The sequence below is a fragment of the Sulfobacillus sp. hq2 genome (assembly GCF_002903155.1).
Lineage (GTDB): Bacteria > Bacillota > Sulfobacillia > Sulfobacillales > Sulfobacillaceae > Sulfobacillus > Sulfobacillus thermotolerans.
On the sequence record NZ_NWUL01000031.1, the window covers coordinates 287,176 to 344,846 of the forward strand.

General features: G+C 51.2%; 59 protein-coding genes (2 of these 59 only partly in view). 41 read left to right on the forward strand and 18 right to left on the reverse strand.

The window, feature by feature from the left end; genetic code table 11:
* Positions 1 to 102: the start of a dUTP diphosphatase gene (locus CO251_RS08340; RefSeq protein WP_207654650.1), read on the reverse strand. Its footprint begins 342 nt before the window's first position; 102 of the gene's 444 nt are visible here — the first part of the coding sequence; the start codon lies at positions 100 to 102; its stop codon lies beyond the left edge, outside the window.
* A gap of 239 nt (positions 103 to 341) precedes the next feature.
* Between CO251_RS08340 and acs the strand changes: the two genes are divergently transcribed.
* From acs to CO251_RS08370, 6 genes are all read left to right on the forward strand, one after another.
* Entirely contained in the window at positions 342 to 2,369 is a 2,028-nt protein-coding gene (gene acs / locus CO251_RS08345; RefSeq protein ID WP_103375323.1) for an acetate--CoA ligase, read from the forward strand.
* A 100-nt stretch (positions 2,370 to 2,469) separates the two neighbouring features.
* Positions 2,470 to 3,063, forward strand: a complete 594-nt coding sequence (locus CO251_RS08350) for an acetate uptake transporter family protein (RefSeq protein WP_103375324.1) — start codon at positions 2,470 to 2,472, stop codon at positions 3,061 to 3,063.
* 521 nt (positions 3,064 to 3,584) lie between these two features.
* Positions 3,585 to 5,330 carry a peptide ABC transporter substrate-binding protein gene (locus CO251_RS08355; protein ID WP_369825240.1) on the forward strand — a complete coding sequence of 582 codons (1,746 nt, stop codon included), beginning with the start codon at positions 3,585 to 3,587 and terminating at the stop codon, positions 5,328 to 5,330.
* Positions 5,331 to 5,407: 77 nt separating this feature from the next.
* Positions 5,408 to 5,965, forward strand: coding sequence for a short-chain dehydrogenase (locus tag CO251_RS08360; protein ID WP_103375326.1), 558 nt, complete (start codon positions 5,408 to 5,410; stop codon positions 5,963 to 5,965).
* Between the two features lie 114 nt (positions 5,966 to 6,079).
* Positions 6,080 to 7,879, forward strand: coding sequence for a DUF4012 domain-containing protein (locus CO251_RS08365; RefSeq protein WP_158246245.1), 1,800 nt, complete (start codon positions 6,080 to 6,082; stop codon positions 7,877 to 7,879).
* Positions 7,880 to 7,903: 24 nt separating this feature from the next.
* Positions 7,904 to 9,076, forward strand: a complete 1,173-nt coding sequence (locus tag CO251_RS08370; RefSeq protein WP_103375328.1) for an anhydro-N-acetylmuramic acid kinase — start codon at positions 7,904 to 7,906, stop codon at positions 9,074 to 9,076.
* Positions 9,077 to 9,191: 115 nt separating this feature from the next.
* On the opposite strand, the gene CO251_RS08375 is transcribed toward CO251_RS08370, so the two are convergent.
* Positions 9,192 to 9,938, reverse strand: coding sequence for an SDR family oxidoreductase (locus tag CO251_RS08375; protein WP_103375329.1), 747 nt, complete (start codon positions 9,936 to 9,938; stop codon positions 9,192 to 9,194).
* Between the two features lie 710 nt (positions 9,939 to 10,648).
* On the opposite strand from CO251_RS08375, the gene CO251_RS08385 reads away from it, so the two are divergent.
* From CO251_RS08385 to CO251_RS08395, 4 genes are all read left to right on the forward strand, one after another.
* Positions 10,649 to 11,194 (forward strand): tol-pal system YbgF family protein, encoded by a 546-nt coding sequence (locus tag CO251_RS08385; RefSeq protein WP_103375331.1) that lies wholly within the window; start codon positions 10,649 to 10,651, stop codon positions 11,192 to 11,194.
* A gap of 572 nt (positions 11,195 to 11,766) precedes the next feature.
* Positions 11,767 to 12,114, forward strand: a complete 348-nt coding sequence (locus CO251_RS08390; protein ID WP_103375332.1) for a CdaR family transcriptional regulator — start codon at positions 11,767 to 11,769, stop codon at positions 12,112 to 12,114.
* Positions 12,115 to 12,535: 421 nt separating this feature from the next.
* Entirely contained in the window at positions 12,536 to 12,697 is a 162-nt protein-coding gene (locus CO251_RS17375; protein ID WP_158246246.1) for a hypothetical protein, read from the forward strand.
* 159 nt (positions 12,698 to 12,856) lie between these two features.
* Positions 12,857 to 13,291, forward strand: coding sequence for a PaaI family thioesterase (locus CO251_RS08395; protein WP_158246247.1), 435 nt, complete (start codon positions 12,857 to 12,859; stop codon positions 13,289 to 13,291).
* A gap of 14 nt (positions 13,292 to 13,305) precedes the next feature.
* Here CO251_RS08395 and CO251_RS08400 read toward each other — a convergent pair whose 3' ends face one another.
* The 3 genes from CO251_RS08400 to CO251_RS08410 form a co-directional block, all read right to left on the reverse strand.
* Positions 13,306 to 13,617 (reverse strand): DUF2250 domain-containing protein, encoded by a 312-nt coding sequence (locus CO251_RS08400; RefSeq protein WP_103375334.1) that lies wholly within the window; start codon positions 13,615 to 13,617, stop codon positions 13,306 to 13,308.
* Between the two features lie 42 nt (positions 13,618 to 13,659).
* Positions 13,660 to 14,256 (reverse strand): hypothetical protein, encoded by a 597-nt coding sequence (locus tag CO251_RS08405; RefSeq protein ID WP_146039028.1) that lies wholly within the window; start codon positions 14,254 to 14,256, stop codon positions 13,660 to 13,662.
* A gap of 71 nt (positions 14,257 to 14,327) precedes the next feature.
* Positions 14,328 to 15,284 (reverse strand): peptidyl-prolyl cis-trans isomerase, encoded by a 957-nt coding sequence (locus tag CO251_RS08410; protein ID WP_103375336.1) that lies wholly within the window; start codon positions 15,282 to 15,284, stop codon positions 14,328 to 14,330.
* A gap of 465 nt (positions 15,285 to 15,749) precedes the next feature.
* On the opposite strand from CO251_RS08410, the gene CO251_RS08415 reads away from it, so the two are divergent.
* Genes CO251_RS08415 through CO251_RS08425 form a run of 3 tightly spaced genes read left to right on the forward strand, consistent with a single transcriptional unit; the run spans position 15,750 to position 18,617 of the window.
* Positions 15,750 to 16,904, forward strand: coding sequence for a Re/Si-specific NAD(P)(+) transhydrogenase subunit alpha (locus tag CO251_RS08415; protein WP_103375337.1), 1,155 nt, complete (start codon positions 15,750 to 15,752; stop codon positions 16,902 to 16,904).
* A gap of 14 nt (positions 16,905 to 16,918) precedes the next feature.
* Positions 16,919 to 17,221, forward strand: coding sequence for an NAD(P) transhydrogenase subunit alpha (locus CO251_RS08420; RefSeq protein WP_103375338.1), 303 nt, complete (start codon positions 16,919 to 16,921; stop codon positions 17,219 to 17,221).
* Positions 17,222 to 17,225: 4 nt separating this feature from the next.
* Positions 17,226 to 18,617, forward strand: a complete 1,392-nt coding sequence (locus CO251_RS08425; RefSeq protein WP_103375339.1) for an NAD(P)(+) transhydrogenase (Re/Si-specific) subunit beta — start codon at positions 17,226 to 17,228, stop codon at positions 18,615 to 18,617.
* A 70-nt stretch (positions 18,618 to 18,687) separates the two neighbouring features.
* Here CO251_RS08425 and prpB read toward each other — a convergent pair whose 3' ends face one another.
* The 5 genes from prpB to CO251_RS08450 all read right to left on the reverse strand — a co-directional run bounded on the left by prpB (position 18,688) and on the right by CO251_RS08450 (position 26,317).
* Positions 18,688 to 19,602 carry a methylisocitrate lyase gene (prpB, locus tag CO251_RS08430; RefSeq protein ID WP_103375340.1) on the reverse strand — a complete coding sequence of 305 codons (915 nt, stop codon included), beginning with the start codon at positions 19,600 to 19,602 and terminating at the stop codon, positions 18,688 to 18,690.
* Between the two features lie 29 nt (positions 19,603 to 19,631).
* Positions 19,632 to 21,068 (reverse strand): bifunctional 2-methylcitrate dehydratase/aconitate hydratase, encoded by a 1,437-nt coding sequence (locus tag CO251_RS08435; protein WP_103375341.1) that lies wholly within the window; start codon positions 21,066 to 21,068, stop codon positions 19,632 to 19,634.
* A gap of 54 nt (positions 21,069 to 21,122) precedes the next feature.
* Complete coding sequence (gene mmgD / locus CO251_RS08440) at positions 21,123 to 22,235, reverse strand: citrate synthase (protein WP_103375342.1); 1,113 nt, start codon at positions 22,233 to 22,235, stop codon at positions 21,123 to 21,125.
* A 115-nt stretch (positions 22,236 to 22,350) separates the two neighbouring features.
* Positions 22,351 to 24,768: a TIM-barrel domain-containing protein gene (locus CO251_RS08445; protein WP_103375343.1), complete on the reverse strand. Its 2,418-nt coding sequence runs from the start codon at positions 24,766 to 24,768 to the stop codon at positions 22,351 to 22,353.
* A 301-nt stretch (positions 24,769 to 25,069) separates the two neighbouring features.
* Positions 25,070 to 26,317 (reverse strand): IS110 family transposase, encoded by a 1,248-nt coding sequence (locus CO251_RS08450; RefSeq protein ID WP_103375344.1) that lies wholly within the window; start codon positions 26,315 to 26,317, stop codon positions 25,070 to 25,072.
* 302 nt (positions 26,318 to 26,619) lie between these two features.
* Between CO251_RS08450 and cysQ the strand changes: the two genes are divergently transcribed.
* The 4 genes from cysQ (at position 26,620) to CO251_RS08470 (ending at position 31,385) form a co-directional block, all read left to right on the forward strand.
* Positions 26,620 to 27,429, forward strand: coding sequence for a 3'(2'),5'-bisphosphate nucleotidase CysQ (gene cysQ, locus CO251_RS08455; RefSeq protein WP_158246248.1), 810 nt, complete (start codon positions 26,620 to 26,622; stop codon positions 27,427 to 27,429).
* 17 nt (positions 27,430 to 27,446) lie between these two features.
* Positions 27,447 to 28,376 carry an N-acetylmuramic acid 6-phosphate etherase gene (gene murQ, locus CO251_RS08460; protein WP_103375346.1) on the forward strand — a complete coding sequence of 310 codons (930 nt, stop codon included), beginning with the start codon at positions 27,447 to 27,449 and terminating at the stop codon, positions 28,374 to 28,376.
* Between the two features lie 27 nt (positions 28,377 to 28,403).
* On the forward strand, positions 28,404 to 30,137 hold the full coding sequence (locus CO251_RS08465) for a peptide ABC transporter substrate-binding protein (protein WP_103375347.1): 1,734 nt from the start codon (positions 28,404 to 28,406) through the stop codon (positions 30,135 to 30,137).
* Positions 30,138 to 30,203: 66 nt separating this feature from the next.
* Complete coding sequence (locus CO251_RS08470) at positions 30,204 to 31,385, forward strand: lipopolysaccharide biosynthesis protein (RefSeq protein ID WP_103375348.1); 1,182 nt, start codon at positions 30,204 to 30,206, stop codon at positions 31,383 to 31,385.
* Between the two features lie 41 nt (positions 31,386 to 31,426).
* Here the strand turns inward: CO251_RS08470 and CO251_RS08475 are convergent, their stop codons facing one another.
* From CO251_RS08475 to cimA, 3 genes are all read right to left on the reverse strand, one after another.
* Entirely contained in the window at positions 31,427 to 32,524 is a 1,098-nt protein-coding gene (locus tag CO251_RS08475; RefSeq protein WP_103375349.1) for an ABC transporter ATP-binding protein, read from the reverse strand.
* Positions 32,525 to 32,588: 64 nt separating this feature from the next.
* Entirely contained in the window at positions 32,589 to 33,395 is an 807-nt protein-coding gene (locus CO251_RS08480) for an ABC transporter ATP-binding protein (protein ID WP_158246249.1), read from the reverse strand.
* 27 nt (positions 33,396 to 33,422) lie between these two features.
* The gene (cimA, locus tag CO251_RS08485) at positions 33,423 to 35,018 is read right to left on the reverse strand and encodes a citramalate synthase (protein ID WP_103375351.1); all 1,596 of its coding nucleotides are present in this window, start codon (positions 35,016 to 35,018) and stop codon (positions 33,423 to 33,425) included.
* Positions 35,019 to 35,276: 258 nt separating this feature from the next.
* On the opposite strand from cimA, the gene CO251_RS08490 reads away from it, so the two are divergent.
* Positions 35,277 to 36,227, forward strand: coding sequence for a fibronectin type III domain-containing protein (locus tag CO251_RS08490; protein ID WP_103375352.1), 951 nt, complete (start codon positions 35,277 to 35,279; stop codon positions 36,225 to 36,227).
* 7 nt (positions 36,228 to 36,234) lie between these two features.
* On the opposite strand, the gene CO251_RS08495 is transcribed toward CO251_RS08490, so the two are convergent.
* Positions 36,235 to 36,612 (reverse strand): hypothetical protein, encoded by a 378-nt coding sequence (locus CO251_RS08495; RefSeq protein WP_207654652.1) that lies wholly within the window; start codon positions 36,610 to 36,612, stop codon positions 36,235 to 36,237.
* Positions 36,613 to 36,805: 193 nt separating this feature from the next.
* Here CO251_RS08495 and CO251_RS08500 point away from each other — a divergent pair, with 193 nt between their 5' ends.
* The 18 genes from CO251_RS08500 (at position 36,806) to CO251_RS08575 (ending at position 50,748) form a co-directional block, all read left to right on the forward strand.
* Entirely contained in the window at positions 36,806 to 37,273 is a 468-nt protein-coding gene (locus CO251_RS08500; RefSeq protein ID WP_103375353.1) for a DsrE/DsrF/DrsH-like family protein, read from the forward strand.
* Between the two features lie 22 nt (positions 37,274 to 37,295).
* Positions 37,296 to 37,982, forward strand: coding sequence for a 4Fe-4S dicluster domain-containing protein (locus CO251_RS08505; protein WP_103375354.1), 687 nt, complete (start codon positions 37,296 to 37,298; stop codon positions 37,980 to 37,982).
* A 34-nt stretch (positions 37,983 to 38,016) separates the two neighbouring features.
* The gene (locus CO251_RS08510) at positions 38,017 to 39,216 is read left to right on the forward strand and encodes a heterodisulfide reductase-related iron-sulfur binding cluster (protein ID WP_103375355.1); all 1,200 of its coding nucleotides are present in this window, start codon (positions 38,017 to 38,019) and stop codon (positions 39,214 to 39,216) included.
* Positions 39,217 to 39,250: 34 nt separating this feature from the next.
* Positions 39,251 to 40,315 carry a CoB--CoM heterodisulfide reductase iron-sulfur subunit A family protein gene (locus tag CO251_RS08515; protein ID WP_103375356.1) on the forward strand — a complete coding sequence of 355 codons (1,065 nt, stop codon included), beginning with the start codon at positions 39,251 to 39,253 and terminating at the stop codon, positions 40,313 to 40,315.
* Positions 40,315 to 41,022, forward strand: a complete 708-nt coding sequence (locus tag CO251_RS17195; RefSeq protein ID WP_146039029.1) for a hypothetical protein — start codon at positions 40,315 to 40,317, stop codon at positions 41,020 to 41,022. Before CO251_RS08515 ends, CO251_RS17195 begins: the two co-directional genes overlap by 1 nt.
* Positions 41,000 to 42,280, forward strand: coding sequence for a (Fe-S)-binding protein (locus CO251_RS08520; protein ID WP_207654653.1), 1,281 nt, complete (start codon positions 41,000 to 41,002; stop codon positions 42,278 to 42,280). Before CO251_RS17195 ends, CO251_RS08520 begins: the two co-directional genes overlap by 23 nt.
* 30 nt (positions 42,281 to 42,310) lie before the next feature.
* A complete protein-coding gene (locus tag CO251_RS08525) occupies positions 42,311 to 43,081 on the forward strand; it encodes an electron transfer flavoprotein subunit beta (protein WP_103375357.1) in 771 nt (256 codons plus the stop codon).
* A gap of 2 nt (positions 43,082 to 43,083) precedes the next feature.
* Positions 43,084 to 44,034 carry an electron transfer flavoprotein subunit alpha/FixB family protein gene (locus tag CO251_RS08530; RefSeq protein ID WP_103375358.1) on the forward strand — a complete coding sequence of 317 codons (951 nt, stop codon included), beginning with the start codon at positions 43,084 to 43,086 and terminating at the stop codon, positions 44,032 to 44,034.
* Positions 44,035 to 44,038: 4 nt separating this feature from the next.
* Positions 44,039 to 46,033, forward strand: a complete 1,995-nt coding sequence (locus CO251_RS08535) for a (Fe-S)-binding protein (protein WP_103375359.1) — start codon at positions 44,039 to 44,041, stop codon at positions 46,031 to 46,033.
* Positions 46,034 to 46,083: 50 nt separating this feature from the next.
* Positions 46,084 to 46,524 carry a glycine cleavage system protein H gene (locus CO251_RS08540; RefSeq protein ID WP_103375360.1) on the forward strand — a complete coding sequence of 147 codons (441 nt, stop codon included), beginning with the start codon at positions 46,084 to 46,086 and terminating at the stop codon, positions 46,522 to 46,524.
* A 51-nt stretch (positions 46,525 to 46,575) separates the two neighbouring features.
* Positions 46,576 to 47,052, forward strand: a complete 477-nt coding sequence (locus CO251_RS08545) for a biotin/lipoyl-containing protein (protein WP_103375361.1) — start codon at positions 46,576 to 46,578, stop codon at positions 47,050 to 47,052.
* A 2-nt stretch (positions 47,053 to 47,054) separates the two neighbouring features.
* On the forward strand, positions 47,055 to 48,164 hold the full coding sequence (locus tag CO251_RS08550) for a biotin/lipoate A/B protein ligase family protein (RefSeq protein WP_207654656.1): 1,110 nt from the start codon (positions 47,055 to 47,057) through the stop codon (positions 48,162 to 48,164).
* Positions 48,161 to 48,415 carry a sulfurtransferase TusA family protein gene (locus CO251_RS08555; RefSeq protein ID WP_103375362.1) on the forward strand — a complete coding sequence of 85 codons (255 nt, stop codon included), beginning with the start codon at positions 48,161 to 48,163 and terminating at the stop codon, positions 48,413 to 48,415. The genes CO251_RS08550 and CO251_RS08555 overlap by 4 nt, the downstream gene beginning before the upstream one ends.
* Before the next feature lie 21 nt (positions 48,416 to 48,436).
* Positions 48,437 to 48,814 carry a DsrE family protein gene (locus CO251_RS08560; protein ID WP_103375363.1) on the forward strand — a complete coding sequence of 126 codons (378 nt, stop codon included), beginning with the start codon at positions 48,437 to 48,439 and terminating at the stop codon, positions 48,812 to 48,814.
* Positions 48,815 to 48,830: 16 nt separating this feature from the next.
* A complete protein-coding gene (locus CO251_RS08565) occupies positions 48,831 to 49,286 on the forward strand; it encodes a GAF domain-containing protein (protein WP_103375364.1) in 456 nt (151 codons plus the stop codon).
* Positions 49,287 to 49,397: 111 nt separating this feature from the next.
* Positions 49,398 to 49,730: a hypothetical protein gene (locus CO251_RS08570; protein WP_103375365.1), complete on the forward strand. Its 333-nt coding sequence runs from the start codon at positions 49,398 to 49,400 to the stop codon at positions 49,728 to 49,730.
* A gap of 62 nt (positions 49,731 to 49,792) precedes the next feature.
* Complete coding sequence (locus CO251_RS17380; protein WP_158246250.1) at positions 49,793 to 49,951, forward strand: hypothetical protein; 159 nt, start codon at positions 49,793 to 49,795, stop codon at positions 49,949 to 49,951.
* A gap of 71 nt (positions 49,952 to 50,022) precedes the next feature.
* A complete protein-coding gene (locus tag CO251_RS08575; RefSeq protein WP_242968498.1) occupies positions 50,023 to 50,748 on the forward strand; it encodes a PrsW family glutamic-type intramembrane protease in 726 nt (241 codons plus the stop codon).
* On the opposite strand, the gene CO251_RS08580 is transcribed toward CO251_RS08575, so the two are convergent.
* Positions 50,745 to 51,689: a ribose-phosphate pyrophosphokinase gene (locus CO251_RS08580; protein ID WP_103375367.1), complete on the reverse strand. Its 945-nt coding sequence runs from the start codon at positions 51,687 to 51,689 to the stop codon at positions 50,745 to 50,747. The genes CO251_RS08575 and CO251_RS08580 overlap by 4 nt on opposite strands.
* Positions 51,690 to 52,099: 410 nt before the next feature.
* Between CO251_RS08580 and proB the strand changes: the two genes are divergently transcribed.
* The 5 genes from proB (at position 52,100) to CO251_RS08605 (ending at position 55,881) form a co-directional block, all read left to right on the forward strand.
* Complete coding sequence (gene proB, locus CO251_RS08585) at positions 52,100 to 52,885, forward strand: glutamate 5-kinase (protein ID WP_103375368.1); 786 nt, start codon at positions 52,100 to 52,102, stop codon at positions 52,883 to 52,885.
* Between the two features lie 50 nt (positions 52,886 to 52,935).
* Positions 52,936 to 54,168: a glutamate-5-semialdehyde dehydrogenase gene (locus CO251_RS08590; RefSeq protein ID WP_103375369.1), complete on the forward strand. Its 1,233-nt coding sequence runs from the start codon at positions 52,936 to 52,938 to the stop codon at positions 54,166 to 54,168.
* Between the two features lie 172 nt (positions 54,169 to 54,340).
* Positions 54,341 to 54,901 carry a phosphatase PAP2 family protein gene (locus tag CO251_RS08595; RefSeq protein WP_103375370.1) on the forward strand — a complete coding sequence of 187 codons (561 nt, stop codon included), beginning with the start codon at positions 54,341 to 54,343 and terminating at the stop codon, positions 54,899 to 54,901.
* On the forward strand, positions 54,882 to 55,490 hold the full coding sequence (locus CO251_RS08600) for a uracil-DNA glycosylase (RefSeq protein WP_242968481.1): 609 nt from the start codon (positions 54,882 to 54,884) through the stop codon (positions 55,488 to 55,490). Before CO251_RS08595 ends, CO251_RS08600 begins: the two co-directional genes overlap by 20 nt.
* 46 nt (positions 55,491 to 55,536) lie before the next feature.
* Positions 55,537 to 55,881, forward strand: coding sequence for a rhodanese-like domain-containing protein (locus tag CO251_RS08605; protein WP_103375371.1), 345 nt, complete (start codon positions 55,537 to 55,539; stop codon positions 55,879 to 55,881).
* Between the two features lie 15 nt (positions 55,882 to 55,896).
* Here the strand turns inward: CO251_RS08605 and CO251_RS08610 are convergent, their stop codons facing one another.
* The 3 genes in view from CO251_RS08610 to CO251_RS08620 are tightly spaced (at most 24 nt apart) and all read right to left on the reverse strand, a layout consistent with a single transcriptional unit that may run on beyond the window.
* The gene (locus tag CO251_RS08610) at positions 55,897 to 56,733 is read right to left on the reverse strand and encodes a site-2 protease family protein (protein WP_103375372.1); all 837 of its coding nucleotides are present in this window, start codon (positions 56,731 to 56,733) and stop codon (positions 55,897 to 55,899) included.
* Positions 56,734 to 56,757: 24 nt separating this feature from the next.
* Positions 56,758 to 57,585 carry a sulfurtransferase gene (locus CO251_RS08615; protein ID WP_103375373.1) on the reverse strand — a complete coding sequence of 276 codons (828 nt, stop codon included), beginning with the start codon at positions 57,583 to 57,585 and terminating at the stop codon, positions 56,758 to 56,760.
* Positions 57,582 to 57,671, reverse strand: the end of a protein-coding gene (locus CO251_RS08620; RefSeq protein WP_103375374.1) for a hypothetical protein. The gene runs 105 nt beyond the window's last position; 90 of the gene's 195 nt are visible here — the last part of the coding sequence; its start codon lies beyond the right edge, outside the window — the gene reads right to left on this strand; it ends in the stop codon at positions 57,582 to 57,584. Before CO251_RS08620 ends, CO251_RS08615 begins: the two co-directional genes overlap by 4 nt.

Sequence of the window (57,671 nt, forward strand, 5' to 3'; positions counted from 1 at the left end):
GGCAGATGCCAGGTCATAGCCAGCCGAATCTTGGGTATGACGGACAGGGAGGGAAAGCCCTTGGTCTTGGTAGTCGGATACAAAGGCAAAATAACGGATCACGGTTAAGCTCCTTTTACAAATGATGGAATGTGCTGGGTATGAACTAACACCGAAAATTAAGCCCCATCACTCCGTATGATAGTCAATTGCGGCCTGTGATGAAAGTCATAGAAAATAATGCAAAAAAATAGCGATGAAATGTGGAATAACTAGTATACTGACAAAGGAAGGAAGAATATTGGGATTATTACTGAATATTCTTAGAAAGTAAAGGTTCCGCTTTGAGAGGAGACTGTTCTATGGCGGATGACAACACAAGAATTTCCGAGACAGAAATCGCTGTACACTGGCATGAGGAAGAGTATTATTCTCCGCCAGAAAGCTTTATTCAGCAAGCAAACTTTCGCGACGCCGATGCTTTAAGGAAGTTTGAATTAGACAATTTTCCTGATTATTTCGCGGAATATGGCCATCTTTTGCAGTGGGACCGTCCGTGGGATCAGGTCTTTGATGGGAGCAACCCGCCCTTTTGGAAGTGGTTTGTGGGCGGTAAACTGAATGCGTCTGTCAATTGTATTGACAGACATTTGGCTAAAAATCGCAATAAGACGGCCTTTTACTTTATCCCGGAGCGCCCGGAAGAGCCTAAACAAGTGGTAACGTATCAGGATCTATTTGTGCGGGTCAATGAGTTTGCGGCGTTGTTGCGTGATTTAGGTGTCAAGCAAGGAGACCGCGTGACCATCCATTTGCCAATGGTTGTTGAACTTCCTGTGGCGATGTTGGCTTGCGCTCGGTTGGGAGCCATTCATTCGGTCGTGTTTGGCGGCTTTAGCGGGCAGGCATGTGCTGACCGCATTGTGGATTCCGAGAGCGATGTTTTAATCACGATGGATGGGTATTATCGGGGTGGCAAGTGGCTAAGTCACAAAGACAAAGCGGACATTGCTGTCGACAAGGCTAAAGAAGCGGGGCATATTGTTAAGCATGTATTAGTCTTCGAGCGGCATTCCGGAACTTACACGAGTAACGCCCCGCTTGTTGCCGGTCGAGATATCTTAGTTAATGATGTTATCCAGCAATACCGCGGACGTCGTGTAGAGCCTGTTTCGATGCGGGCTGAAGACCCCTTGTTTTTAATGTACACGAGTGGGTCGACGGGTAAGCCCAAGGGTGTGCAACATTCGACAGGGGGCTACCTCTCCTATGCGACGGCCACGAGTAAGAACATTTTGGACATTCAGCCCGAAGATGTCTATTGGTGCATGGCTGACATTGGCTGGATTACGGGTCATTCGTATATTGTCTATGGTCCCTTATCACTAGGCGCGTCTTCCGTCATATATGAAGGGGTGCCATCTTACCCTGATGCCAATCGTCCCTTTGCGATTGCGGAGGAATTAGGAGTGAACATTTTTCATACATCTCCTACCGCGATTCGAAGTCTACGGATGGCGCAGAATATCGCTCCCCAAAACTACCAGTACCACTTTAAGCTCATGGTGACCGTGGGAGAGCCCATTGAACCCGATGTGTGGCGTTGGTATTACCATGTCATCGGACGCGATGAAGCCGTGATTGTCGATACATGGTGGCAGACCGAAACGGGAGGATTTTTATGTAGCACGGTACCGGCTCTCGATAAAATGAAACCCGGAAGTGCGGGCCCGGGTATTCCCGGAATTCATCCTGTCATTTACGACGATGAAGGACATGAAATTGCTGCGGGCTCTGGACGAGGGGGGAATATTTGTATTCGAAACCCATGGCCTGGGGCTTTGCAGACCATTTGGAAGGACCCTAACCGCTTTGTCTCGACCTATTACGGGAAGTATTGTAAGAATCCCGAGAGTAAAGATTGGCACGACTGGCCGTATATGGCCGGAGATGGCGCAATGTTGGCCTCTGATGGGTATTTTCGCATCCTGGGACGCATCGATGATGTGATTAACGTAGCAGGACACCGCCTGGGCACGAAAGAAATTGAGTCGGCGGTCCTTAAGCTGGATGATGTCGCGGAGGCTGCAGTCATTGCGGCACACGACGACATGAAAGGCACCGTTCCGGAATTGTATGTGTCTTTACAACCTGGGGTGGTTCCGTCAGACGAGCTGAGCGCGCGCATTGTCGCTGCGATTGTTACGGAAATTGGGCCAATTGCCCGTCCGCGCAAGGTGTGGATTGTTCCAGATTTGCCGAAGACCCGTTCAGGAAAGATCATGCGCAGAATTCTTGCGTCCATCTCGAACAATAAAGAGATTGGGGATGTGACGACTCTGGCGAATCCAGAGGTTGTGGATACGATTCACCAGATGGTCCGTCCTTAATTGACGGGTCTATGACCCGAAAAGGTGCAGGCCATTGGTCTGCACCGCACGTCATCTTGACAGACACAAAGCTCCTACACATGATTGGAGGTTGGATGACATGACTGGGAAATTGGCCAATCCTGGCCCGCTGGGGCTGGCAGGATTCGCATTTACTACGTGGATGTTAAGCATGATCAATGCGGGGTGGTTTAACGCCCATGCGATGGGAATGATTATCGCGCTGGCAATGGCATTTGGGGGCACCGCGCAGTTGGTGGCGGGGATTTTGGAATACCCGCGCGGCAATACGTTTGGCACTGTGGCGTTTTTCTCATACGGAGCGTTCTGGTGGTCTTTTGCCTTGTTTGCTCATTATTTTGGCGCTCAAGTGCCTGCGGCGTTTGTCGGATGGTACCTTTTTATGTGGGGTGTCTTTACCTTTTACATGTGGATTGCCACGTTTCGAGCCAATCGGGCTTTGCAATTGGTTTTTCTCTTCTTATGGATTACTTTTATCGTCTTAGCCATTGGAGCGTGGACTACGGTCGGTATTACCGAGATCGGTGGCTACTTAGGCATGATAACCGCGATCTTAGCGTTTTATGCATCGGCAGCGGATGTCATTAATCCTGCATTTGGCCGTGATGTTCTTCCCTTACACGCATATAATGCCTCACCAAACCCAACGAAACCCCGTCGTAACGCGGGCTGATATTATCTTTCATTCTTTAAATAGGGCGGTCTGCTTTACAGCAGACCGTTTTTTTTCGTGGCGTGTGCTCGGTAACCATCATGAACAGAGAGCTCTATTTGAGCATTGAGGGCGGGAGACGGCCTTGGAGCCAGTGGGTTTGGCTTCGTATCTGATAGCAGTGACTTTCGGGCCGCAAGACAACAGTCCACCCAAGATGCCGTACGCTACGGAAAAGACCGTCGTGGTGGCGGGGAAAACCATCAGCGCGAAGCTTCAGCCACCGCCAGCATATGCTTCAAGCTTGTCTTTTGAGATGTATAACCATGCATTAACGGCTTCCAAAGGCATCCGGTGTCATAAGGGGCGTATCCCGCGCTTTTTACGACCTAAATCTCTTTGGATTTGGTCATTTTTGGCACGCTGGACCGACACATCCTGTTTTAAGCGATACACGAACACACGAACTGGTGTGCTTGCCCATTGACGCATTTCGCTTATAGCGTATAATTATGCAACAGTGTCTATAGAAAGTGGAGGGTATGATGACGCGTACACGATGGAATCTGTTAGGGACAAGCACGTTGCTGAGTTTAAGTTTAGGCCTTAGTGGGTGTGGAGCGAATTCCACGGGAGCGACGACCGCCCATGCTCAACCAATGCATGGAGGAACCGCTGTTATTGCATTGCCAGTGCAGACTTCGCCCAATTGGTTTTTTCCAGTGATGTCATTAACGGCGGATTCGGTGGTGAATTTTCAGGTCGATGAAATGATGTATAAGCCGTTATTGCACATTTCGCGTCATGATACCGTAAATTATGCGCGGTCGCTTGCATCATCGGTCACGTGGAATGCTGCAGGAACCCGCTATGTTGTTACATTGAACAAAAAATGGCATTGGTCTAATGGACAACCGGTGACAGCACAAGACGTGGTTTTTACGTATAACATCATGAAGGCATCCAGTTCAGGGGCCTCTAGCCTGCCGTGGGCATTTGCTGGAGAGGGCTTTGGGGGCTTTCCCACGCTATGGAAGAGCGTCGTAGCGCAAGGACCGTATCAGGTCGTGATTACGTTAAATGCGCCCAAGAACCAGCAATGGTTCTTGCGCAACGGGATTAATCAACTTATTCCTGTGCCTGAACAGGTGTGGAACAAATATCCTGATAATATGACCCAAGAACTGAAGTTTATCAACAGCGTTGCGAATTCTCCGCTATCTTCCGTATATCGTGTGGTGGATGGGCCTTACAAATTTAACAGCTATTCGCCGAACAACTACTGGTCTTTTGTTCCTAATCCGGGGTATGATGGGCACCGTTCATTATTAGATAAGGTGACGTTTCAATATGAAACATCCTCTGCCAGTGAGTTTGATGCTCTCAAAACAGGGACGGTTAATGTAGGCTATCTTCCTCCGTCTTTGCTGAAAGTTCGCAGTGAGCTGACCCACGATGTTTTTTCCGTGGCCTATTCTTTTGGCTTTAATTACCTTGTAGATAACTTTAGCTTGAAGGCACCGGACGGCATTGGCAAAGCCTTTAACTCGTTGGTGGTACGGCAGGCTTTGCAAATGGGTGTGGACCAAAATGGGATTATTCAGCATCTCTATGAAGGATATGGCGTCGTGGATGACACGACGGTAGCGCCGCAACCCTCCACGGCGTTCTTTGACCCGGCTTTGGCTAAAAATCCCTATCCCTTTAATCCACAAGCCGGGAAAGACTTACTTCTTAAGCACGGCTGGCATTTGGTGCATGGCGTGATGACAAAAAACGGGATTCCTTTGAGTTTTACGCTGGACTATGCATCAGGCAGCCAGACGGCAACGGATATGGTGCAGTTGCTCAAGAGCGACTGGGCGCTGGAAGGAATTCATGTGACATTGGTGTCACAGCCCTTTGATACCGTAATCAGTGACAGCCCGAGTAATGCATCGCAGTGGGCGATGGTCGATTGGAACGGGGGATGGACGTACGGAACGGATCCGTATCCAACCGGTGGAGGGCTATTTGCCACCAACGGAGCCGAAAACTCTGGCTCCTACAACAGTCAAACCATGAATCAGTTGATTGCGGCGTCTTATCAACCAGGCAGTACCAAACAGGTGCTCAAAGCTTTGTATGCATATGAAATGTATGCCGCAAAGCAATTGCCTGCCGTTTTTGTACCATGGATCCCGAATTTTAACGAACATTCCCTCTCCATCCATGGCACGGTGAAAACATTTGACCCGGTGGGTGACGTATTGTCTCCGAACTATTGGTGGATATCCACATCTCAATGAAAACCTCACGATCTTCTGCTATGCTGTTGATAAGAATCCAGAACCGGCGGCGCCGGAAATGGAGGGAGACAGCAGGCGTGAAGCAAGCGTTGGTTTTAGGGGGGACAGGTATGTTGGCCGGGTTAATCCCGGCCTTGATCGACCGGGGTTATTGGGTGACAGTGATCGCTCGCGATGCAACCCGTTTGTCGGCTTTGGGCACGGCCATGGCACCGAAACCACCCACTATTACGCCCTTGGCCTTGGATTATCACGACGGGAATAAGTTGCATAAGTGGGTGGCGCATGTGCAACTGATGCAAGGGCCACTGGATCTTGTGGTAGCATGGGTACACGAACCACGGGATGAGGTGTTGCGCATTGTCGGTGAGGAAGTTTTGGCCTATCGCCATGATGCTTGGCGCCTCATTGATGTGCGAGGTATTCAAAGCCGTCTTGAGAGTCCAAAAGACATTCTTCCTAAGACCTGTCAATATCAACGGGTGCAATTGGGATACGTTCAAATACCTGAGGGATACCGGTGGTTGACGCATGCGGAAATCGTTGAGGGCGTCTTAAAAACCGTTGACAATCCCCAATCTCCCGTGACAATGGTAGGGTTAACGACCCTTCCTATCCCTTTAGAATTATGTTGACGGTTTTCGTGAGCAAGGGCTATCCGTCCTTGCTCCTTGTCATGCGCTCTGCCCGACGGGGCTGTCGGGTTAAAATGAATGGTCAGGCTTACGCGAGAGGAGGCGGCATCGGGGATGGCTAATACATCAGAAACTCCTCGGCGCGGATGGCGCATTAGGTGGGTCCGGGTCATAGGGATTCTGGTGAGCCTGGGCATTGTTATTCCCGGGCTTGTGATGGTTTGGGGATATTTTAGTTTGAAGTCTGACGCTAAAGTGCTTAAACGAGAGCTTCATGCTAAGCAATATGTTGCGTTGGGGTTGGAAACCAGCAAGCTATCGGCAACGATTGGATTGATGCATGATGCACTCTACTTAACAGCGTGGGTTGATGCTATTCCCATAGCACGAGGGTATTGGTTGAACGGTATGACCTTGTTGGGAGCGGGTCATGATTATCTGTATGGAATGCGGCAAGGTTTGGATCCAATTCTTACGGTATTAAACCAAAAACACCTCTCGCCAGGTCAACGCGCACCATTGTTGAATCAAGCGGTGACCCAAGCGGGTTTAAATATGCAGAAAGAAACGCCGACATTCATGCGCGCTAATGCGGCACTACAACGCCTCAGTGCTCAGGATATCCCTCCCGCATTGATTCGTAAGGGGCTCGATATTCCTGCTATTCAAGCCATAAGTCAGACGTTTGTCAGCATTTTGCCAATGATGACCGGCCCCCATCCCGTATTTGCCAAGTTAATAGGGTTCCCACACGCGGTACGGTACTTTTTAGTATTTCAAAACAGCGGGGAGCTTCGGGCTACGGGTGGTTTTATGACCGCCTACGCATACGTACCGTTCCATGATGGGAAATTAGGGAAAATTACCTCACAAAACATTCAAGAACTAGATTCGCAAGTCACCTATCATCCCCCGGCTCCCACGGTTATTGGAGCATATTTGCCTGTCACGTATTGGCATCTGCGTGATGCCAATACATCCCCGGATGTCCCGCGCACGGTTGACAACATTGAACGGTTTTATCGTTCGATTCCTGGTGCGCCTGCTATTAATGGTGGCATGATTTTTATCGACACATGGTTTGTTGATGATCTTATTCGTGATGTCGGAGGGCTGAATGTGCCCACCGTAGCGGGCAAGACCATCCACTTGACGGCAAGCAATGCCAACTACGAAATGGAATACATGGCGGAAGGTATGGGGCTGCCGGCCAATCTACGAAAACTCTTTATTGGCACCATGATGAAAGAACTGATGCATAAGGTGTTTCATGGTCACGTCTCCGAACTTCTGAAAGTCGGTGAAACGTTCTACCAAGCATTAAACGACAAACAGGTTCTTTTATATTTCGATAACAAAGATGCCGAAGCCTTGGCGGCACGGTATCACTGGGCAGGTATTATTCCCCAAAAGGTCGATGGAAATTATTTACAAGTCGTGGATGAAAACTTGTTAGGACATAAGGATAACTACTATGTGCGCGAGTCCTACGTTGCGGACATTAAGCGGCGTCATGGCCAGTACGTGGAAACCGTTACGATTCATTGGATAGATCCGGCCATTGTGAACTGGTGGCTGACGGTTCCATATCATTCCTGGGTAAGGGTCTATGCTCCATATGGCTCTCAGTTTGTGTCGATGACCGGCATCGATAGCTATGCGCAAGTGACCAATGAGAAAAGTCTCAACAAAACAGTTTTTGGGGGACATGTAGATTTGCCTGGCCGATTTCTTCAGTCACAGCCGCCGTCGAAGGGCACCGTTGTGGTCACATTCACGTTGCCAAAGGGCGTCAATGTGAAGCGTATGTTGGTGCAAAAGCAGCCAGGGATGCTTGATGAACCGGTGCGTGTCACCGTCAACGGAGTGACGCGCCATTTCATGTTAGCCAACAATCAATGGCTCACCTTTTAAGGTAAAGGGAGATGGGGAGGGCGCGTGAAGAAAAAATCCGGTTTAGCTATTGGGTTGATGTCAGGTACATCAACCGATGGAATTGATGCGGCGTTGATTGCTGTGGATTTACAAAATCCTCGCCCTACGACATTAATCTCCAGCCTATTTCGGCCCTATTTGGGAAGCGAACGGCAACTGTTATTGGATGCGACCCAGCCCGATTGCTCGGCGCTCCACGTAAAGCGGGCAGATATGGCTTTAGGAGAATGGTTGGCCGACGCTGTCAACCAACTTTTGGCCGAGGCCCATGTGAATGCGCGGGACATTCGTGTGATTGGAAGCCACGGGCACACGGTTGCGCATTATCCCGATCAGCACATCAGTTGGCAAATTGGCAATCCCCATGTCTTAGCGCAGCGGACAGGCATTGGCGTAATCAGCGATTTTCGTCAACGGGACCTTCTCTTAGGAGGACAAGGGGCTCCTTTGGTGCCGCTCTACGATTATGTGATGTTTCATAGCTCTGGCGAGACGCGGGTGCTGCTGAATCTCGGAGGTATTGCCAATTTGACAGTTCTGACGGCCGGCAATTCTTGTGATGCAGTGACGGCGTGGGATGCGGGGCCCGCCAATATGATCTTGGATGGCCTCGTGATGATAGCGACCCAAGGGCAGAGCCTAATGGATGAGGGGGGCCGCCAGATGGCGCAAGGAACGGTTCACAAGGGATTGTTAGAACGGTGGCAGCAGCATCCGTTTTTTTTCAAGCCCATTCCCAAGTCAACCGGGCGTGAAGAGTTTGGCATGGAATACGTTCAACGCCTGTGGCAAGATGGGATAACGCTCGGGCTGTCCCTTTCGGACCTACTTGCCACCGCTGGAGAGCTCATTGCACAGGCCATTAGCCGATCACTAACGCAAGTGACGGCCGCTCCCGTGGCATTGATTGCCGGAGGGGGAGGAACGCATAATGCCGCGCTGATGGAGAAGATTTCCCGGGCTCTGCCCTTGTTACGTCCTTGGGAACCAACGGGGGCTTATGGCGTCCCCGAAGATGCTAAAGAGGCCATGGCGTTTGCATATTATGGGTGGTTGTCGTTAAATGGGGTGCCTATTCACCTTCCGCACGTCACCGGAGCCTCGCACACTGCGATTATGGGAAGCTATACTCCGGGTATTGAAGCAGAGGTCGATGGGCGTTATGACGGTCTGTGACGTGCTGTAAAATAGTAGAAGGCCCCCCACAAAACACTGTGGTCTCACACGTTTGGCGTTGTGAGACCACAAAGTTCTGCGTTGTCACCTTATGGCACTAGCACGCGCGATGTGGTTAGTTCACCTGTTCCGTGGGCCGAATAATGATTTCGTTGACGGATACAGATTCGGGCTGCTCTATAGCGTAGGCAATGGCCTCAGCGATGGATTGGCTCCGTAGGGGCTGCCCAGGCACCCGAGCGCTTAGGGCTGTAAGGGCATCTTGGTCGGTAATTGTGGTGAGCAGCTCCGTTTCCACAAGGCCCGGCGAGATGATGGTAGCTCGAATGTGGTAGCGACCTGACACTTCTTGCCGTAAACCTTCGGTAATAGCACGCACGGCAAATTTGGTTCCGCTGTAAACCGCACCGCCCATCCCCACTTTATGACCCGCAACGGATGAGATGTTAATGATATGACCTGATTGCTGCTCCATCATCACCGGCAACGCAGCGGCCATGCCAAACAGCACTCCTTTAATGTTTACATCGACCATACGCTCCCATTCCTCGACATGTAGCTTGTCTAAATAGGACAACGGCATCAGACCCGCGTTGTTAATCCAGACATCGATCCGTCCAAACTGCGTTAACGCAGCGTTTTTTCCCTGTTCTACTGATTCACGGTTCGTGACGTCCATTGCGGTGTACGCAGCGTGTTGGCCAGATTGCAGGATCTCTTCAACAATCGTTTTCAGGCGTTCAACCCGGCGGGCTGCTAAGACGACCTTTGCTCCTCGAGACGCCAAAAGACGCGCTGTAGCTTCTCCAATGCCACTGCTAGCGCCTGTAATGACAACGACTTTCCCAGATATCTTGTCCATATGTATACGTACCCTTCCTCTCTTGCAAGTCTCGTTCTATTGTAACAAATATAGACCAGACTTCTTGACGACTGGACGATGCCTATGCAGAGCACGGGCGAACGGGAAGTCGGAGTGTTTAAAATAAATCGCGACGGGAATTTTGCCGGAGGCAACCTACAGGGTTGCTTTGAGCGGGTCATGTCCACGTTTTTCGTAGTTAATAAAGGGGAGCCGCAAACGCGTGCATGGACATGGATGGATCAGCGTGCGCAGACTCTAGTGGCGTATCTGTTTTCTCAAAAGGCTTTTCCACGCTGGGGTATGAACGTACCGGTTGTCCCGTTCATGCTATGTCCCCCTTCTGTGAAATGATTGGTGCAGCTCAAGCGTGAGGAAAGTTGTCATTCTGTGGCTTTGAAAGACTGGATTTGATATCGCCTGACGGCGGCCGGTGGGATGATGAAACGGCGAGTGGACCTTGGCCAGATGCCGGCTATTGTTTAGCTACGAGATGCGGCAGGGACTATACGTCGTGGCCGGAAATGATGGGACAAGGGGTTTTTCATGAGGAACCTCACCTCGTGAGCTCTACGTGTCATCCGAAGAGGATAGCGAGCCGGTGATTCATCGTCCCAGAGTCCATCCCCAGTTAGTGGAGCGCTTTGAGAACACCGTACAGAAGATACAGTAAGCGGTAAGATTGAAAAAAACACCTAGGAGGTGTCTTTATGTGGTTTGATACCCAAGGTTTATTGCCGCGCGTTGAAAAGGATCATCTCATAGTCTTGATAGCATCAAAGACTCACTGTTCAGGGTGTGAGTTAATGGAACATCGGACGTTAGGCGATTCTAGGGTGCAAGAGGAATTCACGCGGTTTCAGTGGCATGTGGTGCGCCGTACAGATCCTTCTTTGTCAGAAATTATTTGGTATCCAACAGTCGTGGCGTTATCGGATAGCCATCAATGGTTGAGGCACGAGGAAGGCTTCTTGCCGCCCTATGAATTTATTCCTTTTTTGCGGTTGGCTCTCACCGGAAAGTTGTTGCGAACAGGCCGTTATCAAGAAGCTATTAGTGTATTGGACGAGACACGACAAACTTTTGCCTTCAGCGGACGGATCCCTGAGTGTCTCTATTATCAAGGCGTAGCCAGTCATCTTGCCGGGCGTCTAAGAGATGTCGCACGTCTTTGGCGTCTATTGCGTGAGAATTACCCGGAAAGTGTGTGGGCGCATAAAGCCAGTCTTGCTTGGGAACCTCCTGCGACGTCTTAATGGTCATTATATTGTTAACGGTATTTACGCCAAATGTTACCCCACACCATTGAGTTATCACAGGTCAATGACTCTAGTGCGTCATTATCATTTGGTATTTTGCATCTACTTCCGAGTCGTATCGGGAATAGAGGAGCTATAGGCAAAGTGCTGTGGGGTGAGCCGAGATTATCGCAATACGGAACTACCTCGCCATCCGCAATACATAGAGGTACTCACGGCATGACGGGCCTCTTCGAATTAGTTTACGTGTTAAGATGCATTCTGAATTATTGTGAGAAATAATCCGTTTATGTATAAAAGCTTACACAAATAACGGTTATTATGGTTGAAAGTTAACATACATTGATGTAGAATAAACACAGGTTGAATCAAGAACTCACAAATATCTATCGGCGTGGCATGGCGTTGAGAGGGAAATGGTAGATATCGGAGGATATGACGAAACAACGTGACATTGCTTGGATAACAAATGCTGCGGAATTCGAAAGATGTGTTACCAAATGGAGGAATATCCTGTGCGCCACGATGCAAACAGACGTTCGATAGATGCCGAAGGAGGAGGGTGGCCGGTGACGCGGTTATTCGATTCAGTGCCTGCATCGGTGCGTGCAACTTTTGCTCAAGAAAAGTTGGGGAGTCTGCTGGAGGATAGTACTTATAGCCGCGAGTTGTTGTGGACGCTGCAGGTGTATTTAGATAGCAACGGGCAAGCGCGAGAGGCGGCAAGGCGTTTATATGTGCATCGAAATACCTTGGCATACCGATTGGAGCGGCTACAAACGATGTTGGGGTGTGATTTGAAAGACCTCGATGCCGTCATTGATTTACGATTGGCGTTGGAGTTTTATCATGACGGACTTTTAGAGAATGGAGGAAATGACCATGTCAAAGTCGCGACGGGTGCCCGTATTCCCTAAGTCGCCCAAGGGCGAATGGAAAGACTGTGATCAATGCTTCGGGCATGGAGAAGACATTTGCGGGGAGTGCGAAGGGGAAGGTTGTACGGTCTGCGACCAACGGGGCTATACGGTATGCCGCATGTGTCATGGCAGTGGTGAAGTGCGCGTCGATGAATATACTTGGGTAGCTGTGCAGTCATAACGTATATGACAATGTCAAAGGTCATGGAGCGCCCGGCGAACTCGTCGTCGGCGCTTTTTTGTTGGGGTTTAGTACCGGGCAGGATTGTTCGACACGAGAAAGTGCCATGCTAAAAATGGATTCTATCCGACGAAAAACAATTATCCTCCAAATGACGCGGGAGGCCTTTTCAGACTAGTCATATTGAGCTATAATACCCGTAGAAAGTAGAGCGTGATAAAAATGGGGGTAGTGAAAATGGCTCAGTACGGTAACGTACCAATGGGAGTGTCAGAAACCTTAGAGCGCAGAAGTTGGCATCAGAGCGAACTGATGGATGTCACCGTGTTTGGCCTGTTTTTCGTCCTCAGTGCTCTGTTTGTTATTATGGCCGGATATTTTGTCATGGCTTGGTTGTAAGCAGCAAACCCCTTCATGACGTGACCCTCACGGCCCCGCCTTTGAGTGGGGCTTTTTTGTTATATCCTTAGCAAACCTGAGGCCCAAAGACCGCCTGAGATATCCTCGAGGCATATTGTGCTATGATGAAAAGACCCTAAAATGACAGGATGGAGATCAATGGACAATCGCGAGGAATTGCCGGGCTTTACTGTGCCGCCAAGTGAGGCCAATGGGTATCCATTTTTTTCGTGGGCAGGGCTTCGAATCGTTGAAGCCAAAGGCGGTAAGTCCACGGTAGAACTTGATGTAGCGCATCACCACCGGGGTGGCGGCGGTACTGATGCGGTGAATGGCGGCATTATGGCGTACATGTTTGATGGGTTGCTGGGGGTGGCGGTGCGGTCGGCGTGGACACCCGGGGTTATAGGGCAAGTGACCATAACGCTCAACATCCAATATTTAAAAATGGTAAAAGCCAACAAAATTGTAACGGGTCACGGCCGTGTAACCCGCCAAGGAGCGACGACAGTCTTTGTCGAAGGCGAAATTCTTGATGAAGCAGGAACTATTTGCGCGACCTGTACGGGAATTTACAAGTTGTTTAGGAGATAACCGCAGCTCTTGTATTAACGCTTTGGCTTTTTCCAAGGAACGTCGGGGTCTGCCTCCTGGGCACGCAAATAGTGGTCGCCCTCCCTCGCAATCATAAAATATGTATGGTTGCGATGCTTCACGGACTTCATTCGCCGATGGTAATACTTCACGATCCGGCCTTCCACGCGTTCGATAAAGTTGATGGATTCTAAGTAGGCTAACCGCGAGCGCATCGATTCCAAGTCGATGTGGAAGCGGGATGCTAGGAGCTTTGCGTAGTCCGGCCCCAAGGTTTTAAGATATTTCAGCAGCTTGAGGTCTGTTTCATCAAGGTTTGGTTCCATCGATGCGTCACCTCGTGCTTAAGTGTATCACACGAACCCCTATCAGCGTATTCCTACCCACATGACAAGATAAGCGGGACGAGTCGACTGCGTGTCAACATTTTCAATCAGATTGGTTGCATTGGCGGCTAGTTGATTGGCTTGATGTGCTGAGATGCGTTGGATAACAAGGACGTACGTTTGAGGTGCTAGCAAAAGATAGTGCGATTGCATCAGGTGATTCAGCAACTGATGAACACGCTCAGCCGATATTGTAACCGGGGTATTTAAGGTAGAATTGGATGTCAGGCTACGGTACATCGGGATATTAAAGGTTGTCCGACCGTCTGTAAGCCACATAGCCGGAACGGTTAATCCATTCCACGCGCTAGAGATGCCGAGACTAGGATTTTCTAAACTATCTCTTAGAAGATTGGCCTCAGTGGAATGAGGCGCCGTTGTCAACGGATCTATCATCACTTGGGAGGGTGTCGTAAAATGGCCATTCAATAAAGGAAGACGCCATCGATGGACTTCTTGGGCTAAGGAGTGGGCCGACACTGGAGCGAACGTAATGGGAGCCGATGCCCCGCACGCTGTGGCAAAGACGGCAAGAAGCCCTAAGATGAGTAGTTTCCATAAGTGTTTGAATCGTGTCATGATGCTAACCTCGCGATTGATTTTGAAAGGCACTCCACCCACCTAAGTGGGTGGAGTGCCGCACGAACTTGTTATTTGTAAAAAATTTTGACGCGCGCTTGTTTCTCAATTTTCGATGCAAAAGCTTGATACGCATTGCCTTGCGCTGTTTGTAGAAGATTAGCCTTAATTTCGCTTTCCACTTGGCTGAACGGACTCACTTGAGCAGGCTTCGTGGCTTGTAAGCCAATAAGGTCGTACCCATGAGATCCCTTGGTAATGCCAAATTGGCCAGGCTTGAGGCTTTGGACTTCTTTATAAACAGCAGGCGATAACGATTGAAGCGACTCCGGTGTCCAGCCGACTTCGCCCCCCTTGCTCTTTAACGTAGTATTGGTGGTATCCTTTTTAGCCAAGGCCGCGAAACTCGCGCCGGCTTCCACCTGCTTTTCAAGCGTTTGGGCTTCACTTTGCGATTTAACGGTGATTTCCTCCAGCTCCACCTGTGGGCTACCCGTGAAGTATTGCGGGTTTGCCTTATAAAAGGACTCCGCTGCTGCCGTCGTAATTGGTTTGACGTTCTTGGTCGCTTGGTTATATGCCTGTTGCAAAATCATCTGCTGAGTCAAATAATCGTTAAGCTGGCTCATGGTTACGCCTTTGCTCTTAAGCATCTTATCCAATCCCGATACGCCGCCTACTTCTGGCTCGATCGACTTATCCAATACTGTTTTGGCCGACGCTTCGGCTTTAGCCTTTGTCGTTAAGTGATGAGCGAGCGTCCAGTCTTCCACACTTTTCTCTTGGACGAGGTACTTCACTTCGCTAATTTTCTCTTGTTTAGTGTTGGGCAAGGTGGAACCGTTAAACAGTTCTGTCATCCGCACCATCGTGTTGAGCTGTGCAGTGGTGAGATCCTTTCCATTTACTACGGCCAACGGCTTTGGCGCCGCGGACGATTGTTGTCCGCAGCCTGCAAGAGCGGCGGCGCTTACGCTTAGCCCCACTACGGTGGCCATCAATTTAGGCCAATGCTGTGGATTTCTCATGTCACACCATCCTTTGTTTACCCTGCTCTATCCTGCCCCACAGGTGTTACCAAATTGTTTCCGCGATCACACGCTCTTAGTGTACAGGCTTTGTTCGTTCGACACAATGCGCCTAAGGTCCGGTGAGGGCAAGGCACGCACCGGTTTGTGCGTTACAAGGCGAGTAGCTTTAGCAGACGGATAGGGTGCCAAATAATTTCAACAGATCCAGCGCAAGATAGGTGAGCGAAGATAGAATAGGGGTCGAAAAAGCGGTTCAGCAATTGTCAGGATGCTGTGTATATGATAAGGTCAAAAATACTCACGATGACTGTAGCCTATTATTATAGGCGAGTGGAGCGCAAAAAACTTTCGAGTGCTATTGACACTAAGTTCAAAATCGGGGTTATATTGTATAATATTGCGCTCATCTTAAATTAAAATACCCTAATTTTCCGCGGATGGCGGCATGGAGGCAAACAGAACATGATTATTGCAGTACCTCGTGAACGCGGCGCGAGAGAGCGCCGGGTTGCGCTAATACCGGAAACCGTGGCGAAATTAGTTAAAGCGGACCACGCCGTTTTAGTGGAAGAAGGGGCGGGTATTGCGTCCGGCTTTTCGGATCAGCAATACCGTGATGCAGGAGCCACTGTAGTAGATGGCGCCAAAAGTGACTGGATGCGGGATGCGGATATTGCCGTCAGTGTGCAGGTTATTGATCCGTCTGCTCAAGATTTGCCCTATGCGCATCTTCGTGCTGGAGCCGTGGCGATTGGCATGTTGGGGCCGTTGTCCACGGATGTTGAGGTGTTTAAAGCCCTCCGTGATCGAAATTTGACCGCATTTAGCATGGATGCGATTCCCCGGATTAGCCGGGCCCAAAGCATGGACGTATTGTCGTCGATGAGTACGGTGGCGGGGTACCGAGCAGCCTTAATCGGTGCCGAGAGGTTGCCACGATTTTTTCCTCTGCTTATGACCGCCGCGGGTACAATTACGCCTGCTAAAGTGCTGATTTTAGGGGCTGGGGTGGCTGGACTTCAAGCTATTGCCACCACGCATCGCTTAGGAGCTGTGGTGCAAGCATTTGACACGCGGCCGGTCGTTCGTGAACAGGTGGAAAGTCTGGGCGCGTCGTTCTTGGCGTTAGAAGTGCAATCTCAACAAACCCAAGACGGGTACGCACAAGCCTTAGCTGAGGATGCTCATCAAGCGGAGGTCAACCTTTTGTCCAAGCCAGTCGCCGAAGCGGATGTTGTGATTACCACGGCATTGATTCCTGGTAGACCCGCCCCAATTTTGGTGACAGAAGAAATGGTTAAGAGCATGCGACCCGGGGCGGTGATCGTAGATTTGGCGGCTGAAGCCGGAGGCAATTGCGCTCTAAGTCGTCCTGGCGAAACGGTTGTGACCGATAATGGGGTGACGATTGAGGCCCCGTTGAATATTGCCTCTCAGTTGGCGCCACACGCTAGTCAGCTATATTCGCGTAATGTCTATAATTTTTTGACGCATTTGTTTGCCATGGGGCTAGCCGACAAGGCATTGAATTTAGACGATGAAATTGTGGCTCGTACGATGATTGTGCACGACGGAACTATTACGCATGAGGCTTTGAAAAATCGTATCAATGCTTAAGGAGTGGGGATATCATGCCGCATAGTTTGCTGACCGAAATTTATATCTTTGTGTTGGCGGTGTTTGTAGGATTTCAGTTAATTTCCAAAGTACCGTCGGTGTTGCACACACCCCTGATGTCGGCCACCAATGCCATTCACGGCATTATCCTAGTGGGGGCCATTGCGCTCGCCGCGACGGTAAAAGGGCCTTTGGATGTCGGCATTAGTGTGGCAGCGGTCTTTTTGGCTACCCTCAACGTTGTGGGGGGATATGTTGTGACTGATAGGATTTTAGGGATGTTCAAGAAAAAATCAGCCGAACGGCCTACGGAGTGAGTGAATGGACATGCTATTACAAGTAGGATATTTAATCACGGCCATTCTCTTTATTATGGGAGTTATGCGCCTTCGTTCCCCCGCCACGGCCAAGTCAGGGAATTTGATCGCGGCAAGTGGTATGGTTGTTGCCTTTGTTGTCACTCTCGTGCAATATCATTCGTTCTCATGGCTTTGGATTGGGCTGGCGCTGATTTTAGGAGCCATTGTCGGGAGCTATGCGGCGCTCAAAGTCCGTATGACCGCTATGCCACAAATGGTCGCGCTCTTTAATGGAATGGGTGGAGGCGCTGCCGCTTTAGTGTCCATTGGGGAACTGCATTCTCAGTGGAGCGTTGGGGTGTCTTCGGCAGCCGCATCTATTGCCGCTCTGTTGACGGTCCTTATTGGCTCCATCAGCTTTACAGGAAGTTTGCTGGCATTTGCCAAACTGCAAGAGTGGGTGCGGGGTCGACCGATTACGTTTGGTGGCCAAAAGCTGCTTAATGGGCTATTGTTGGCGGTTGCTCTTGTTTTAGGGATTATGATGATTGTATCTGGTGGTCCTCATGCGTTGCCATGGCTGGGTGTCTACATTGTGTTAGCGGCTTTATTGGGACTTCTCCTGGTTCTGCCGATTGGTGGAGCGGATATGCCCGTCGTGATTTCACTGCTCAACGCGTTTACCGGATTGGCTGCTGCGGCCACAGGATTTTTAATGTCCAACAATGTGTTAATTATCGCGGGGGCCTTGGTGGGGGCCTCGGGAACCATTTTAACGCAGCAAATGAGCCGCGCCATGAACCGCCCTATCCACAACATTGTATTTGGCGCTTTTGGGCAAGTGGCTGCGGGGGCCGGAGCGGGCCCGGACGGAGGAGACGGCGTTGTTCAATCGGCGACCGTTGACGATGTGGCGACGATGTTAGCGTACGCACGGAATGTCGTAATTGTCCCCGGGTACGGCTTAGCGGTAGCCCGGGCACAACAAGAAGTGCGGCAATTAACAGAGCGCCTTAACGAAAAAGGAGTTACCGTGCGATTTGGAATCCATCCCGTAGCGGGCCGTATGCCAGGTCACATGAATGTGCTTCTAGCGGAAGCTGACGTGCCCTATGACCAATTATATGAGATGGATGCGATAAATCCGCAGTTTCCACAAACAGACGTGGTTTTAGTCATCGGAGCGAATGACGTAACAAACCCTGCTGCTCGTAACCAACCGGGGAGTCCCTTATACGGCATGCCTATTCTTAACGTCGACCAAGCAAAGCGTATTGTCGTGTTGAAACGGGGAATGAGTCCCGGGTTTGCAGGTATTGACAACCCGCTATATACCAATCCTAAAACCTCGATGTTGTTTGGTGATGCCAAAGCATCGCTGGACCACTTGTTGCGCGCATTAGACGAGGTCTAAGTGTCTGCCAACTAAAAACGGCCCTCGGCGGGTTAGGTGGCCGGGGGCCTTTCCTTGACTTAGGATCCGTTTAAGATTCGGTATTATCCGGCAATATCGTGCGCGCGATGTGGGCATCGAGTGATTCGTAGTCCCAGTACCGAATGAGGTCGTAAAGTTCCTTACGTGTCTGCATCTCGGGCAACAAAGACTGCTGAGTTCCTTCTTCCATCAGTACCCGGTACAAACGCTCATAAGCATGGGCTGCAATGCGTAGTGAAGACACCGGATATAGAACCATTTTATATCCCCACGCTTCAAACTGTTGGGCCGTGAAATAGGGGGTGCGGCCAAATTCTGTCATATTGGCCAGCAATGGTGCATGCACTCGCCGGGCCATTTCCGCGAAGGCTTCTGCCGTGTCAAGGGACTCCGGGAATATGCCGTCAGCTCCCGCTTCGAGATATTGCTGAGCCCGTTCGACCGCGGCATTTAGCCCTTCGACGCCGTAAGCATCGGTGCGGGCAATGATGGCCAGCGATGGGACGGTTTCGCGAATGGCGCGGATTTTAGCGACCATTTCATCGGCGGGGACTAAGGTTTTTCCATTGAGATGCCCGCATTTTTTCGGTAGATCTTGGTCTTCAATTTGCACCGCCGCCACTCGCATTTCGGCCATTTCTTTTGCCGTGCGTGCTGCATTCAAGACTCCGCCGTAGCCGGTGTCAATATCAACTAGCACGGGAAGGTTGGTAGCGCGTACGAGGTCTTGAGCGCGCCGAGCCACCTCGGGAGCGCTGATGAGGCCCACATCGGGAAGGCCCCGGGACGCTGTATAGGCGCCACCAGAGAGGTAGAGCACGTCAAAGCCGCAGGATTGAGCGACTAAAGCGGCCATTGCATCATGCGCTCCGGGGATTTTCACAATCCCTGGGCTATTGATTCGGTGTAAAAACTGTGCGGATAGCTGAGACTGTGGAACGTCTTCTTGAAATAACCAAGCCATCTGGCGTCCTCCTTTGACCCACTTCTGTTTTACACTGTCCAAGCCGCCATAAAGTCAGGAACGGACATGGAGGCTAATTGCGTATTTTGTGCTAACGCCATTAACCGTTCGACTTTGGCGGGTACATACCATGAGGACACATTGTGATGAAATTTATCCCAAAGGGGGCCTTGGGCCTCTTGACGACGTTTTTGATGCCCCAGGGGATACTCCACAACCACATTGGGCGTCATGGAACCGTCGCGAAAACGAATTTGAATAGCATTGGCAATGGAGCGCTTGTCCGGATCCAGATAGTCTTTGGAAAACTGCTTATTTTCGCGTACTATCATCTTGTCCCTTAAAGCATCAATTCGGGGATCTTGTGCGGCGTCGTCAAGATACTGATCGGCAGTCAGGTGGCCATGAATGAGGCCGATTGCTGTCATATATTGCAGGCAGTGGTCGCGGTCGGCCGGATTGACCAATGGGCCGGTTTTATTAATAATGCGCATGGCCGACTCTTGGGTGTCAATAATAATTTCGGCAATATCATCTAGTCGGTTGGCTACGCTGGGATGCAAAGCAATGGCCGCTTCCACGGCCGTTTGACCATGAAATTCCGCAGGATATGAAATTTTAAAGAGCACATGTTCAATGACATAAGACCCTAGAGGACGGCTCAAGCGAATCGGCGTGCCGTGCATGACCACGTCGTGAAAACCCCATTGGGGCGCCGTCAGTGCTGTGGCATAACCCATTTCATCAGCCAGTGCCATGAGGCTCAGACGAACGGCCCGACTGGTAGCGTCTCCAGCAGCCCACGATTTGCGTGATCCCGTATTGGGGGCGTGGCGATAGGTCCGGAGACTACCATTATCAATCCACGCATTCGAGAGCGCATTGATCGTTTGAGAGCGTGTGGCCCCTAGCAGGTGGGCGCTGACAGCCGTTGAGGCGACTTTGACGAACAAGACATGATCAAGGCCGACACGATTCAGGCTGTTTTCCAATGCTAGCACGCCTTGGATTTCATGCGCTTCAATAATGGCGGTTAAAACCTCATGCATGGTGAGGGGAGGATGTCCCTCACGCAGATTTTGTCGGCTCTTCCAGTCAGCGACGGCCAAGATGGCCCCGATATTGTCGGAGGGATGGCCCCATTCTTCGGCGAGCCACGTATCATTGTAGTCTAACCACCGATTCATACAGCCAATGTTGAAAGCACCTTGAACCGGATCGAGCTCATAGGGAAGGCCGGGAACGCGCGCACCACCAGGAAGGTTGGCGCCAGGCACTATGGGTCCTAACAACTTGCGGCATTCGGGATAGTTGAGGGCTAAAATGCCTGAGCCAATAGCATCCATTAAAACCCAACGTGCCATGGTATAGGCTTCGTCCGAGAATGAAGGAGGAGAGATAACATAATCCGTAATCGTTGATAGCACCGCATCAACCGGAGTATGGGTCGTGCTGGTTGTATTCACAAAAACCAAGTCCTTTCGGGGGTCCGGTTTTCGATAACCGGACCCGAAAAATCATTAAGGGTGCAAACCGCGCGGCCCCGTATAACGGACGCGGGGTCGGAAGAGGCGGTTATGTTCGTACTGTTCGCGCACGTGGGCTACGAGACCCGCTGTACGCGCCGCGAAAAAAATCGGGGTATAGAGCTCGATGGGTACACCCAACAAGTAATAGACGGGCGCCGCGTAGTAATCTAAATTGGGATACAAACCTTTTTCCCGCTGCATGACCTCTTCACCGATGACACACATGTCATATAGATCCTGATGGCCCTTTATCGCTACGAGGCGCTTTAACGATTCTTTCATCAGCATGGCCCGCGGGTCTGGTTTCTTCATATAGACTCTATGTCCAAATCCCATGATTCGCTCCTTGCGGGCAAGTTTAGCGAGAAGCTGGGGTTCAACTTGGTCGGGTGTTTTCATTTCGAGCAGCATATGCATCACGGCCTCATTGGCGCCTCCATGCAATGTGCCCTTCAGAGAGGCGACCGCGCCAACTAAGGCACCATACATATCTGACAAGGTGGAGGCGATGACAATGGCCGTAAAGGTCGAATTAGGCATTTCGTGCTCACTATATACCGTAAGGAGTTGGTCAAAAGCTTGTGCTTCATCCGGCGTCGGAACTGAGCCTGTAATCATCGCGAGGAAGTTGGCTGCATAGCCTAAGTCGGCGCGCGGTTGTACAATCGCTTCGTGATTTTTGATGTGGTAGCTATTGGCCACAATAACAGGCATGCGAGCCAGCAATGTTAAGGACTGTTCTGCAGTGCTCTGCGCATCTAATCGTCCTAGAGATGAATCAAATGTGGCTAATGCGGATAATGCCGTCCGTAGGGAATCCATCAAGTGCTGCTGGGGTCCTAAGGACTTCATGATGGAGAAAATTTGGTCGGGAACGGTCTGGCGTTCATTGAGTGTGCGCACAAAGGCGTCGTATTCAGTACTCGTGGGCAGATGACCTTCCATCAATAGGTGGGCGACTTTAATGTAATCGACCGTGTTGGCCAGTTCGATTAAGTCGTAGCCCCGGATGACAATTTGTTCGTGGTCGACATCCAAGTACGATAACGCTGTCTCGGTTGCGATAATGCCTTCCAGTCCTGGCTTATAGGTTTCGTCGGTCATATGGTCACATCCTCTCAGGTAAACGGTTCTTAGCCGTTTCTCCCCTTATCATAGCCAGATTGTGGGTCGATTGGCAAAGGCATAAAGTATTCTGACAAAACCGAACATCTTGTCGTTAGGCATCTTGCTTAATGGTGATGGTGCCGGAACCTTTCTTCCGCAATGACGCCATCACATAGATATAATGTGCGTTATCTGCGCCAGAAATCCGGGTGCCGTCTCCGGTTGCCGTCAGCGATTGGGTCTTTACCAGTGGACCAATCTTAAACAGGACAGACTCATCGGGGATCAGTGCGTCCTGGCCGTAAAGGCGCGACCAATGAACCACAAGCGTGGTCTCTTGCACGCTGACGCTGAGTTGTATTATGAAGTAAGCGCCCGTTTGATATTGCAATGAGTGTCCATCGTCGCCATAGAAATTCAAAGAGCCATGGCCAGGCACAATCCAAATCACGGATGGCCACGGACTATGATGAGGCCATTCCCTTGTTGACTGAACGATGTTTGCAAGGGGAAGAATGGCTCCTGCGCGGAGGAAGACAGGCAGCACAGCCAGCGGTGCATCGACGATGATGTGCCGGGGACCTGTGATCCATTGGTGGTGCCAAAGGTCATACCATTGTCCGGAAGGGATGTGTACGGATTTTTTGTTGGCTCCTTTTTCAATGACGGGGGCTACCAAAAGGTCGTTGCCAATCAAAAATTGGTCATCGACAGTGAGAAACGGCGGAGCCGCATCGACCCAAAAGGTCGGGCGCATCATAGGGCTTCCGTCTTGATGGGCTTGATAGAGTAGGCTGTACCAGTAGGGCAAAAGGCGGTACCGATATTGCAGGTAGCGCCGCGCAATGTCGAGCACCTCTTCACCGAAAGACCATGGTTCATGCCGGGCCGTGTCGATGGCGCTATGAGCTCTGGCGAAAGGGAAGAAGGACCCCGCTTGAATCCACCGTGCATAGAGCTCCGGACTGGCATTATCCAAAAAACCACCAATGTCAGCACCAACGAGAGGAATGCCCGATAAGCCAAGATTAAGACACATAGGGATCGCCATAGCTAAATGTTCCCACTGGCTCGAGTTATCTCCCGTCCAGACGGCGGCATAGCGCTGAATGCCACTAAAACCGGAACGACTGAGAATAAATGGGCGCGAAGAAGACGATGATAAGGCGTCATACGTGGCATGAGCTTCGAGGAGAGCATACAAATTATGGACGAGATGATGAGGAATCATTTGACCATGGTCAGTATGGTGGACAATGCCACTTTCTTCGTCGGGATGTGATGCGGGGCCAGCCTGACCCAAGCCCCACCATGCAGGTTCGTTCATATCATTCCAAATCCCTTGAATTCCTGCCTCTTGGAGAGGACGATGTAACCCGGCCCACCAGTTCCGGGTACGACTTTGCGCAAAGTCCGGAAAAGCACAAACGCCCGGCCAGACCTCGGAGTGAAATTCTTCCCCGTTGAGGTATTCCATGAAGTATTGCTGGGTATGACCTTGACAATAGACAGAATAGTTGGCGTCGACTTTGACGCCGGGGTCGACGATGCACACCAAGCCAATGCCTTGGGCGGCCAATGTTTGCGCGAGATTTTTCGGGTCTGGAAATGTGTGGGGGTTAAAAGTGAAGACACGGTATCCGTCCATATAGTCAATGTCTAAATAGATAAGGTCCAAGGGGAGGGAACGTTTACGAAAGGTTTGTGCAATTTCCACCACCTCTTGTTCGTCCATGTAACTATAGCGACTTTGCTGAAACCCTAAGGCATATTGGGGAGGCATAGGGAATCGGCCCGTAAGGTCCGTGTAATGACGCAGGACGTCTTGGGGGTGTGGGCCCGGGAGGGCGTAAAGACTTAAAGGACCATCATCGGCCCCTATCCACAACCATTCGTCCATGGTCGCATCGAAGTAGGTCCGTGCACTGTTGGCTAAGAAAATGCCGCGAAATCCTTGGGGACCGGCTTGACCTAAAAGTGCAAAGGGGATGGCTTGATAGAGAGGATCAGTGTGATCCTCATGAGGAACGGCATCAGTGGTCCACTGCGTCCACAATCTACCTTTTTTGTCGAGCCTGCCGACCTTTTCGCCTAATGCATAAAGGTGCTCCTGCAACGTGGTTTTAAGAGCACAACGGACATGCTGATTGTGACGATAAAAGTGAGTGTAAAAGAATTGAGCTGGCCCCACTTGGACCTCGATTGTCCCTTGTGGGTCAATTACGACGGTCACTGTATTACCGGTTAATAGCCAGCGGTCTTTGTCGCGAATTAGGGTTAAAGGCACAAAGGAGTCGGTCGGCACGAATAGATCCGCGCTTAACAATGTGTAGGCATCTAGACCATTGTGCCACAAAAGATGCACCCGACCTGTTGCACTGATACGCACATCCCATTGTTCCACGGGAGAATCTAGATGCCCTTGACCGTTAATAATGGCACGTTGGTCATCGTCAGTGAGAAGGACTTGACTAAAGCGGGCATAATGCGGAGAGTTCGGGAATTGCGTCAGGGATGTCAAAGCTCTCAAAAGGCGTCTCTCCTACCTTAGTTTTTTGTGTAAATCCTCTTGTTCTCATAGTTTTTTTGTCAATCCCGGGACCTCTGCGACCGTCGACACGTGATGAACGACCTCACGAAGCCTACCAAGGGGTTACAGGGTCTACGCCCGAATCGTCCTCTGTGCAGGATGCTGTCGTTCCCTAGTGCAGACGAGGGGAGCAGAAGCTTTCGCGCAGGGTCTCATGTCGCTCCATACGAGAGAGCGCACACATGCCCGAATGGAGAGACGCCTCTCCCTCGTCCCAGACGTCCCGGGATGTGCCCGCGCCTTAGGCTGCGACAGCGGCCGTGGACCGCGAAAAGGCGCGCTCGGCATCGTAAGGGACCTGGTGCCGTACACAGGCCCACGCGATCCGCAAGAGTTTACACGCCAACGCCACCACCGCGGCTTTCGGCGCCAGGCGTTCCCGCAGTTCCCGATAGCGCGCGCGGGCGGGACCCTCGTGGGCAATGGCCCCCAACGCGGCTTGATATAACATCTGCCGGACTTGCGGCCGCCCACGCTTGGCCAGATGGGTCTTCCCCTGATACGTGCCGGAGTGGTCGGACACCACGTTCAGCCCTGCCATCCGGACCGCCTGCTGAGGATGGGCATAATCCGCCAAGTTCCCCAATTCGCCCAACAGGGTCGCCATGACCACCGGCCCAAAGCCCGGAATCGCCCGCAAAGCGTCCGCTCCGGGCGCTGCGGCCACCAATTCCTGCTGAGCGGCTTCGGTGGCCGCGAGCGCGGCGCACGCCGCGCGCCAATGCCCCAAGTACGCGGCTAACTGGGCGCGTGCACTCGGGTGCCCCGGCACCCCAATGGAGTCGCGATAAACCGCCACCAACGCTGTCGCCCGTTTACGCCCGACTCGATGATGCGAGGCCTCCAGCAAGCCCGTGACCAAGTCCTCGAAGGGATACGCCAACACATCTGCCGGCAAGGGCACGGTGTCCAGCACCCACAAGGCGGCGAGACCCTTCCAGGCTTTGAAGACCTGCCGAAATTCCGGGGCATAGACATCCAACCACCCCTGAATGCGATTCTGCCAGCGGACCACATCCGCCTTCTGTTGGCGTCGGGTCACGGACAAGGTAGCCAATTCACTCCAGACGCCTTCCCGCGGGGTCCGGTGCATATACCGCCCTTCGGCGACCGCCCGAGCAATAATCCCGGCATCCTTGGCGTCATTTTTCGAGGGCGTGTGATCGTCGACTTCTTTGAGCTTGTGCGTGTGCAAGGGATTGACCAAGACGACGGTCACGCCAGGTTGTTGGCGCAACCAGTGCGCCAGGGGCAACCCATAGGCCCCCGTGGATTCCAGCCCGATCACGAGGCGCCGCCCAGCCGGGCGGCGGGCCCACATGGCCTCGAACCCGCTGCGGGTATTGACAAACCGCACAGGCTTGCCCGCCGACAACCCGTTGGGAAACAGCCATTGAATGTAATGCCAGCCTTGGGCCACATCCACCCCTCCCACCACGGCGCCTTGGACCGCCGCTTTGCGTTGATCAATCGTCGATGTAGAATGCATTGAGAAGTCCTCCTTGGTCTGCTGTGGGATCTGCACCATCAACAGTACCAAAGGGGGATTTTTTTCCTCAACTGTCAAAGTCCGCCGAAATCACATTTCTACAGGACGCTTCATGGAAACTCGTTGGTATCTGGAAAAGGCTATTGGCGCAGGTTACGTAGAACCACAAGAAATCGCCAAATGTTATTCCATGATTCGCCCTGCGTGCGTTCTCCCTTTATAATAAGGGTGCGAGAGAATATATGGCGAATTGTCTTGCAAGAGACCGTGTGCAGACGAGCCCATTACGACGGGGTGACAGGATGGAGATTTTTGAAAGCATGGCCGACAAAGCACTACATGCTGTCTGGGCGGCCCGTGAAAAGATTTTAGAGGTCATGACTCAACCTTTCGCTGTCAACTATAAATCTGACCAGTCGCCCGTCACTGCGGCCGATGTTGCGTCTCAAGAAGTGTTGGTGCATATGTTGCAACACGACTACCCGCATATTCCTATTATATCTGAAGAGACCACGGCCAAGCCGTATGAAGTGCGCAATCGTTGGAAAATGCTTTGGCTTATCGATCCGTTGGATGGGACAAAGGAATTTGTACGTGGTAACGGAGAATTTACCATCAACGTTGCGCTCATCGCAGATAATCACCCGGTGGTAGCTATTATCGATTGGCCCGAAGCTCGTGTGACCTATAAGGCTGTGGCAGGAAAAGGGGCTTACCGAATAGCGCAGAACCACGTCCAAGCCATTAACTCCCGGCCGTTGACACAGCCGTGCCGTGCGATTATTAGCCGTTCACACCGGCAGAGTGAGGTGGAGTGGTTGAATTCTGTGGGCTTGGCCGAGCATTCTTTATCTCTAATGGGCAGTGCTCTAAAATTCTGCCGCGTAGCGGAAGGAGAAGCGGACATATATCCGCGGCTGATGCCCAATATGGAATGGGATAGTGCGGCGGGACAGCTCTTGATTGAGGAAGCCGGTGGAAAGGTTGTAGACCTGCACGGAGAACCACTCACATATAATAAGGTAGATTTACACAATGACGGATTTATTGCGGTGGGGGACTGGAAAACTTGGGGCCCATACCTCCACGCTCATGATGCGTTTTCTAAATAGCTAGGTGGAGGTATTTTATGGAGCCGGATAAGACAATCGAACGACTACAAACAGAAATGTGGGACCGGACAATTCCTCCGTTAGAAACCTTAACGACGTTGGAAATGCTCAAAGTGATGAATGCTGGAGACCAAACGGTGCCGCTGTTGGTGAAAGAACATCTCAGTGAAATCGCTGCGGCGGTCGATGCCATTAGTGAGCGGTTGAGTCAAGGGGGCCGAATGTTTTATGTGGGGGCTGGCACCAGCGGTCGATTGGGAGTGTTGGATGCCGCCGAATGCCCCCCGACTTTTAATACGGATCCATCGATGGTGCAGGCAATCATGGCGGGTGGCCCGGATGCTTTAGTGCACGCGGTGGAAGGCGCGGAAGACAGCATGGAGTCAGGGCAACAACAAATTCGGTTGGCTGGGGTACAAAGCCGTGATGTGGTGGTGGGCCTGTCGGCTTCTGGGCGAACGCCGTTCGTGATTGGCGCGCTCAAAGAGGGGCGCTTGCGCGGGGCGTGCACGATTTCCGTCAGTGCCAACGATGAACCCGAAGTGAAGCATTTATCTGATATTGTCATTGCGGTTCCCACGGGCCCTGAGGTCATCATGGGCTCGACTCGGTTGAAAGCCGGCACGGCGACTAAACTAGTGCTGAACATGCTGACAACGGGTGCCATGGTGCGGTTGGGTAAGACGTTTCGCAATTTGATGGTGGACTTGAAGGCTACGAATTATAAATTGATTGACCGCTCGCGACGGATTGTCATGCTGGCTCTGACCGTGGATTATAATGAAGCTTCGCGTCTATTGGCGCTCTGTGATGAAGAAGTCAAAACGGCTATTGCTGTGGGGCTCTTAGGCATCGACCCATCGGCGGCGCGAGCACTTTTGGTTCGTCATCACGGAGCGTTGGGCGATGTGGTGACGGGAACGGAAACGATTTCAGGCGGGCGTTAGTTGATGCCGTTGTTTAAGGAGGAATTTATGAAACCTTGGGTTATCGGTGCTTCGGCAATGGGACTTGTAGCCATTGGACTTTCAGGATGTGGAGCGGCGACATCCGCATCCGCGCACAAATCGGCGGCAACGGTGGTTGTCGCCATGACCCCACAATCTTCGCCGAACTGGTTTTTTCCGGTCATCAGTTCCACTTCATATACGGAAATTAACGCGCAAGTTCAGTACTTGATGTATAAACCGCTGATTAATTTGAATAAAACCAATGAAGTAGACTATGCGACTTCGTTGGCTCAAAGGATTCGTTATAATCCAGAAGGCACGCAATATACGATAACGTTAGGCACGCGATATAAATGGTCTAATGGCCAGCCCGTAACAGCCCAGGATGTGGTTTTTACATGGGATCTCATTAAAGCAGCGGCGGCAAATGGAGCTCCATGGGTCTATGGCGCTTCAGGCAGTGGCGGTGTGCCTTCAGACTGGAAGACCGTAAAGGCCGTTGGAACTCACACGGTGGTAATCACGCTGAACAAACCTGCGAACCCCCAGTGGTTTATACATAACGGTTTGAGCCAAATTACTCCCGTGCCGAAATCCGTATGGGACAAGTATCCAGGCAGCATGACGCAAGAACTTAAGTATATTCTCAAGGTCAGCAATTCTCCTACTAATCCGGCATATGACGTCGTGGATGGCCCGTTTAAATTCCAAAGTTGGCAGCCCAATGATTATTGGGCCTTTGTACCGAACCCATCTTATGGAGGCCATAAGGCAACGATAGGCAAATTAGAATTTGCCTATGAATCATCGGCTAGCAGTGAATTTACGGGGCTCAAAACGGGAACGGTCGATGTCGGTTATCTGCCGCCGTCGTTATGGAATACCAAAAAGGAATTGGCTAGCATCGATGATTTTAGTACGAGTTATTTGTTTGGGATGAATTACTTGCTCCTAAATATGAATCCTAAAGCGCCAGGGGGAATCGGGCGTGTTTTTCAACACCGATATGTTCGTCAGGCCTTGGAAATGGGCATTGATCAAAAAGGCATTATTGACTCTCTCTATCATGGTTTAGGGGTGGCGACCGATGGTCCCGTTCCTGCTGTACCGCATACGGCTTTTTATGATCCGGCACTGAATACACCGCTTTATCCCTATAATCCTGTGGCGGGTGAAAAGTTGCTGGAAGAGCATGGGTGGAGCTTGGTGAACGGCGTCATGACTAAAAATGGCCAGAAGTTAGCCTTTCCTTTTATTTATGTATCAGGGAGCCAAACGGTTGCCAACATGGCTCAGTTGCTGAAAACAGACTGGGCTAAAGAGGGCATTCAGGTCAGCCTGCAAAGTTTGCCGCTCGATGAATTACTGGGAGAAGCCGTCCCGGCGTCTGCTGGCCGCTGGGCGATGGCCTATTGGGGAGCAGGATGGACGTATCAGTTAGATTATTATCCAACGGGCGGCAATCTTTTTGCCTCCGGGGCAGGAGAAAATAGTGGCAGTTACGACAGTCGCACGATGAACGCGTTGATCCAAGCTACCTATGAACCAGGCACGCCGACACAAATTCAGTCGCGCATGGATGCTTACGAACAGTGGGCTGCCAAAGACCTACCGGTGCTATGGATGCCGTGGTTCCCACAGGGTTATGCGCGGGAAGTAGGATTAAATGTGCATGCCAAAAATGTCCATGGCACAGTAAGCACATTTAATCCGGTGACGGATTTTCTATATGCGCAATATTGGACGGTATCCCAATAAGAGGCGTCAAAATAGGTTTTGGCGGGAGTGAGGGATGGTAGAGACCATAGTGGAGGCTTTTATCCCGTGATAAGCCAATTGAAGAAATTTTGGCTTGACAACGCCATTTACGGTGTAGCCACCCTGGGATCGGGGATTTTTAACTGGCTCTATGCGGTGCTGTTGGGGCACCGCTTGGGGCCGAGCTTGTATGGGGTGGTCACGACCCTAAATAACGTTGTGGCCATCGTCACATTACCGGCTTCGGTAGTCACGCTGATGGCCATTCGCGCAGGGAAACCCTCAGGTCCGCAGTGGAGACGTTGGCGTCTTGTTTATGGAATTACGGGGCTCGCCTTGTGGGGGAGCCTTGTTGCTTTTTCCGGACCGTTGGGCCGGGCATTGAAGATGCCTTCCATCTTTTTTGTCGTCTTCGGGTTATCGGCATGGCCCATGGTGGATTATGCGGCCAATTTAGGATATGTCGCGCGAGCTCGCCGGTATCGTTGGCTTGGAGGTTTAACAGTGATGGGTTCGGCTCTCAGTGTGATAGACGTCTGGTTAGCCAGTTATACGCGCCATCCAGTCCTCTTGTTAGGAGCATTTCAAGCGGTATCGGTGGGGATGCTCTGGGGTCTTAGCTCGTGGATTGTCCGTGCGATTTTGCCTAGCGGTCCATCGACCAAACGCTCCGTTGCTTTATCAGGAGCTGTGGGAGTCTTGCAAACTCTAACCGGGCTGACAGATGGGGTTGTGGCTAAGGCGCAATTAACACAAAAGATGGCGGGGTTTTATAACGGGTTGGCGACGATAGGGCAATCTATACCCTATGCCGCCGCAAGTTTGGCTTTGGTCATGATGACGGCGATGTTGGAACATCCGGAGGAAAGCCGTCGTTGGTTAAAATATACGCTAGGAGTGTATCTGGGCCTTGGTATGACCATTGAAGGTGTGTTTGGGTTGGTTCCGCAGCAATTAGTGGGGTGGGCCTTGGGGAGTTCATTTCACCCCATCACAACGTGGCTCGTTTTTTATGGGGTAGGCATGTTGGCGTTAGGGATGGTCTTGATTTTTTTGGCGGAAGCTGTCGCACGAAGTTGGTGGCTTCTATGGATGGCATCAAGTGTGGGGTTTGTTGTATGGGTCATCTGGCTCGTGCACAGCCACTCTTTACCGCATCTGGTTCATGCGACGGTTTGGTCCCTTGTGGGAATGGCTGTGTTGACTGTTGGAATGCGCATGGGGCTAGGATATGCTCATGACGCATAAAAGCCGCCCTAAAAGGGCGGCTTTTATGCCGAAATCCATTCTCATGAATAAAGAAGGGACGCTTCAGTCTGTGGATCAAAGGCATGGAGTCGCTGGGGATTTAATTTCATGCGGACAACATCTCCGACACGGCCTTGCCATGCATTGTCTGTTCGGGCAACGATGGGTTGACCTTCTACCGCTAGATAGACGATATGCTCGTGGCCCAGGGGTTCAATGACTTGCACCGTTGCATTGAGAGCAGGTTCATCGGCGCGACCTTCGCCTAAGAAAATGTCCTCGGGACGCACCCCTAGCGTTAATGCATTGGAGTTAAGGCGTGACAGGGTTTGGCGAATGCGCCCAGGCAACTCGATGGTCTGAGACCCGATTTGTAATGAGGCCGTATCGCCCTGGGATATGACGGCCCCCTTAACAAGGTTCATCGCTGGGGTTCCGACGAAGGTGGCGACAAATTGATTGGCAGGATTGTTGTATATCCCATCGGGTGTGTCTACTTGCTGAACGACTCCATCGCGCATAACAACAATGCGCGTGCCCATCGTCATGGCCTCTGTTTGATCGTGGGTCACGTAGATAATCGTGGCGCCCAGACGGCGGTGAAGATTTTTTAGTTCAACACGCGTTTGCGTACGTAATTTGGCATCTAGGTTTGAGAGCGGTTCATCCATCAAAAAGGCCTTGGGTTCTCGAACAATTGCTCGTCCAAGAGCAACGCGCTGGCGTTGGCCACCAGAAAGTTCCTTCGGTTTACGTGAGAGCAGTTGGCCCAAACCTAAAATTTCCGCCGCTTCCTTCACCCGCCGGTCGATTTCGCTCTTTGGCGTCTTACGCAACTTTAAGCCAAAAGCCATGTTTTCATACACGGTCATGTGGGGATAAAGTGCGTAGTTTTGAAAGACCATAGCAATATCGCGGTCTTTAGGCGGTTTTTGGCTGACATTTTCGTCGCCAATGAAAATGTCACCACCAGACAATTCTTCTAGCCCGGCGACCATGCGCAATGTTGTCGTTTTGCCACAGCCGGATGGACCTAAAAATACTAAAAACTCTTGGTCACGAATATCGAGATTGACATCGTGGACCGCTTCCACGTTGCCATAGCGTTTCGTCACATGCTGTAGAACTACACTCGCCATATAAATGCCCCTTTGTTGATGATGTCAGAACGGCTTCTAGTTAATGACCACATTGTCGACAACATTATCCAACCCGCGTTTCTCCCACAACTCTTGCCCATGGCCGTCCATGATCCCATTGTACTTCAATTGGCACCTGAAAGGCAGTAGAAAGCGCATCGTTTGTCACAACCGTCGATAGGGTGCCGGATTTTAAAATTCGCCCTTTGTCGAGAAGCAAGCCATGGGTGAAACCTGCGACGAGTTCTTCGACATGGTGCGTGACGTAGATGACGGAGGATTGCGCGCGTTGCGTCAATTGCGCAACCCCTTGGAGCAACACTTCGCGGGAAGGAATATCGAGTCCTGTACATGGTTCGTCAAGAATCAACAGTTGAAAATTTGCCATGTACGCCCGAGCGACTAAGACGCGTTGGCGTTCGCCTTGGGACAGAACGCGAAAGGGACGGTCCGCTTTATCTACCATATGCACGGCTTTTAACGCTTCCAGCGCTTTGTCCCGTTGCTCGGGACGCATTCCTTTGAACGGGGCTCCAATAGAGGCATCTTCACCTGTTACGGTGACTTGGAGGACCGTGTTATCTCCATGATGGCTATAAAACCAATCGCCTAGGGATATGCTAACCCATCCAATGGACTTACGTAATTCGCGCAAGTCCACCTGTCCAAATGCATGTCCCATGACGCGGACATCGCCTGATGACGGCCATAAGTAGCCCGTAATGATATTGAGTAAGGTACTCTTTCCTGAGCCATTGGCTCCCATTAATGCCCAATTTTGTCCCGGCTCAATGCGCCAAGAAATATCGTGCAAGAGCGGTTCATTATTGCGAGACAAATGGACATGTTGCAATTCGACAATGGCTGGCAAAGGTTTACACTCCTTTATGACCTGATTCTACAAGGGCTGGCTTTGCTTACCTAGGTGAGCGGGAACGGTATGAGAAACCCAAAGGGCATAGTCTACCGAATCTAGCAAAGCTTGCCATGAGGCTTCGAGGATGTTGCGCGAAACCCCAACAGTTTGAATGGTTTCGTCGCGGAACTCTGAACGAATCCATACACGGACCAATGCACCCGTGCCATCGCGTCCATCCAATACGCGCACTTTATAGTCTTTTAGCCGCAACCCTTCGATAATGGGATAGATCTGGCTAAGAGCCTTGCGTAAGGCCACGTCTAGAGAGTTCACGGGACCGTCGCCTTCTCCGACTTCGACGAAATGTTCGTTACCAATAATAATGCGTACGGTGGCTTCAGAAATCATACGCTGGTCCTTTGTGACGGACGCATGAAACCGATCTACTTCAAAATAGGAAGGGACGTTTCCTAGTGAGCGTTCAACGAGTAATTTCATGGATGATGGCGCGTCTTCGTATTGATAACCCCGTGCTTCCAGCTTTTTCACCGTTTGTACCAATTCTGTAACGGTTTCCGAAGAAGCATCAAGGTTGTGAAAGTTATAAAGCAGATTCGATTTGCCGGCCAGTTCGGACACGAGGATGCGCCGGCTCTGTCCAACGGATTCTGGATGAACATGTTCGTAGGCTTCCGGAAATTCGCGGACGGCTCCCACGTGCACACCGGCTTTGTGCGTAAAAGCATTGTCGCCAACAAACGGTGCGGAGTCATCAGGCATTAGATTGGCAATTTCAGCCACGGTGCGGGAAAGACGTGTCAATTCCTTCAGCATTAGTTCGCGGCCTGCTTGTCTATTCATTTTATACACAAGATTGGGCCAAATAGTGCATAAGTTAGCATTGCCGCAACGCTCACCATAACCATTAATCGTTCCTTGGACCATAGTGGCCCCTCCGATAACGGCGGCCAGCGAGTTGGCCACGGCTAATCCGCTGTCATTATGCGCATGAATGCCAAGGGGCACGGAGACTGCACGGCGTGCAAGTTCCACATATTCAGTGATTTCATGAGGAAGCGACCCGCCGTTGGTATCGCATAAGACAATCCACTGCGCGCCACCAGCTTCAGCTGCTCGCAACACCTGCAGCGCGTAATCGACATCGGATTTGCAGCCATCAAAAAAATGTTCGGCGTCAAAGATGACTTCTAAATCATGTTGGCGTAGGAATTGAATCGATTCCTCAACCATTTCCAGATTATCTTGGAGAGACAGTCCGAGAATTTGTGTGGCTTGGAAAACCGATGATTTTCCGAATAATGTCGCGACAGGACACTGTGCATCAAGAATGGCACGGAGATTTGCGTCGTCTTCCACAAACACACCGCGCCTTCGGGTACTGCCAAAGGCCGTAAGCTTAGCTTGGGTGAGTCGGGTTTTGGCCAATTGGAAAAACATTGTGTCTTTGGGATTGGAAGCGGGCCACCCGCCTTCGACATAGTCGAACCCGAATTCATCAAGCAGCTGGGCAATTTGCAATTTGTCCTCGACCGAAAGGCTGATGCCGCGTCTTTGGGTCCCATCGCGGAGGGTGGTGTCATATAGTTGGATACGGTTTGTCATCAGTACACTCATCACTTCCTCAAGGTTGCTTGCGAATGGCCAGCTCAGGCCAAGCCATAACAATTTATGCTGGTTCCGTAAATTTTATCTCATTTATGCATGAGAATCAAAGCTTTCTGGATACTCTGCCGAGTGTTATTCGCGGTTATGGACGTCCTGTTGTTTTCTTTTGCGGTCGAAGTATTGAGCCTTTATGACAGGATGCCGTGTAGTATACTGATTCCATTTGATAGTATTTGTCTACGCCTGGCAAAGGTAGGGGGAATCATAATGGACAATTCTGGCAAGAGACGGCGATTTTGGCGGGTGCTCGCAATTTTAGGGGTTGCAATGATGGTTCCTGTCTCATATTTAGCTGGATGGATGGCGGATGTGGGTCAGGTTCGTCCAGTGCTAAGCCAATTAGATGCGGCGCAAAAAGCTCTCGCCCATCAGCAAGCGTCCATACCCCAAGAACCTCCGGAGAAGGCCCCGTCTCGTCTCAGCTTGACGTGGGGAGCGCGACATGTGACCGTGAAGTGGCCGGCTGTAAAAGGCGCTGCGGCTTATGTTGTGTACCGGGCTCAAGGTTCACAAAGCTATCCGCAAGCGATAGAGGTGGGCCAAGTGAGCCATGTTGCCGTTTCCATCAGTTTTGTTGATGCTTCCGTGAAACCCAATACGTCATATACCTATTGGGTTGTTCCCGTCAATGCTGCGGGGCAAGGACCTGTCAGCCCTGCGGCGACGTGCCGCACTTATCTGCCGATTTCCGCTGCTGTTGCTCTAGCTCAACGATCGGCTGTTGTGACGCGGGCTACGAAGTGGGAGCAGAGTGCATGGGGATTGCTAGCGTCTCGCCAACAGAGTACGCAACCCCTGGCGTGGCATGTGAATGCCCAGTGGTATAGTGACTACGTATTTCCCTCTAGCGCTACGTCCTCCACATGGCTGACAAAGAGATGGACCACATGGACGGTGGATGGACAAGCGCTGCACGTTTTGCCACAAAAGGGAATTTCCCAGTTGATAGGGAAATTCCCGGTGGCTAGTGCGCTGTCGGTCGGCGATTCTACGCCACAAGATATTGCGTTGTGGTTTCGGGGTGGTCGCTGGTTCGACCAATTGGTAGACGCTCAAGATCCCGAGATACCACCATCGGCCTTGCTGATGAACCGCTATGCCCAAGCCGTAGCTTTCACGACGGCTTCGGGCCAAGAGGTATCCTTCGTAGCCCCTTAGGCCCTCATTATAAGACGTTTTCCGCGCTCGCCTTCTGGTTGGAGGTGAGCGCGGCTTCGCGTTCTGGGGAAGGGGCGCGAAATATGATTAATCCCCGTTCATTTCCCTCTTGACTCTTACCTTGAAGGACGATATCGAATGTGTCATCAGTCGCCCGCAAACGCAGTTGCCAATGGCCAATGGCGGGGGGGTTGTTCTCGCCTTGTGGGGTGAGGACAGCTTCCATGTACCAGGTAAAGTTTTCGGTGGGCTGAGTATAAGGAAGAAAGTCCATTTTTCCTCGATTGATGTTGCGCAAGGCTGCGTTGACCTCTATTAATGTCTTGCCCATCCCCGGATACCACTGATCTAAAAAGGATAGTGCGGTGGTGTACGTTGTTGTCATCGTCAGTTAAGCCTCCCCGTAATATAGTGTGAGTCAAAAAGAACTACAGTGTACCTTAAATCGTCTGAAGTATATCAACAAAGTTATTGTATTCACAAAATATAAAGTTGGTTGTATTTTTCACTTAAACAATATATCATGAAACTAGACTAAAGTACTAGTCAAATAGGCGTGGTTAAAAGAGGGGGAGATTATGGCGCAAGATCGGTTGGCGATTATTGTGTCAAAAGGCAGCTTGGATATGGCTTATCCGCCGTTTATTTTGGCAACGGCAGCGGCGGCCTTGGATATGGAGTGCATGTTGTTTTTTACGTTTTGGGGTCTCGATGTTATCAATAAAGAGAAAATTGACAATTTGACGGTGTCTATTGCAGGAAATCCTGGCATGCCGGCAATGGCCCGTGTAGCTGGAGTTGTCCCCTTTGGCACTAAGGTGGTGTCGTCTATGATGCGAAGCCAATTTGCTAGCTCCAATGTCATGTCTATTCGGGAGTTTCTTACAGAATCGGCAGAATTGGGGGTCCATTTGGTGGCGTGTCAAATGTCTATGGATGTTTTAGGTGTGAAGCGCGAGGATTTAGTGCCTGAAGTAGAGGATGTGGTGGGAGCGGCAACCTTTCTAGATTTTGCTCGCGACGCCAAAATCAGTCTCTTCGTTTGAGTGCTGCGAAGGAGGTGGGTTAATGCCGTCAAATCTATATAAAGAAGTCGCGCTAGAGGAAAAACAGAGACTATTCGACGAGGTTAAGGCGGATCCCCGGTTTGAGACTTATTTATACGGGTGCTACGAATGCGGAATTTGTGTTGCTGCTTGCCCTTCGGCGCGTTTTTATGACTTTTCCCCACGCAAGATTACTCAAACGTTGGCGCGCGAAGATGTGGAATTGTTTTACGAACAGCTTAATGACGATATTTGGAATTGTTCGCAATGCTTTTCTTGCAATCGATGTCCGCGCCAAAACAGCCCTGGTGGTCTGATCACGGTCATGCGCGAAGTTGCCGTAAATAATGGGCTGCGTTCCATGAAAGAAGCGCTCGCGGGATACACCCGAATTATCTACAAGATCATGACGACAGGTACTCAGGTGTCGCCAGACATGTTGCAAGAGGATGCGTTTCCTGATTGGGGACCCCAAGTGAAAAAAGTTTCGGAAAATTTGGACGTGTGGCGCCGGGCGTTGCCGCCGGAAACGCTGCATACGACAGGGCTCTCGTGGCAGGTGGAAGAACGAACCATGCACGAGTTATACGCGATTTGGAAAATGACGGGGACTTTGGACATGATTAGCCTAGTTGATGAAGGGCTGCACGACATTATGGAGGAGATTATGGATGATGCGCTGGAAGAGAGCGGATTGCAGGTTGACTAGGGGGCCGTTGGAGGTCTAAAAGAGGAGGGAACACATGGAACCGTTGAATTTGCCGATCACTGGTACCAAGGTTGAGACGTCCAAAGTCTTTGAGAGAGACCCTGAGACCGTACGCGACGAGGACTTGCGTGAAGCCATATGGGAATTAGGTCGCGAAGGGGAGTGGATTGTTCAACCTGTCCCGGAGCCATATTACCTAGCACCAACGAAGTTTGGGAGAATGAAAAAGATTCCGTTAGAACACACATGGCACCATAAAAGCTGTGGTCAATGCGGACACATTCCCGGCTACTCCACATCGATTTTCTGGCTCAACCGCATATTGGGCTATGATTACTTTGACCCCAGGGACCAAACATCTTGTACTGCATGGAACTATTATGCCTCCGCAACATCGAATCAGGCAGCTCAGGCCGCCGTTGCCATGCGGAACTTTTCTGCCGCTTATGAGACTGGCTACTATCCTCTTATCCATTGTGGCACGAGTTTTGGCCATTACAAAGAAGTGCGTCATGAATTGGTGCACGACGCCAAGCTACGCCGTCAGGTCCGTGCCATCATTGAGAAATTAGGACGTCCATTTGTGATGCCCGAAGAAATTGTCCATTACAGTGAATGGATGTATGCAGTGCGTGATGAATTGGCCGCACGGGTTCAGTATGATTTATCCCCAATTACCGCAACGGTGCACCCCGCTTGCCATTATTACAAATTGCAAAGCGGCGATGCTATTTATGATCCCGAAATTTATGGCGGGCAACGCACCGCCGCCGTCACGGGAGTGGTGCAGACCTTAGGGGCACAAGTTGCGGACTATTCGACTTGGTATGATTGCTGTGGCTTTGGATTTCGGCACATTCTTGTTCAACGAGATTTTACTCGAAGCTTTGCTACATTGCGAAAAATTGAGGTGATGAAGCAAGAGGCCAATCCTGATGTGGTCTTGACGCACGACACAGGTTGCGTCACGTCGTTGGATAAAAGTCAATTTGCGGCGAAAGCCCATGACCGGCAGGTTGGCGTGCCGGTTATGTCAGAATCGCAATTTGCTGCGTTGGCGCTGGGGGCACATCCCTTTCGGGTTTGTCAACTCCACTGGCATTCAGTGGATTATCGACCCTTGCTGAGGAAAATGGGGATCGATGTGGACCGCGCATGGGCTGAGTTTGAAGACGATGTTAGCAAAATTAAGACCGGTGAACTGGATTATGTGACATGGGAACATGTGCTCTAAAAGCGGTTGAGACTACGAGCGGGAGGGCGACGGAATGGGGAACACGGAAACAGTATTAATTGTCGGGGCGGGCCCTGGGGGGATGGAGGCGGCGCGGGCCGTGGCCGACCTCGGTAAAAAAGCCATTTTGGTGGAGGCCAAAGGGGAGATAGGCGGTACGCCGTATTCCTCCTACGCGACATTAACGCCGGACTTGCAAGAAACGGAAGAAGCCATGGGCCATATTGTACGGGGCATTCATCAAAATCCTGCAATTGATTTGCGCCTCAATACACGGGTTGTCAAAAGCGAAGGAGAAGTTGGGGCGTTTCATGTCACTTTAGAAAGTGAGGATTCGACACAAACCGTGGTGGAAGTAGGGTCCATCATTGTTGCCACGGGCTTTCAGCACTTTGATCCCGGCCGTGAAACGCAGATGTACGGTTATTACGAATATGATGATGTGATTACTTTGGTCGATGCGGAGCGGATGTTTAAGAGTGGTGCCATCGTTCGGCCATCAAATGGGGAGGCGCCTGAACGAGTCGCCTTCATTCAATGTGTTGGATCGCGCGATCGTCAAATTGGCAACCAGTATTGTTCTAAGGTCTGTTGTGGCATTGCCTCCAAACAGTCCATCGAAATTAAGCGCATGTTGCCGAACGCTAAGGTTTTCATTTTCTACATCGATATGCGGATGTACGGATTTTGGGAGGACCAAATCTATTGGAAGGCGCAGGAAGAATACAAAGTGAATTATGTCCGTGGCATTGTGACCGAAGTCATTCGTAAGGGAGATAAGCTGCTCATTAAAGGCGAAGATACCACGATGGGGCGGCCTATGGAAGTGTTGATGGACATGGTCATCTTATCGGTTGGCATGGAGCCCTCCAAGGGTACGTTGGAAATGGCAAAGATTTTTAATCTTCCCCGCGAAAGTCATGGGTTTCTGCAAACGGTAGGAGGCCCCTTAGATACCGTTACCACGCCTATCCCAGGAATCTTTGTGGCGGGAGCTGCGGCTGGGCCCAAGGATATTGAGGATACCGTTTCAATGGGAGGCGCGGCAGCTGCCAAGGCTGTGGGGATGTTAAACCGCATGGCGTTAGAGGAGGTGTGATGAGCGCTCTAGTTATTGATGCGGAAGCGGTTGGAGATTTTTTAGATAAGGCAGAAGGTTTTGTGACGGCGGAAGATATCGAACGCTGGAATAGGGTCATGACGGTGCGTTTAGGCGATGCTTCTGATGTTCTGGCCGACGACATGCGCAATCTTTTGGTGGTCCCGGGCACGAGACGGTTGAATGAGGGGGGCTATCAGCTCTGGACGCAACACAAGGAGACGTTAAAACACGGCGTTATTCACACGCCCGGGAATATGGCAGCCTACTTGACGTCGATATCAGCTCCCCCTTGGCTATGGGAATGGACGACATTTTGGCTGGCGGCCTTGTGGCCTGACGATTTCGTCTGGTGGTCACGGTGGATGTTTCTTCCCTCTAGTCGAACCGGGGCGGTGCCGCTTGTGCTCGTCGATCCAGAGTGTCTTGTGGCCGATCCCCAGACGCTCTATGGGCAAATTGTGCAGGCTGGACATTTTATGAATCATGTGATGGAGAGTTTGCGACGTCTGCCTGATATTGATCCGCGTTATCGGCATTTAACGGCATTCGCCATGGTGTATGCGGTGTACCTCTTTACAATGACCTCGTGGCGGCTTACCGAAGAGTTTACCCGCGTGCTCCCTCCATTTCCCCGCGTGGTTGCGAGTCTCTTGGGTATTCAGAGATGGGAGGAATATAGCATTGCAAAAGGCAAAAGCAATTGAATTAGACATTGCAGTAGTCGATGGTGTTGAGCTTAACGGTTCATGGAACCGCATGTTTGAGCCGCGCGTGATTTCTGAATATGACTTGTCGGTTTTAGATAGCATCACGCAAATTCCTGGCGCTGAGTCGTTAGGTTATTGCTATCAGTGTGGAAAGTGTACGGGTGTGTGTCCGGTGGACACGGTAGGAGATTATTCCCCGCGTAAAGTTTTTCGCCGCACGCAACTCGGTATTTCTCTCATCGATTCTCCCGATCTGTGGCTGTGCACAACATGCCGAAATTGTCTGCGTGTGTGTCCCAAAGAGGTCAACATGATTAATATCATGCCTGCTGTCCGGGAACAAGCTGTCTTAGAAGGTAAGGCGCCGGATGAATTGCTAACGGCATTTGAAAACACGGCGCGTTATGGCAATCCCATTGGCGAGTCGCCTCGTAAACGCGCTGACTGGACAAAGAATGCTGGCGTAGCGGTTCCGATTATGTCCCAGCGCAAAGCGCCGGTTGATGTCTTGTGGTTTGTGGAATGTTACCCGTCCTATCATCCTCGAGGCAAAGAGGCTTCGTCGGCGTTGGCTCGCGTGTTTGACGCTTTGAGCGTCGACTATGGGATTTTGGGCACCGAAGAAAAATGCGCGGGAGATTCTCAGCGGATGGCGGGAGAGCGCGGATTGTTTGAAATGTTGGCCGAGCACAACATCAAGATGTTGTCAAAGTACACGTTTAATCAGCTTGTGGTGACTGACCCACATGCATACAATGCGTTTCTTCATGAGTATCCAAAAATGGGGGGCGAGTGGCCAGTCCAACACTACACGCAATTTTTAGCGGAACGATTGAACCAGGTGCATTTTGTGAAGGCGCTTAACAAACGGGTCACCTTTCATGATCCATGTTATTTGGGACGTCATAACGGGGAATACGAGGCACCGCGAGCGTTGTTGGCAGCCTTGCCGGGCATTGACCTCGTCGAAATGGGGCATTGTCGAGAGACGTCCTATTGCTGTGGTGGCGGTGGGGGCGGCATGTGGATGGACAGCTTTACGCGAGACTACGCCAGCGAGCGGCTGTCGGAACGGCGCGTGAAAGAGGCCATTGAATATGGTGCAGAAATTTTAGCCGTCAGCTGCCCCTATGAAGTACCGCGATTTGAGGATGCGGTGAAGTCAACCGGGCATGATGGAGAGTTGCAAGTTATGGATATTGCCGAACTTATGGCGTATTGCATGGGGCTGAACGAGGCTTTGGTCCTGCACTGACCCACGATATTAGTTAAAGGAGGCCATCATATGCGATTAGCAGTGCTTTTGAAGACGGTTCCAGATTTGGTAGAAGAGTTGGCCCTCGATGAAGACGCGCGGACCTTACTGTTTGACGAGATGAGTTATGTCCCAAGCGAATGGGATGACCAAGCGCTAGAAGAGGCTTTGATTATCAAAGAAGAGTCTGGCGCGGAGGTCACGGTGATTGCGGTCGACACGGGAGATGTGGACACGATGCTGTTCACCGCGTTGGCGAAAGGCGCTGACTATGCGGTAAAAATCGTAGGAGATTTTGATGCGGCCATGAGTAATTGGCAAAAGGCGCGCGTACTAGCGGACTATCTTGGGCGAGGGGATTTTGACGCAGTGCTCTCCGGAGTTCAAGCCATTGATGACGTCGATGGCCAGTTGCCAGGGCTTGTTGCGGGGTTTTTAGGTTGGCCGCACGCGTCCGTAATCACAGAGGTTCGCGTCGCGGGCGGGTCGCATCTTCAGCTGCGACAAGAATATGCGGGAGGGCTTGTTGCGGAATTAGAAACGGTGACGCCGATTGTGGTAGGGGTGCAGGCGGCGCGTAAACCTCCGCGATATGCGTCCGTGGCTAAGGTCAGGCAAGTGGCGAAGTCAGCCACGATTGACGAGGTCGAAGCGGATGTTGCTGAGGCGAGACTGGCCGGCGTGGAATATGTTCGCCCCGTCGCCGCTGGTCATGCAGAAATGATTGAAGGAGATATCGACGAAGTGGTCGATCGAATTGTGGCCATTTTGGAAGAGCGCAACTTACTAAGGAGGGCATAAGAATGGGACCTATTCTCATTGTGGTAGAAAATGGTGCGGCGGGGATCACTGAGGCGACAAAGGAATGCGTCAACAAGGCCAAGTCGTTGGCGGCTCAGTTGGGAACGACAACCGTTGCGGTGGGATTTGGCAAACAGCATGTCAGTGACTTGCGGCGGCTGGCTGTGACGAAGGTTGTCATTGCCAGTGGGGGGACCATGGATCTGTATAATCCGGATGCTTACGAGAAGGTATTAGCGGAGATTTTTGGGAATGTCAAACCCTATTTAACGTTGATAGCCAACACAACGATGGGATTAGATTTAGGTGCTGGGTTAGCAGGACGTACACAGACGCCCTTGATTGCGTATGGCATTGACATCGAAGAGCAAGATGGGCGATTAACAGCCATCAGTCAAGTGTTTGCAGGCAAACTCTTGGCCCGGGTTCCTATCCCAGAGGATGGTGCAATCGTGACTGTAATTCCTGGGTCGTGGCCCGCGGACAATGAAGCGGGAGATCCGGAGATTGAGGAATGGACGGCCCAAGACTCGGAAGCTATGCGGGTCCTTCGCGTGGTTGAACCCGAACAGAGTGATATTGACATTACGAAAGCGGATATTTTGGTGAGCGTGGGCCGTGGCATTGAGGGACCAGACAATTTGCCCTTGGCGGAAGACTTGGCTGAGGCTCTAGGGGGTGTTGTCAGCTGTTCACGGCCTGTGGTCGATGCCGGTTGGCTGCCTAAAGCCCGCCAAGTGGGAAAGTCTGGGCAGACGGTCAAACCCAAACTCTATTTGGCGTGTGGAATCAGCGGAGCTCCCGAACATCTCCAAGGCATGCGCGATGCCGACTTGATCATTGCCATTAACACGGATGAGTCGGCTTCGATTATGGATATTGCGCATTTTGGAACGACTGCCGATATGTTGGAGTTGATGCCGGCGCTAGCCGAACGTCTTAAAGGGGGGTGAGGGAATGGGCCGTGATTTGCTCATGGCGCTGACCATTGTAATGTTCTTGGGAACTGGAGGCTTTTTTATCTCGCGTATGGCCCCGATTATCGGGGTCATGCGCCTTGCACGACCCACTGATCGTCTTGACAACGTTGGTCAGCGGCTGGGATTTATGATGCGGCAAGTGTTTGCGCATCAACGGCTGATGCGCATGAAACTCTCCGGCGTGTTGCATTTCTTCATATTTAGTGGGTTTGTGATTTTGTTTATTGATATTGTCGATGCCATTGGCCAAGTATTTGTCCCGGGATTCAACATCGGATCGGCGTTGGATTTTGTGGTCGATTTGTTTGTAACGCTGGTATTGATTGGCATTATATTAGCCGTCTATCAACGTGCGGTGTTGAAACCGGAACGTTATCACGGGTCAGATGAGCGTGACGGCTATATCATTTTGGGCATGATTGCCCTCATTATGATTGGGATTGTGCTCCACGAATCCTTCTATCCGTTTGCCGCGCCTGTGTTGTTTCATGTCCATCCAAGACTTGACCCATGGGGCTTCTTAGGGTATTCGGTGGCGCAACTGTGGATTCGTACGGGGCTGGCGATGCATCCCGTGATTGCAGAAGTGGGTTACATTCTGGGATATCTCCTTGACATTGGGATGGTCTTTGCCTTTTTGGCATATCTCCCCACCTCGAAACACTTGCATATCTTCTTGGCAGTTCCCAGTATCTTTTTGCACAAGACGCGTCCCCATGGTGAGTTAGTACCGCCTGTGGATCCCGATGCGGGCATGGCCATTCGCACGGTCAAGGATATGAACTGGAAGGATGTCTTGGACCTTTTTACCTGTACCGAATGCGGGCGATGTCAAGCTGTATGTCCTGCCCATGCCGCCGGACAGCCCCTCTCCCCAAAGATGGTCATCATTGAATTACGGGATGCGGTGCGCCGAGAGCTTGCAGGGGGCGAACCGCTGCCGCTCGCAGGCGGCGTCGTGAGTGCGGAAGAATTGTGGTCTTGCACGACGTGTGGCGCTTGTCAAGAAGCCTGTCCAGTATTTATCGAGCATGTGCCCAAGATTGCCGGGTTGCGGGCAGCGCTGCTTGAGGATGGCGAAGTGGATAAAAGTACGCAAAAGGTCTTGGTGGGATGGGACCGTCAAGGCAATTCCTTTAATCAACCGCAGCGCAAGCGTCCCGCTTGGGCTAAGGGGTTGGATTTTACGATTAAGGATGCGCGCAAAGAACCCGTCGATTGGCTATGGTTTGTGGGTGACTTTGCTTCTTATGACCCGAGGATGCAGCATCTCTCACGGTTGGTCGCACGGCTTCTCCACCGCGCAGGCATTGATTTTGGCATTCTGTATGAGGGGGAAGTGAACTCGGGCAATGATGCGTTGCGGATGGGTGAATATGGATTGTTTGAAACGCTAGCGCAAAAAAATTTGGCAGCCCTCGAGAAAGCGCAGTTTAATCAAGTCTTTACGACGGACCCGCATTCGTTTAATGCGCTGCGCAACGAGTACGGTAAATTAGGATTTGACCGTCCAGTACGTCACTATACTCAAGCCTTTCTGGATTTAATTGAACAAGGTCGGTTACGTCCAGAGCCTTTGAATCTGCGCGTCACGTATCATGACCCTTGTTATTTAGGTCGCTGGAATCGGGTGTTTGATGCACCGCGCCAACTTCTTGAAAAGATGGGGGTGGAATTGGTGGAAATGCCTCATCACGGGGCCAATAGCTTCTGTTGTGGTGCTGGGGGAGGCCGGATTTGGATGGAAGAGGTTGGTATGACAGACAGACCCGCGAATATTCGTATGCGTGAAGCTTTGACATTGCAAGACGTCAATCATTTTGTGGTGGCTTGTCCGAAAGATATGTCAATGTTTACGGCAGCAGTGCAGAGTACAGGCAGTGAAGAGCGTATGAAGGTGATTGACGTCGCGGAGCTATTGGCGCAGGCGGTGGGATTAGATGAACCGCTAGACCGGGTTATGGCCGAATAACGAGCTCATGACGGATGAAGGTATTGATAACGCATAAGGAGGAGTTAGGGGTGTCAGACGTACACGGCTGTAATCTTCCAGATGATTTATATTATTGGATCGAAAAGCACACATGGGCGAAACCGCAGGATGACGGAACCATATTGGTGGGGTTAACGGATGTGGCTCAAAACATGGCGGGAAAAATTATTGTCGTGAATATGCGGTCGCGCGGTAAAACGCTTGCCCGTGGGAAAAGTGGTGGGACGCTGGAGAGTGGAAAATGGGTGGGAGCCATTCCGACGCCCGTGGCGGGGGAGGTTCTCGAGGTGAATGAGACGGTCCGGTCTCAGCCTCAGTTGGTTAATGACGATCCTTATGGCGCGGGATGGTTGCTAAAAATTAAGCCCTCAAATTGGGATGACGATGCTAAGCTTCTGGCGTTTGGGTCAGACGGAATCGCCCAGTACCAGGCAAAACTCGAACAAGACGGAATCCAATGCGCCAAGTAGCAGCGTGTAGATCCCGTCCGAAGCGTTGGGCACAGACAAAGGGGGGGGAGTATGGCTCAGGTTTTTGCCTGCGAGTTTCCAGACGTGTATTGGTTTGACGTGGAACGGGATGTTTGGGTAATGCCTCAGCCATCTGGACAGCTGCGCATGGGCATGACGGATCCCGCTCAAACTCGAGCAGGCAAGGTGTTGCATGTGCGTGCTAAAACGGGCAAAACCGTTGTGGAAGGGCAAAATCTAGCGACCATTGAGTCGGCGAAATGGGTGGGGCCGTTTCCGGCACCGTGTGAGGGTCTGGTTGTCGCGGTGAATCCAATTGTGATGACTGACCCCAATGAGATCAATCGCGATCCTTATGGGCAAGGATGGATTGTCGAACTGCAACCGTCCTCAGATGTTTGGAGGAGTACTTTGATGACGGGCCCAAAGGCCATCGATGCTTACCGTGAAAAACTTCGGGCGGAAGGTTTAACGTGCATGCGGTGTGTGCCACCGTCCGATGATCTTAGTCCAGAGAGTGAGGAATAGCGGTGCGCTACGTGAATTTAGGAGTTGTAGACGCACGGTGGTCACAGGCCGTGTATCATGCTTTAGCGCACCGTATGAAGAGCAACGACGAGCCGACTCTGGTGACTGTGAGTCCCAATCGCCCGTATGTGTGTGTGGGCTACCACCAATTGGCGAGTCGGGAAATTGATCGCGTTTACTGTGAACAGCATAACATTCCTGTCGGACGACGTTGGGTTGGGGGTGGAGCCGTATACTTAGATCAGGGCCAGGTATTTTGGCACTTAATTTTGCCAAAAGTATCCGGGACTATTGACCAGCTATATCGGCGCGTTTTATCGGTACCGATTGCAACGTATCAGGCTATGGGCATTGAAGCGACATTTCGACCCGTCAACGATATCGTTGTGGGACCTCGAAAAATTGGAGGCACAGGGGCTTCGACGATAGGGATTGCGACTGTTGTCGTGGGAAGTCTGATGTGGGATTTCAACATGTCCCTGATGGCACGGGTATTGCGGGTTCCTTCAGAAAAGTTTCGGGATAAAATGGTCAAGAGTCTTGAGGATTACATGACGACGATTTCACGAGAATTACGTAGCGTACCCGATAGATCTCGTGTTACCGACGACCTCGTCGAGCGTTTTGCGGCCCTCTTGGGAGAACCTGTTCATTCCAGCGTATTGACGGCAGGCGAGGTTCAAGAGATGGAACGCTTAGCGGACGAATTGTTTAGCCCGACATTTGTTTATGGGGCAGAACATGGGTTGATAGAGGCGGGTGTAAAAATCCGTTCAGGCGTCTATGTGTATGAAGGGGTCATTAAAGCACCGGGCGGGTTGGTGCGATTCATTTATCGTGACAATGAAGGTGTATTTGAGCAAGTGAGTCTGTCTGGAGACTTTTTTTTGACACCTTGGAACAGTCCGGCACTTGCTGAGTGGGAAAAGAGTTTCGAGGGACAACCGATTAATCATGAGACAGTTCAGCGCAAAGCCCAGGAATTATTTGATGCTGTTAGCATTTCTGGGGTGCGACCAGAGCATATCGTGGCTTGTTTCCTTGAGGCTCAAACACGCCGGGTGACGGATGATCCGTCCAATTCAGTGACATTAAAAGGGGGATTATTATGAGTGAGATAACCAATGGTCCGATTGAAGCCGATTTGAAAGTTGATGCATCAGGATTGAAGTGTCCAATGCCAGTCATTCGCGCGAAAAAAGGCATTACGAGTGTAGAGGTCGGTCAAATTGTCGAAATTCTATCCACGGATCCCGGATCTATGGCCGATTTTAAGGCGTGGTCACGATCGACCGGTCACGATTTGTTGTCGGCCGAACAAGACGGTGAAGTCTTCCGGTTTTTTATTCGCCGCACCAAATAATCCAAAAAAGGGGGCGTTTTCATGTCTGATGTGAAAAAGTACTTATACATTCTCACGACAGGGCCAGAAGTTGCCTACCGGGCAGCCTCGCCATTTTTTCTGGCAACGACCGCAGCTTTGATGGACCATGAGGTGTCAATGGTTTTCACGATACGGGGGACCGCTTTACTAAAGAAAGGAGTCGCTGAAGAGTTAACCGTCAAAGAAGGCGGAGATGGCGCCAAACTGCAGTTTTTTGTAGACCAGGCACGTGATGCCGGCGTTAAATTTTATGTCTGCGCACCGAGTTTGGACTTAAATGACTGCACATTAGACGACCTTATCGAGAATGAAGGGGTTGTTGGGGGCAGTGCGGTCAACGAAATGGCCTTGGAATCGGATGTCGTGATTACCTTTTAAGCCAATACTCAGGAGGATGAACGCTACGGCAGCATATCAAGAAGCATTGGCCCAGCTTGACCAATGGCGTGAGGTCCCGGAGGCAGATGACGTGGCGATCATGGCGAATTTGGTCGCCATACTGAAATCCTTGTGGCCGCATTGTACATGGATTGGATTTTATCGGGCGCCTTTTGCGGGACAGGATTTAGTGCTGGGCCCATTTTGGGGAGATCCCGCACCGTTGGTTGTTCCTTGGGGTTCGGGCGTTATAGGGTCGTGTGCCCAAGAACGGGCCGTTCAGATTGTCGGCGCGGTTAGCCGATTTGCGGGCTATATTCCGGCAGTCTCCCGGACTCAAAGTGAGGTGGCGTGGCCAATTATTCGGGGCACTCATCTCTATGCGGTGCTGGATTGTCAAGCAGCCGAAGAAAATGGATTCGATTTAGCGGACATTGAGTGGATGGGAAAATTTGCTGACCGTCTCAGCTAGAAGAGATGACGCGCATGGCCCACGAAAGGGTCGTGCGCGTTTTTTGATATGGTCGGCCATTTGGCATTGCCTTTAGCCGATAATCGGTATAATGAAAGGGAGGTAAGACTTTTGGATGAGAATGAATTACGACTCGATTATTGGGTGGCTACGCGTACGAATCCGAAATTCCCCTTATGGGTAATCTTTAAGGAAATTGGCCACCGTGATGGGCAAGGGGAGGCCTACGGCCGACGGTCATTGCGACCAGTGCGCGAGATGTTGCGTGATCTCGAAGACAGCGAGTGGATTCCTAAGGCAGCTGAAGGTTTGGCGGTTCCAGAACAGGAACTACGGGCTGCTCTATGGTACGCGATTTGGCTTATCGACCAAAAGGAACCGCCCCCCGAGTGGAAAGAATGGAATGATAAGGTTGACGAAGCATGGCGCAAAGGGTGGCGATAAACGCTTACAAAGACCCATTGGACCATTTGCTTGAAACTGTGGAAGACACAAGGAGATGACCAGTGTGCATTTACTTCCGGGAACGAATCGATGTGTCCAATGCGGTGATACGGTTGATGAAGTATTGTGTGACACCTGCCGAAGTCAACGGAATGGCATTTTTTCAATTGCGTATCGTCGGTTACCGCAAAACTCGTTGTTATACCTCTTCAGTATCATAAAATCCCGGTTGTTTCTAGGTTTGCTCTTGTTTGCCATTGTTCCTATTTTATTAGGAGATTTGCACTTGAACGTGGTAGACGGGATGATGGTATATTTTTCGCTCTTTTGGTTTTTTATCTTTCAGCCCATCATGACGGCCCAAATGGCAATGCCATTTCGGTCCATTGTGCTCGACATCGCGGCCTATGTATTTACAGGGATCGTAGGCGTGTTGTTTGCCTTGGCGGTGGAATCTTTTTGGATTGGACATGGGGCTAATCTTTTATTAAATTCCTCGTACTTATTGATTTCCGCTCCGGCGTACATTATTTTCATTGGATTAACTGAAGAGTTTGCGAAACAAATTTTTGTCCTCTTGCTATTCACCGTGAATCGTGTGCAGAAAAAAGTCTGGAACCCTTTGGTCTATATGATGATTGGTATCAGCTCAGGCCTCGGATTTTCGGCTGTGGAGAATATTTCCTACGTGGAGCATGGGATTACATTTGACGTGTTGCACAAGACGATTGGCTTGGGGACCATTACGGCTCTCACGCGCGCCTTGTATACTCCCTTTTTACATGCCATCTGGGCCGGAATTGTGGCTTATGGGTTGGGTATAGTCGCTCACCGTGGTTACCGGGATTGGCATTTAGCTGTCGGCGCTTTTCTTTTAGCCGCCATGTTTCATGGATTTTATGATGCGTCCCTCAGAGCTCATGGGGGGTTATCAGTTCTTGACGTGGCTCTTTCCTACTTGGTGTTTCTGAGTTTGTTGTTGAACAATCGTCGGCAAAGAAGTTCCCTTGTGGATTAAACGTCAAAGAGACTAGAGACCGAGAGATTTTCATGGATGCGCATGATGGCTTCCGCTAATAGGGGAGCCATGGAGATGATGTGCATATTAGGAGATAGATCAGCTATGGGAATGGTATCCGTAAGTAGAATGTCTTCGAGAGGCAACTGCGATAGCAATGCGGTGGCGGATCCTGAAAGAACGGGATGGGTCGCTGCCACATAAACCGCCGTAGCGCCAAGATGGCTGACGGACTGTACGGCCCGCGCGACCGTTTTACCGGTATCAATCAAGTCGTCAAGGATGACGACGCGGCGGTTTTTTACGTTGCCAATGACATGGACGACTTCGGGCATTCCTAGCTCCGTTATGCGCTTATCTATAAAGCCTAACGGGGCCCCTAGCATTTTGGCCATTTGACGCGCGCGGTGGACACCGCGGGCATCCGGAGACACAATCATCAGGTTGTCCAGCTCCTTCTTGCGCAGGGCTGTAGCAAACGTGGGCGCGCTCTGAAGGTTATCGACAGGAATATCAAAAAAACCCTGTAGTTGCGGCATATGCAGGTCGATCGTGAGCAGTCTATGCGCGCCGGCCGTGGCCATGAGGTTGGCCACGAGCTTTGCTGAGATCGGTTCTCGTCCACGCTCTTTTCGGTCTTGTCGGCTATATCCATAAAATGGCGTAACCGCTGTGACGCGACGTGCCGATGCCCGCCGGGCAGCATCGATTAACAGTAAGAGTTCCATTAAATTGTCATTAACCGGGAAAGATGTGGGTTGAAGAATGAATACGTCACAGCCGCGTACGTTATCCAGAATACGAATGCGGATTTCTCCATTAGCAAACCGTCCCACGTCGGCGGCGGTCAACGCAATGCCGAGGTGGCGGGCAATGTCTTCAGACAACGCACGGTTTGCCGTTCCTGATAAGAGTTTTATAGGCCCTTCACGCTCAAACATACAGTCTCCTTCCAGCTTTAAAGCATTTGAGTTGACGGATCGTGGGGATCCTTGGTGCCCAAGGTTGATCGGCTTGCGAAAATCTTGACAGCGGCGCCATGAGATCATTATCATAAAGGCAATTTATTATATCAGGGAAGAGCGTTTTGTGTGGAAATTTTCCGCAGAATTCTTCCCTCGCAATGATGAAGCCATCACTCTTTGTCTTAACAAAGCGAGCCAGGTTGTGTGAGAGCTGGTGTTAAGGGGGAGTGTGCCCCACTTCGGAGCCATTCTGCGATGAGTAGAACGGGCCGGCCGTTACCCGGACGACAAGGGGCCGCGCCAAGGCGGCAACCGAGGTGGTACCGCGGATTTTATCCGTCCTCACGATGAGGGCGGTTTTTTGTTTTCTTTGAGGAGGGTTTTCGGTGCGCGTTGTCGTAAAAATCGGAACGTCAAGTATTTGTGGGGACGATGGGCTTCTTATGGAAGAACGTGTCCAAGACTTAGCCCAGCAAATGGCATGGGCATGTGAGCACCATCATGAGCTGATTGTGGTGTCCTCGGGAGCCGTAGGTGCAGGAATCGGCCAAACGGGCCGCCATCCCATGGATTTAGTCGAGAAACAAGCACTCGCAGCTATTGGACAGGCTCAATTGATTCAAGCATATCAACGCCATTTGCCGGGCATTGCAGTCGCCCAAATCCTGTTGACCCGGGCAGATCTTGAACATGGTGAAGGACGGGATAATGCCTCTAACACACTACAGCGTTTACTGGCATGGGGCGCATTGCCCATTGTCAACGAGAACGACACGGTGACCCATGAGGAAATTCGGATTGGGGATAATGACACCTTGGCAGCTCGGGTAGCGCAGCTCGTTCATGCGGAGTTATTAGTGTTGCTTTCCGATGTTGATGGACTCTATACGGCTGACCCTCGCACATCCCCCCACGCACAGCATATTAGCCGAGTGCAATGGGTGACGGATGAAATGTTGTCACAACATGCTGTCAGTCGAGGACCGTGGGGAACAGGGGGCATGCAGACCAAATTACAGGCCGCTGCTTTGGCACAGGAGAGTCGGATACGCACCGTGCTAGCCGATAGTCGAACCCCTGACGTTCTTATGCATTTGTTGCAAGGATTACCACTGCGCGCAACCTATTTTCTAGGCCAGGAGAATCCCGATCATATTCCTTCCATGGAATAGAAAGAACCTTGTGCAGGAGACAGACAACCAAAGATAGAGAGGAAATGACCATGTTAGAAGCGATGTTGAAAAACGCGCAAGCGGCTCAAAAAGAGTGGGCATTATCACATACGCAAGTGAGAAACGACGCCCTCGAGCAAATGATCCACCTGGTGCGCCGTGATCAAGACAAGATTCTCTCAGCTAATCGACGCGATCTGGACGCCGCTAGCGAGTTGCCTAAGGCCTTGGCTAATCGATTGGCCTTAAGCCCCGAAGGATTGTCTAAGCTGTTGCAGGGCTTAAAGGTAGTGATAGATCAACCGGATCCCTTGGGAACCGGGATGGGGCAACGTACGTTGCCTAATGGGTTGAGCATCGAGGCGATCCGAGTGCCTCTTGGCACGATTGGATTAATCTTCGAAAGTCGTCCTGGTGTGGCGATTGAAGCCGTCGCGCTTGCCCTTAAGGCAGGAAACGCGATGATTCTGCGCTCTGGTCATGAGGCAAAAGGAACCGTGGCAGCAATCGTCGCGTGTTGGCAAGAGGCGTTGACCAAGACAGGATTCCGGGCAGATCTTGTTCAACAAATTCTGGACCCGGACCGGAAGTATGTGGATGCCTTACTCCACTTGCGCGGCCTCGATCTGTTGATTCCCCGCGGAGGCCCCGCTTTGATTCAAAAAGTGGTAGCCGAGGCCACCGTTCCCGTGATTGAAACAGGCGTCGGAAATTGTCACGTATATGTCGATCGCCAAGCCGATTTGGACATGGCGGTGAACATTGTGATTAATGCCAAAGTGTCAAATCCGGCCGTGTGTAATGCAGCCGAGACGGTTTTGGTGCATCAGGATATTGCCGAACAGCTGTTGCCAGAGCTGGCTAAGGCACTGTCAGCTCAAGGCGTCCAGTTGCATGCCGATTCGCGTGCACTATCGCTTATACCTGGAGCCGTATTGGCGACCAATGAGGATTTTGCGAAGGAATACCTTAGCTTAGACCTCGCGGTTCGCGTAGTGGCCAATATCGATGAAGCCATTGCCCATATTGAGCAATACGGTACCAAGCATTCGGAGACGATTGTGACCAATGATTACTCACAAGGCGAACGGTTTCTCAAAATGGTGGATGCGGCAGCGGTTTATATTAATGCGTCCACTAGATTTACCGACGGCTACCAATTTGGATTCGGAGGAGAAGTCGGAATCTCAACCCAGAAACTTCATGCCCGAGGGCCTATGGGATTAGAAGCGTTAACCACGTGGAAATGGGTTGGGCGCGGTCACGGTCAGATTCGCAGTTAACCAGATCATACGCCCATTCCATACTTGATGGTAGCCACGGCCATATCTTTATGAGTAAAATATCGCTATGCGAAAGTTTTCTTGGATAGGGCTGTCCATAGCGGCATTTGTCGTTGCGGCGCTTCTAGCTCCTTCACCGGAGATAATGGGGTTGAATAGAAGCATCAGTCGCATGCTTGAGCCGTTGGGGCACAGGTGGCCGTTCCTGCAATTGATTTGGGTTGTTGGGGGACTACCCCTAACTACTTTGCTTGTCATTTACCAAGCGAGTGGGCGATGGGGACGGCAGACACACGAATGGCGCCTGTTATGGGGGTTTATCGGCGGAAGTATTGTGGAGCTGATTCTGAAGCACTATATCGCGACGCCTCTGCCCATCAATGTGGCGGCCCCTCCTCCTTATGCACAAATTACGGCGTGGACCAATATTGAGCCGGCAACCGTGGTGGCATGGCTTGGAGCATTAGTTCCCACGCATGGTTTGCATCACGCGGCTCGGTCATTCTTACGGGGTTCGTTCCCTAGTGGCCACGTGTTTCGCATTACGTATGCCTATGGTCTCTTCTTACGTAACTGGACTTATGGGATTTTGATTCTGATTGCAGCATTTGCTGTTGTCGCGACGGGAGGGCACTGGCCATGGGATACGGTTGGAGGCGCGTTATTAGGAATGACAAGCCGGCTTGTGGCAAGGTCAAAAAGGAGCGGGCGTGGTGAATCAGCATACGAATAAGGAAAAAGCTCTAGAGGCATTGCGACTTCAGATGGAACCTTGCCATCAGTGTGGATTGCGCGATCAAGCACATGGTGTCGTGTTCGGGGAAGGCGATCCGCAGGCGGATATTGTACTGATTGGAGAGGGTCCGGGTCGCGAAGAAGATCGTCTTCTTCGACCATTTGTTGGCGCAGCCGGCCAACTGCTGGACAAGATGTTGGCGGCAATCGAGATGGACCGATTCCACGGTATCTACATTCTTAATGTCGTAAAGTGTCGCCCGCCTCAAAACCGGGTGCCTACGCCAGCGGAACGTAAAGCGTGTTGGCCGCATTTGGCGGCACAATTGAGGATCTTGTCGCCTCAAGTGGTGGTGCTGCTAGGTACAACCGCCGTGCAAACATTGCTCGGCATCTCGCGTCTATCCGAGGCCCGGGGCCGTTGGCATGAACGAGGCGGTGTGTGGTTTCGGGCAACTTATCATCCCGCTGCATTGTTGCGCAATCCGCATTGGAAAGAGGGGGCGTGGCAAGATTTGCAAGAGGTGCAGGCCAAAATCCTTGCATTACGCCAGAAAGCGGGCGAGGTATCGGAAATCGGTAAATAAGCTTTGGTGGGACTAGGGTGATATTGGGAGAAAGGAAGATTGCGTGATGAATTTGTTGAACTTATTTCGCCACCCGCCTCAGCTGCGAGATCTTACGCCGCAAGACCTTGACAACTTTATCCATGCACAAGATCCGGTCGTCATCGATGTGCGCACGCCTACCGAGTATCAGGCGGGGCATCTCCCAAAAGCCGTTCTCGCGCCTCTTGGAACCACATTGCAGCATATCACGCATGTGGGTCATGAGCGGCCTGTGGTCTTGATCTGTAAGACAGGGCATCGTAGTCAAGCTGCGGCGTGGGAGTTGTTAGCGGAAGGGTTTACGCACGTCTATCACTTAAAAGGGGGCATGGACCACTGGAAAAAGTATGAAAAGAGTCAACAGAGGTAAGGGGCACCTGCGAGTTTAGTGCCAAACGGGCGATCCAGCACTCAGATACCCGACAATCGAGAGGCCCATCAAGCCTGCCCAGAGAAGGCCATAGGTCCATTTTCGTCGTATAGCAATGGCGTTGTAGGCGGCTGAAACAGGATGTTTTAGCCTTCCAATAAAGTTCCACACGATGAAGATGAGGATAATAACAGAGACTGGGTCGACCGTAAGAGCGCCGGTTAACGGATTGAAAAATAACAGGACGAGCAGTCCGATAAGGCCCGGACCCCATGCTTTCCATCCTAAAAAGGCCACCGTGCGCCCTCCATCTAAAGGCACCACCGGAATTAAGTTAAAGATATGCATGAAAAAGCCAAAGACGGCTAGCCATTGCAATACGGCCAGATGCGTAGTGAGGTAGAGTCCGTAACAGACCAGAGTGGCTGCTAGCCCAAATATGGGGCCGGCAATGCCAATAAAGGCTTCGTCATCGGCGTTGCGGGGACTTTGGCGTATATTGATGACCGCGCCCAAAAAGGGAATAAAGGTCGGCCAAGACGCAGGAATATGCCGCTTCCGGTTTGCCAACACATGGCCCGATTCATGGATGGCAATTAAAATCACCAGCCCAATGCCAAAGGCCCATCCAAATGCCAGACCATACACCAGCATCGAGAGCACCACACTACCAAAAAGCAGCAAAACTTTCGCTTTATAAATGATCGCCAACAACGAGAGGATGCGACTTTTCCACGAGTTACGCCCCTTACGCGGTATAGGTGGAGGCGAGTAGGGTGAAAATGGCGCCGTTTCTCCGGATATGGGGGTGGCGTGGGGGGATTGGTGCTCTGGGTCATGATATCCTGGCAATGCTAGTCCTCCTTATGCCAAATATTATACACGGCCTCTAGCCACCGGAGCTGTCTCGTAAGAAATCCAGTCACTGTAGCTGCCGGCATACAACACGGCGGGGATATCCAGTAAGTGCAATGCCAATACATTAGAGCAAGCCGAAACACCGGATCCGCAGTAAACAAGTGGAGGTTGTTTGGTGTCAATGTTGGCAAAGTGTTGGCGTAAATCGTGTAATGGTCGAAAGTGGGCAGGCTTGTCATAAACTTCGGCCCAATCGCGGTGGATGGCTCCAGGTATGCGTCCGGGAATAGGATCGATGGGCTCGTACTCCCCAATAAACCGTTCATACGACCGGGAGTCAATAAGAGTTTGATCCGAATGACGAGTGATAACCTCTTCACGCGTCGCAAGCCATTCGGTGTGAGGAGTAAGAATCAATGTCGGTGTGCGAGATATGGCAGGTTTCTTTGTAGACACAGGTAATTTAGCGGTTATCCATGCCAAATACCCGCCTTGTAGGACCCGGATATTCGTCAAACCATAATAACCAGCTAACCACCATAAATGGGCAGCACCTGAGCCATCCGTATCGTATGCCACCAAGGTTTTCTCTTCGGTCATTCCTATGCGAGACAACACGTGGGCAAACTGTTCGCGGTCTGGGAGAGGATGACGCCCTCCGTGCACACCGATGGGGCCGCATAAATCGCGCTCTAAATCCAAAAAGAAAGCTCCTGGGATATGTCCTTTCTGATAATCGATATAAGCCTGAGCCGGAGCCAATAAATTATAACGGCAATCTGCAATGACTACGTTCTCCGGATCTTGGGCTGCCAGCCATTGCGCATCGACTAATGGATGTTTCATGAGTTCCCTTTCCGCGGTCGTTCGGACACCGAAACAGCACAACTCGTTGTCGCGGGCCACCAGTTTCGTCCTGTTAGGTGGGTAAT

Bases quoted from the DNA above. Each gene is read 5' to 3' on its own strand.
- CO251_RS08465 (WP_103375347.1), top strand. From the start codon at position 28,404: ATGAAACCTTGGGTTATCGGTGCTTCGGCAATGGGACTTGTAGCCATT.
- CO251_RS08385 (WP_103375331.1), top strand. From the start codon at position 10,649: ATGTGGTTTGATACCCAAGGTTTATTGCCGCGCGTTGAAAAGGATCAT.
- CO251_RS08595 (WP_103375370.1), top strand. From the start codon at position 54,341: ATGCTTGAGCCGTTGGGGCACAGGTGGCCGTTCCTGCAATTGATTTGG.
- CO251_RS08565 (WP_103375364.1), top strand. From the start codon at position 48,831: ATGAACGCTACGGCAGCATATCAAGAAGCATTGGCCCAGCTTGACCAA.
- CO251_RS08395 (WP_158246247.1), top strand. From the start codon at position 12,857: ATGGACAATCGCGAGGAATTGCCGGGCTTTACTGTGCCGCCAAGTGAG.
- murQ (WP_103375346.1), top strand. From the start codon at position 27,447: ATGGAGCCGGATAAGACAATCGAACGACTACAAACAGAAATGTGGGAC.
- CO251_RS08375 (WP_103375329.1), bottom strand. From the start codon at position 9,938: ATGGACAAGATATCTGGGAAAGTCGTTGTCATTACAGGCGCTAGCAGT.
- CO251_RS08475 (WP_103375349.1), bottom strand. From the start codon at position 32,524: ATGGCGAGTGTAGTTCTACAGCATGTGACGAAACGCTATGGCAACGTG.
- CO251_RS08355 (WP_369825240.1), top strand. From the start codon at position 3,585: ATGATGACGCGTACACGATGGAATCTGTTAGGGACAAGCACGTTGCTG.
- cimA (WP_103375351.1), bottom strand. From the start codon at position 35,018: ATGAGTGTACTGATGACAAACCGTATCCAACTATATGACACCACCCTC.
- acs (WP_103375323.1), top strand. From the start codon at position 342: ATGGCGGATGACAACACAAGAATTTCCGAGACAGAAATCGCTGTACAC.
- CO251_RS08525 (WP_103375357.1), top strand. From the start codon at position 42,311: ATGCGATTAGCAGTGCTTTTGAAGACGGTTCCAGATTTGGTAGAAGAG.
- CO251_RS08420 (WP_103375338.1), top strand. From the start codon at position 16,919: ATGCCGCATAGTTTGCTGACCGAAATTTATATCTTTGTGTTGGCGGTG.
- CO251_RS08535 (WP_103375359.1), top strand. From the start codon at position 44,039: ATGGGCCGTGATTTGCTCATGGCGCTGACCATTGTAATGTTCTTGGGA.
- CO251_RS08405 (WP_146039028.1), bottom strand. From the start codon at position 14,256: ATGACACGATTCAAACACTTATGGAAACTACTCATCTTAGGGCTTCTT.
- CO251_RS08590 (WP_103375369.1), top strand. From the start codon at position 52,936: ATGTTAGAAGCGATGTTGAAAAACGCGCAAGCGGCTCAAAAAGAGTGG.
- CO251_RS08555 (WP_103375362.1), top strand. From the start codon at position 48,161: ATGAGTGAGATAACCAATGGTCCGATTGAAGCCGATTTGAAAGTTGAT.
- CO251_RS08425 (WP_103375339.1), top strand. From the start codon at position 17,226: ATGGACATGCTATTACAAGTAGGATATTTAATCACGGCCATTCTCTTT.
- prpB (WP_103375340.1), bottom strand. From the start codon at position 19,602: ATGGCTTGGTTATTTCAAGAAGACGTTCCACAGTCTCAGCTATCCGCA.
- CO251_RS08515 (WP_103375356.1), top strand. From the start codon at position 39,251: ATGGGGAACACGGAAACAGTATTAATTGTCGGGGCGGGCCCTGGGGGG.
- CO251_RS08490 (WP_103375352.1), top strand. From the start codon at position 35,277: ATGGACAATTCTGGCAAGAGACGGCGATTTTGGCGGGTGCTCGCAATT.
- CO251_RS08545 (WP_103375361.1), top strand. From the start codon at position 46,576: ATGGCTCAGGTTTTTGCCTGCGAGTTTCCAGACGTGTATTGGTTTGAC.
- CO251_RS08500 (WP_103375353.1), top strand. From the start codon at position 36,806: ATGGCGCAAGATCGGTTGGCGATTATTGTGTCAAAAGGCAGCTTGGAT.
- CO251_RS08450 (WP_103375344.1), bottom strand. From the start codon at position 26,317: ATGCATTCTACATCGACGATTGATCAACGCAAAGCGGCGGTCCAAGGC.
- CO251_RS08560 (WP_103375363.1), top strand. From the start codon at position 48,437: ATGTCTGATGTGAAAAAGTACTTATACATTCTCACGACAGGGCCAGAA.
- CO251_RS08580 (WP_103375367.1), bottom strand. From the start codon at position 51,689: ATGTTTGAGCGTGAAGGGCCTATAAAACTCTTATCAGGAACGGCAAAC.
- CO251_RS08410 (WP_103375336.1), bottom strand. From the start codon at position 15,284: ATGAGAAATCCACAGCATTGGCCTAAATTGATGGCCACCGTAGTGGGG.
- CO251_RS08350 (WP_103375324.1), top strand. From the start codon at position 2,470: ATGACTGGGAAATTGGCCAATCCTGGCCCGCTGGGGCTGGCAGGATTC.
- CO251_RS08415 (WP_103375337.1), top strand. From the start codon at position 15,750: ATGATTATTGCAGTACCTCGTGAACGCGGCGCGAGAGAGCGCCGGGTT.
- CO251_RS08530 (WP_103375358.1), top strand. From the start codon at position 43,084: ATGGGACCTATTCTCATTGTGGTAGAAAATGGTGCGGCGGGGATCACT.
- CO251_RS08365 (WP_158246245.1), top strand. From the start codon at position 6,080: ATGGCTAATACATCAGAAACTCCTCGGCGCGGATGGCGCATTAGGTGG.
- CO251_RS08495 (WP_207654652.1), bottom strand. From the start codon at position 36,612: ATGACAACAACGTACACCACCGCACTATCCTTTTTAGATCAGTGGTAT.
- CO251_RS08615 (WP_103375373.1), bottom strand. From the start codon at position 57,585: ATGAAACATCCATTAGTCGATGCGCAATGGCTGGCAGCCCAAGATCCG.
- CO251_RS08505 (WP_103375354.1), top strand. From the start codon at position 37,296: ATGCCGTCAAATCTATATAAAGAAGTCGCGCTAGAGGAAAAACAGAGA.
- CO251_RS17195 (WP_146039029.1), top strand. From the start codon at position 40,315: ATGAGCGCTCTAGTTATTGATGCGGAAGCGGTTGGAGATTTTTTAGAT.
- CO251_RS08510 (WP_103375355.1), top strand. From the start codon at position 38,017: ATGGAACCGTTGAATTTGCCGATCACTGGTACCAAGGTTGAGACGTCC.
- CO251_RS17375 (WP_158246246.1), top strand. From the start codon at position 12,536: ATGGCTCAGTACGGTAACGTACCAATGGGAGTGTCAGAAACCTTAGAG.
- mmgD (WP_103375342.1), bottom strand. From the start codon at position 22,235: ATGACCGACGAAACCTATAAGCCAGGACTGGAAGGCATTATCGCAACC.
- CO251_RS08400 (WP_103375334.1), bottom strand. From the start codon at position 13,617: ATGGAACCAAACCTTGATGAAACAGACCTCAAGCTGCTGAAATATCTT.
- CO251_RS08605 (WP_103375371.1), top strand. From the start codon at position 55,537: ATGAATTTGTTGAACTTATTTCGCCACCCGCCTCAGCTGCGAGATCTT.
- cysQ (WP_158246248.1), top strand. From the start codon at position 26,620: ATGGAGATTTTTGAAAGCATGGCCGACAAAGCACTACATGCTGTCTGG.